Origin of the sequence: Pseudomonas sp. MH10 (assembly GCF_034353045.1) — a bacterium.
GTDB lineage: Bacteria > Pseudomonadota > Gammaproteobacteria > Pseudomonadales > Pseudomonadaceae > Aquipseudomonas.
Genome location: NZ_CP133783.1, coordinates 2,057,844 through 2,115,514, shown reverse-complemented (window position 1 = coordinate 2,115,514; position 57,671 = coordinate 2,057,844). Strand labels below are relative to the sequence as shown.

General features: G+C 57.0%; 47 protein-coding genes and 5 pseudogenes (2 of these 52 cut by a window edge). 18 read left to right on the top strand and 34 right to left on the bottom strand.

Annotation, left to right across the window (positions count from 1 at the left end; translation table 11 throughout):
• A protein-coding gene (locus RHM59_RS09515; RefSeq protein ID WP_322286476.1) for a dermonecrotic toxin domain-containing protein crosses the window boundary here: on the top strand, nucleotides 1–4,595 show its 3' portion. Its footprint begins 685 nt before the window's first position; 4,595 of the gene's 5,280 nt are visible here — the last part of the coding sequence; its start codon lies beyond the left edge, outside the window; its stop codon occupies nucleotides 4,593–4,595.
• Between the two features lie 72 nt (nucleotides 4,596–4,667).
• Here the strand turns inward: RHM59_RS09515 and RHM59_RS09510 are convergent, their stop codons facing one another.
• From RHM59_RS09510 to cynS, 9 genes and pseudogenes are all read right to left on the bottom strand, one after another.
• The gene (locus tag RHM59_RS09510; RefSeq protein ID WP_322183637.1) at nucleotides 4,668–5,819 is read right to left on the bottom strand and encodes an acyl-CoA dehydrogenase family protein; all 1,152 of its coding nucleotides are present in this window, start codon (nucleotides 5,817–5,819) and stop codon (nucleotides 4,668–4,670) included.
• A 4-nt stretch (nucleotides 5,820–5,823) separates the two neighbouring features.
• Nucleotides 5,824–6,927, bottom strand: coding sequence for an enoyl-CoA hydratase/isomerase family protein (locus RHM59_RS09505; RefSeq protein WP_322165367.1), 1,104 nt, complete (start codon nucleotides 6,925–6,927; stop codon nucleotides 5,824–5,826).
• A gap of 191 nt (nucleotides 6,928–7,118) precedes the next feature.
• Entirely contained in the window at nucleotides 7,119–7,700 is a 582-nt protein-coding gene (locus RHM59_RS09500; RefSeq protein WP_322165366.1) for a TetR family transcriptional regulator C-terminal domain-containing protein, read from the bottom strand.
• Between the two features lie 32 nt (nucleotides 7,701–7,732).
• The gene (locus RHM59_RS09495) at nucleotides 7,733–8,197 is read right to left on the bottom strand and encodes a LysR substrate-binding domain-containing protein (RefSeq protein WP_416195064.1); all 465 of its coding nucleotides are present in this window, start codon (nucleotides 8,195–8,197) and stop codon (nucleotides 7,733–7,735) included.
• 34 nt (nucleotides 8,198–8,231) lie between these two features.
• Nucleotides 8,232–8,303, bottom strand: a pseudogene (locus RHM59_RS25505) (hypothetical protein); the annotation flags it as partial.
• Between the two features lie 44 nt (nucleotides 8,304–8,347).
• Nucleotides 8,348–10,495, bottom strand: coding sequence for an ergothioneine biosynthesis protein EgtB (gene egtB / locus RHM59_RS09490; protein ID WP_322165365.1), 2,148 nt, complete (start codon nucleotides 10,493–10,495; stop codon nucleotides 8,348–8,350).
• A 182-nt stretch (nucleotides 10,496–10,677) separates the two neighbouring features.
• Complete coding sequence (locus RHM59_RS09485) at nucleotides 10,678–11,040, bottom strand: DUF427 domain-containing protein (protein WP_322183638.1); 363 nt, start codon at nucleotides 11,038–11,040, stop codon at nucleotides 10,678–10,680.
• Nucleotides 11,041–11,191: 151 nt separating this feature from the next.
• Nucleotides 11,192–11,443: a glutaredoxin 3 gene (grxC, locus tag RHM59_RS09480; RefSeq protein WP_322165363.1), complete on the bottom strand. Its 252-nt coding sequence runs from the start codon at nucleotides 11,441–11,443 to the stop codon at nucleotides 11,192–11,194.
• A 157-nt stretch (nucleotides 11,444–11,600) separates the two neighbouring features.
• Nucleotides 11,601–12,071: a cyanase gene (cynS, locus tag RHM59_RS09475; RefSeq protein ID WP_322165362.1), complete on the bottom strand. Its 471-nt coding sequence runs from the start codon at nucleotides 12,069–12,071 to the stop codon at nucleotides 11,601–11,603.
• A 124-nt stretch (nucleotides 12,072–12,195) separates the two neighbouring features.
• On the opposite strand from cynS, the gene cynR reads away from it, so the two are divergent.
• Nucleotides 12,196–13,095, top strand: a complete 900-nt coding sequence (gene cynR / locus RHM59_RS09470; RefSeq protein ID WP_322165361.1) for a transcriptional regulator CynR — start codon at nucleotides 12,196–12,198, stop codon at nucleotides 13,093–13,095.
• 196 nt (nucleotides 13,096–13,291) lie between these two features.
• Here the strand turns inward: cynR and RHM59_RS09465 are convergent, their stop codons facing one another.
• The gene (locus tag RHM59_RS09465) at nucleotides 13,292–15,478 is read right to left on the bottom strand and encodes a heavy metal translocating P-type ATPase (RefSeq protein WP_322165360.1); all 2,187 of its coding nucleotides are present in this window, start codon (nucleotides 15,476–15,478) and stop codon (nucleotides 13,292–13,294) included.
• Nucleotides 15,479–15,558: 80 nt separating this feature from the next.
• Nucleotides 15,559–16,140, bottom strand: coding sequence for a TetR family transcriptional regulator C-terminal domain-containing protein (locus tag RHM59_RS09460; RefSeq protein ID WP_322165358.1), 582 nt, complete (start codon nucleotides 16,138–16,140; stop codon nucleotides 15,559–15,561).
• Between the two features lie 795 nt (nucleotides 16,141–16,935).
• Between RHM59_RS09460 and RHM59_RS09455 the strand changes: the two genes are divergently transcribed.
• Complete coding sequence (locus RHM59_RS09455; protein WP_416194711.1) at nucleotides 16,936–18,606, top strand: MFS transporter; 1,671 nt, start codon at nucleotides 16,936–16,938, stop codon at nucleotides 18,604–18,606.
• A complete protein-coding gene (locus tag RHM59_RS09450) occupies nucleotides 18,603–19,802 on the top strand; it encodes an HlyD family secretion protein (RefSeq protein ID WP_322286475.1) in 1,200 nt (399 codons plus the stop codon). Before RHM59_RS09455 ends, RHM59_RS09450 begins: the two co-directional genes overlap by 4 nt.
• On the opposite strand, the gene RHM59_RS09445 is transcribed toward RHM59_RS09450, so the two are convergent.
• The 10 genes and pseudogenes from RHM59_RS09445 to RHM59_RS09405 all read right to left on the bottom strand — a co-directional run bounded on the left by RHM59_RS09445 (nucleotide 19,786) and on the right by RHM59_RS09405 (nucleotide 30,672).
• Nucleotides 19,786–21,402 (bottom strand): inorganic phosphate transporter, encoded by a 1,617-nt coding sequence (locus RHM59_RS09445; protein ID WP_322286474.1) that lies wholly within the window; start codon nucleotides 21,400–21,402, stop codon nucleotides 19,786–19,788. The two genes, RHM59_RS09450 and RHM59_RS09445, sit on opposite strands and share 17 nt — an antisense overlap.
• 104 nt (nucleotides 21,403–21,506) lie before the next feature.
• Complete coding sequence (locus tag RHM59_RS09440; protein ID WP_322286473.1) at nucleotides 21,507–22,526, bottom strand: transporter; 1,020 nt, start codon at nucleotides 22,524–22,526, stop codon at nucleotides 21,507–21,509.
• Between the two features lie 94 nt (nucleotides 22,527–22,620).
• Nucleotides 22,621–23,325: a methyl-accepting chemotaxis protein gene (locus RHM59_RS25500; protein WP_416195089.1), complete on the bottom strand. Its 705-nt coding sequence runs from the start codon at nucleotides 23,323–23,325 to the stop codon at nucleotides 22,621–22,623.
• A gap of 228 nt (nucleotides 23,326–23,553) precedes the next feature.
• Nucleotides 23,554–23,664: pseudogene (locus tag RHM59_RS25495) on the bottom strand (hypothetical protein); the annotation flags it as partial.
• Between the two features lie 771 nt (nucleotides 23,665–24,435).
• Entirely contained in the window at nucleotides 24,436–25,257 is an 822-nt protein-coding gene (locus tag RHM59_RS09430; RefSeq protein ID WP_322286471.1) for an aldo/keto reductase, read from the bottom strand.
• 328 nt (nucleotides 25,258–25,585) lie between these two features.
• On the bottom strand, nucleotides 25,586–27,013 hold the full coding sequence (locus RHM59_RS09425) for an efflux transporter outer membrane subunit (protein WP_322286470.1): 1,428 nt from the start codon (nucleotides 27,011–27,013) through the stop codon (nucleotides 25,586–25,588).
• Nucleotides 27,010–27,921, bottom strand: coding sequence for an efflux RND transporter periplasmic adaptor subunit (locus tag RHM59_RS09420; RefSeq protein WP_322286469.1), 912 nt, complete (start codon nucleotides 27,919–27,921; stop codon nucleotides 27,010–27,012). Before RHM59_RS09420 ends, RHM59_RS09425 begins: the two co-directional genes overlap by 4 nt.
• The gene (locus RHM59_RS09415; protein WP_322165350.1) at nucleotides 27,918–28,127 is read right to left on the bottom strand and encodes a DUF1656 domain-containing protein; all 210 of its coding nucleotides are present in this window, start codon (nucleotides 28,125–28,127) and stop codon (nucleotides 27,918–27,920) included. The genes RHM59_RS09420 and RHM59_RS09415 overlap by 4 nt, the downstream gene beginning before the upstream one ends.
• Entirely contained in the window at nucleotides 28,124–30,208 is a 2,085-nt protein-coding gene (locus RHM59_RS09410; RefSeq protein WP_322286468.1) for an FUSC family protein, read from the bottom strand. The genes RHM59_RS09415 and RHM59_RS09410 overlap by 4 nt, the downstream gene beginning before the upstream one ends.
• Nucleotides 30,205–30,672 (bottom strand): MarR family winged helix-turn-helix transcriptional regulator, encoded by a 468-nt coding sequence (locus tag RHM59_RS09405; protein WP_322286467.1) that lies wholly within the window; start codon nucleotides 30,670–30,672, stop codon nucleotides 30,205–30,207. Before RHM59_RS09405 ends, RHM59_RS09410 begins: the two co-directional genes overlap by 4 nt.
• A gap of 189 nt (nucleotides 30,673–30,861) precedes the next feature.
• Between RHM59_RS09405 and RHM59_RS09400 the strand changes: the two genes are divergently transcribed.
• Nucleotides 30,862–31,434 (top strand): YbhB/YbcL family Raf kinase inhibitor-like protein, encoded by a 573-nt coding sequence (locus RHM59_RS09400; RefSeq protein WP_322286466.1) that lies wholly within the window; start codon nucleotides 30,862–30,864, stop codon nucleotides 31,432–31,434.
• Between the two features lie 226 nt (nucleotides 31,435–31,660).
• Here the strand turns inward: RHM59_RS09400 and RHM59_RS09395 are convergent, their stop codons facing one another.
• Together RHM59_RS09395 and RHM59_RS09390 are read right to left on the bottom strand one after the other, a co-directional pair.
• Nucleotides 31,661–32,989 carry a heavy metal sensor histidine kinase gene (locus RHM59_RS09395; protein ID WP_322171042.1) on the bottom strand — a complete coding sequence of 443 codons (1,329 nt, stop codon included), beginning with the start codon at nucleotides 32,987–32,989 and terminating at the stop codon, nucleotides 31,661–31,663.
• A gap of 35 nt (nucleotides 32,990–33,024) precedes the next feature.
• Nucleotides 33,025–33,720, bottom strand: coding sequence for a heavy metal response regulator transcription factor (locus tag RHM59_RS09390; protein ID WP_322171040.1), 696 nt, complete (start codon nucleotides 33,718–33,720; stop codon nucleotides 33,025–33,027).
• Nucleotides 33,721–33,947: 227 nt separating this feature from the next.
• Here RHM59_RS09390 and RHM59_RS09385 point away from each other — a divergent pair, with 227 nt between their 5' ends.
• The 3 genes from RHM59_RS09385 to RHM59_RS09375 all read left to right on the top strand — a co-directional run bounded on the left by RHM59_RS09385 (nucleotide 33,948) and on the right by RHM59_RS09375 (nucleotide 36,052).
• Nucleotides 33,948–34,553 carry a hypothetical protein gene (locus tag RHM59_RS09385; protein WP_322286465.1) on the top strand — a complete coding sequence of 202 codons (606 nt, stop codon included), beginning with the start codon at nucleotides 33,948–33,950 and terminating at the stop codon, nucleotides 34,551–34,553.
• 130 nt (nucleotides 34,554–34,683) lie between these two features.
• Complete coding sequence (locus tag RHM59_RS09380; protein WP_322165345.1) at nucleotides 34,684–35,292, top strand: cytochrome b/b6 domain-containing protein; 609 nt, start codon at nucleotides 34,684–34,686, stop codon at nucleotides 35,290–35,292.
• Nucleotides 35,285–36,052 (top strand): molybdopterin-dependent oxidoreductase, encoded by a 768-nt coding sequence (locus tag RHM59_RS09375; protein WP_322165344.1) that lies wholly within the window; start codon nucleotides 35,285–35,287, stop codon nucleotides 36,050–36,052. Before RHM59_RS09380 ends, RHM59_RS09375 begins: the two co-directional genes overlap by 8 nt.
• Before the next feature lie 160 nt (nucleotides 36,053–36,212).
• Here RHM59_RS09375 and efeO (RHM59_RS09370) read toward each other — a convergent pair whose 3' ends face one another.
• The 5 genes from efeO (RHM59_RS09370) to RHM59_RS09350 all read right to left on the bottom strand — a co-directional run bounded on the left by efeO (RHM59_RS09370) (nucleotide 36,213) and on the right by RHM59_RS09350 (nucleotide 41,349).
• Nucleotides 36,213–37,034 carry an iron uptake system protein EfeO gene (gene efeO, locus RHM59_RS09370; protein WP_322183648.1) on the bottom strand — a complete coding sequence of 274 codons (822 nt, stop codon included), beginning with the start codon at nucleotides 37,032–37,034 and terminating at the stop codon, nucleotides 36,213–36,215.
• A 29-nt stretch (nucleotides 37,035–37,063) separates the two neighbouring features.
• Complete coding sequence (gene efeB / locus RHM59_RS09365) at nucleotides 37,064–38,374, bottom strand: iron uptake transporter deferrochelatase/peroxidase subunit (RefSeq protein WP_322286464.1); 1,311 nt, start codon at nucleotides 38,372–38,374, stop codon at nucleotides 37,064–37,066.
• A 44-nt stretch (nucleotides 38,375–38,418) separates the two neighbouring features.
• Nucleotides 38,419–39,627, bottom strand: coding sequence for an iron uptake system protein EfeO (gene efeO, locus RHM59_RS09360; RefSeq protein WP_322286463.1), 1,209 nt, complete (start codon nucleotides 39,625–39,627; stop codon nucleotides 38,419–38,421).
• Nucleotides 39,628–39,635: 8 nt separating this feature from the next.
• Entirely contained in the window at nucleotides 39,636–40,505 is an 870-nt protein-coding gene (gene efeU / locus RHM59_RS09355) for an iron uptake transporter permease EfeU (RefSeq protein WP_322286462.1), read from the bottom strand.
• Between the two features lie 361 nt (nucleotides 40,506–40,866).
• Nucleotides 40,867–41,349: a cytochrome b gene (locus RHM59_RS09350; RefSeq protein ID WP_322286691.1), complete on the bottom strand. Its 483-nt coding sequence runs from the start codon at nucleotides 41,347–41,349 to the stop codon at nucleotides 40,867–40,869.
• Nucleotides 41,350–41,844: 495 nt separating this feature from the next.
• Here RHM59_RS09350 and RHM59_RS09345 point away from each other — a divergent pair, with 495 nt between their 5' ends.
• Nucleotides 41,845–43,038, top strand: coding sequence for a hypothetical protein (locus RHM59_RS09345; RefSeq protein WP_322286461.1), 1,194 nt, complete (start codon nucleotides 41,845–41,847; stop codon nucleotides 43,036–43,038).
• A 104-nt stretch (nucleotides 43,039–43,142) separates the two neighbouring features.
• Here the strand turns inward: RHM59_RS09345 and RHM59_RS09340 are convergent, their stop codons facing one another.
• From RHM59_RS09340 to RHM59_RS09330, 3 genes and pseudogenes are all read right to left on the bottom strand, one after another.
• On the bottom strand, nucleotides 43,143–43,649 hold the full coding sequence (locus RHM59_RS09340) for a DUF4142 domain-containing protein (protein WP_322165336.1): 507 nt from the start codon (nucleotides 43,647–43,649) through the stop codon (nucleotides 43,143–43,145).
• Between the two features lie 81 nt (nucleotides 43,650–43,730).
• Nucleotides 43,731–43,832: pseudogene (locus tag RHM59_RS09335) on the bottom strand (general stress protein); the annotation flags it as partial.
• Nucleotides 43,833–44,027: 195 nt separating this feature from the next.
• A complete protein-coding gene (locus RHM59_RS09330; protein WP_322286459.1) occupies nucleotides 44,028–44,465 on the bottom strand; it encodes a hypothetical protein in 438 nt (145 codons plus the stop codon).
• A gap of 142 nt (nucleotides 44,466–44,607) precedes the next feature.
• Here RHM59_RS09330 and RHM59_RS09325 point away from each other — a divergent pair, with 142 nt between their 5' ends.
• Both RHM59_RS09325 and RHM59_RS09320 read left to right on the top strand, forming a co-directional pair.
• Nucleotides 44,608–45,525, top strand: coding sequence for a DUF72 domain-containing protein (locus tag RHM59_RS09325; protein ID WP_322286458.1), 918 nt, complete (start codon nucleotides 44,608–44,610; stop codon nucleotides 45,523–45,525).
• Between the two features lie 74 nt (nucleotides 45,526–45,599).
• Nucleotides 45,600–46,307, top strand: coding sequence for an endonuclease/exonuclease/phosphatase family protein (locus RHM59_RS09320; RefSeq protein WP_322286690.1), 708 nt, complete (start codon nucleotides 45,600–45,602; stop codon nucleotides 46,305–46,307).
• Nucleotides 46,308–46,560: 253 nt separating this feature from the next.
• On the opposite strand, the pseudogene RHM59_RS25490 reads toward RHM59_RS09320, so the two are convergent.
• From RHM59_RS25490 to RHM59_RS09310, 3 genes and pseudogenes are all read right to left on the bottom strand, one after another.
• Nucleotides 46,561–46,992 (bottom strand): annotated as a pseudogene (locus tag RHM59_RS25490) (methyl-accepting chemotaxis protein); the annotation flags it as partial.
• A 171-nt stretch (nucleotides 46,993–47,163) separates the two neighbouring features.
• Nucleotides 47,164–47,787: pseudogene (locus tag RHM59_RS25485) on the bottom strand (PAS domain-containing protein); the annotation flags it as partial.
• A gap of 318 nt (nucleotides 47,788–48,105) precedes the next feature.
• Complete coding sequence (locus RHM59_RS09310; protein ID WP_322165332.1) at nucleotides 48,106–49,008, bottom strand: MurR/RpiR family transcriptional regulator; 903 nt, start codon at nucleotides 49,006–49,008, stop codon at nucleotides 48,106–48,108.
• Nucleotides 49,009–49,295: 287 nt separating this feature from the next.
• On the opposite strand from RHM59_RS09310, the gene RHM59_RS09305 reads away from it, so the two are divergent.
• The 7 genes from RHM59_RS09305 to RHM59_RS09275 all read left to right on the top strand — a co-directional run.
• The gene (locus RHM59_RS09305; RefSeq protein ID WP_322165331.1) at nucleotides 49,296–51,233 is read left to right on the top strand and encodes a bifunctional 5-dehydro-2-deoxygluconokinase/5-dehydro-2-deoxyphosphogluconate aldolase; all 1,938 of its coding nucleotides are present in this window, start codon (nucleotides 49,296–49,298) and stop codon (nucleotides 51,231–51,233) included.
• Nucleotides 51,234–51,308: 75 nt separating this feature from the next.
• Nucleotides 51,309–52,226 (top strand): myo-inosose-2 dehydratase, encoded by a 918-nt coding sequence (gene iolE / locus RHM59_RS09300; protein ID WP_322165330.1) that lies wholly within the window; start codon nucleotides 51,309–51,311, stop codon nucleotides 52,224–52,226.
• 2 nt (nucleotides 52,227–52,228) lie between these two features.
• Nucleotides 52,229–53,038 carry a 5-deoxy-glucuronate isomerase gene (gene iolB, locus RHM59_RS09295; protein WP_322286456.1) on the top strand — a complete coding sequence of 270 codons (810 nt, stop codon included), beginning with the start codon at nucleotides 52,229–52,231 and terminating at the stop codon, nucleotides 53,036–53,038.
• A 25-nt stretch (nucleotides 53,039–53,063) separates the two neighbouring features.
• Complete coding sequence (locus tag RHM59_RS09290; RefSeq protein ID WP_322183667.1) at nucleotides 53,064–54,581, top strand: CoA-acylating methylmalonate-semialdehyde dehydrogenase; 1,518 nt, start codon at nucleotides 53,064–53,066, stop codon at nucleotides 54,579–54,581.
• A gap of 35 nt (nucleotides 54,582–54,616) precedes the next feature.
• Nucleotides 54,617–55,429, top strand: coding sequence for a TIM barrel protein (locus RHM59_RS09285; protein WP_322286455.1), 813 nt, complete (start codon nucleotides 54,617–54,619; stop codon nucleotides 55,427–55,429).
• Between the two features lie 91 nt (nucleotides 55,430–55,520).
• Complete coding sequence (iolD, locus tag RHM59_RS09280; protein WP_322183670.1) at nucleotides 55,521–57,458, top strand: 3D-(3,5/4)-trihydroxycyclohexane-1,2-dione acylhydrolase (decyclizing); 1,938 nt, start codon at nucleotides 55,521–55,523, stop codon at nucleotides 57,456–57,458.
• A 37-nt stretch (nucleotides 57,459–57,495) separates the two neighbouring features.
• A protein-coding gene (locus RHM59_RS09275) for a Gfo/Idh/MocA family oxidoreductase (RefSeq protein WP_322286454.1) crosses the window boundary here: on the top strand, nucleotides 57,496–57,671 show its beginning. 835 nt of this gene lie beyond the right edge of the window; only the first 176 of its 1,011 coding nucleotides appear in the window; its start codon is at nucleotides 57,496–57,498; its stop codon lies off the right edge, out of view.

The window sequence follows — 57,671 nt, the reverse complement described above, 5'->3', positions numbered from 1 at the left end:
GTATTGCATTACCGCTTGGCCGTGAGCGGCGTTTTATCGATTCGTTCGGTAAGACCCTCGATCAAGTCGGGGTGAAGTCGGTTCAGCTTGCCCTGTCCAATACCATCAAGGCAGTGCCAGCAACCTTTGAGACGCAACTCGGCAAATTCTGGTGGTCACCTGTTGGTCAGGGCCAGACGCGTCGCGAATATGTCGCTAACGCTTTCGCAGAAGCTTTTCGTCAGCACCTGTATGCACGACGGCATGATGGTTTTCTAGTTGCTCATGAATCCCGGCGAATTAGCACGCTCCTTGACCCACAACTAAAACAGTGGGGCGATGGTGGTCCAATAACTGTCATGACGCTTGCGCTGTCGGACAATGCTCGACAACGGCCAAGGCTTGTCGGAGTTTTTGTGATTGCGTCAGTGGTGCCGTCACTCCCGGAACTGATTGTGTACACGGCTGGAAAAGGACTGCGCAGGTTCCGTAACCGGCTGGAATTAAGCGACCATTTCTCTACTCCCGAAGGCACCCTTGAGCTGCTTTGCCATCTGCCATTGAGCGATCATGCCTGGGTAACTTCAACGCCGTGGACGTTGCAATTTGACGATATGGAGGGCAATGACCCGTTTCTGAATGCGGTTGATTCAATCATGGCCCTGCAAAACAGTAATGTGCAGTTCGCGCTACAGCAGCCTCGACCAGAACGTAGCCGGATCGCTGTGATGATCGACGATGCATTGGACGTTCGCTATCTGGTCGATCAACGCCTGATCTGTCTGGGAGCTCGTCATCGGTGGCGCGAAGGAATAGCTACGTTCGATGAAACCTGGCTGAAATCGGCCGCTACTGGAATCCCCGCCACCGCTGCCTCCGGTAAAGGCAAAGGTGAGACCGTTCCACGTTCGCCCACCTGGACCGAGTTAACCCAGATTCTTGAAGACAACGCGCAGCGTATGTGGGAGGCGCAGCCTGATGTCGAGCGCTGTTCATTGGATGCGTTAAACCGGCAGTTGGCAGTGATCGGCGAAGGTCATCTGACGGCTAAAGAGGTCCGGGTACAGATTCCAGAGCAGTTGCCCGCCAAGACACAGGGCACCCTTGACCCAGCCCCGCAGTCGGTGGACTTAGTGACGCTGTTGCTCGAACGGGCCAGCGGATATCGCCAAATCGAGGTTCCGGCCGACAGTCAGATTTCAATCTTGACCGCGCCACAGCAGGTCAATGTCCTGCGGTTGACACCCCAATTACTCAATCATGTGCTCAATAGCGCCCGCGCACAGTTGTCGGCCGCGTTGATGAACCAGACCCAACAATTCTATACACGCCCCTTGCGTCGGAACGACAGTCAACTGTTTCCGGGTGCAATCTCCCGCGGTATTCGCAACGCCTTATTACGTATTGAACTGGACCTTGCCAGTCGCCTGAGCACCTTTAATGTTCAAGCCCGTGAAGCCTTCGAGCAGGTGCTGAACTATCCGACACGCAATTTGCGCCGTGTGTTCGGCGACAAGGCGGTCGAGGTTTACAGCCTGTGGTTAACCTATGACCCATCCAGCTCTGCCGTGCAAATGACCAACGTTTTTGCGCTACAGCAGCCCGGGCGCACGGACAGCACACTGTTGTTCTGGACACCATTTGAGGGGCTGAAAGTGGTCGAAAGCCTCGACATACTCCAGCAAGCGATCATTGCCCGCCTGAGAAATGGTGAACGGCGTGAGCATTGGCTGGCACTTTTTGCCGAGCCAGACAAAGCGCGCATCCGCAAATGCCTGGAGCGTACCGAAGCGATATCACTGTCAATCCAAACGCGCCAAATCGACGGTAATTTCATCGAGTACTTGCAAACCGTTGACTTGAACCGCCGAACACAGGGTGTAGTTCAGGCCTTTGAGTGGGCTTCTCGATGCCGGGTCGAGGCAAAACTCTTCGGTAACCTGGTCGCCGCCGCTCAAGCGGATGACTCTACTGCCTTGGCGCTGGACGTCATCTCAAGCAAGATTCAAAACGTCTTGTTTGAAGCTCGGATACCGGCTTGGATGAAAGCCGCTTCTGCGGAGTCGGTGGAGGAGTACGCCGACGTCCTCAGGCGTTACGCTCAGATCACCCTGTGGGAAAAGGACTTCTTGTTCGGTATTCCAGGCTTAAAAGGCTTCGCCCGCGAACAAGTCATCAAGCAATTACACCTCGACTTCCCGGATCACCCATTCGATCCAGACGATTTACAGATTACCCTCACGCGGTATGTGGGCTCGCCAACGGGTCTAGGACAGACACCCTCTTTTTTTCCCGCTGCGACCGATATCAAAACCCAAACACTGACCGAATTTGCCCTGAATCATTCTGCGGCCATTCAAGGGGCAACCTTGACCGTGGCCTCTGGAAAAGGCCGTACGGTCCCTGCGCAATTGACCCCCGCTTACCTTAAAGGATTGATCCGCACGTTAGACGTAGGCGCTCATTTTCAGAAGTTGCTGACGCAAAAACTCGACACTAAGGGACCGGAATACGCCATTCGCAAAGGTCTTTTTGTCAAACAGTGGCCCGCGATGATGATTGAATTGGCCATGCAGAAAAAGCTCGAGGGCCCGCTCACGTCCAACGCTTACCAGTACATCGAAGGCCTGATGGAAATGCCTGACACGCTTGCGCGGCAGGCGGTGCATGGTGAGGAAATTGTTTTGTGCCCGCTGCGCCTGATTGCCCAGGACGGTGCAATAGCAGACACGGTGCCCGGTTTTTATGTGATCTGCTCGAAAGACGCGGCTAAAGGTCCGGTGATTCTCTATTCGATTTTCAACCGGAATTTTTGCTTCAAGGAATACGTGACCCGCGAGAGCCTATTGCAGGACATTCGCCGCTCAAGCGCGTTGCAATCCCAGCTGATGCAGCGTGTTTCGGATGAGGTGAGAACGCGTTATGGGCATCACAGCTTTCATCTGCCGCCCCTATGGAGTGTCGATTTCTACGTGGACTACCCGATGTTTTCGCTGGGTCCGGTCACCCTGAGCTACGAACCCATACCCGGCAACCTTCTAACGTATCTGTTTGAAGACACCTTGAATGTGCTCAAGCAGATGGCCCAACAACAAACGGTAACCACCGCCCAGGCCGACTGGGAATCGTTCACCTATCTGATGACGCTCGGCGCCGAACAGATGCTGATTTTCATGCCCGGCGAACTGGGTGTGCTAATAGCTGCCTGGCAAGGTGTGTTGATGTTGCAGTCATCCGCTGAGTCAGCCGTTGGCAGTAATTGGGGTCGGGCGTTGGGGGAGTTCACTGTCGCCTTGTCGATTTTTGCCATGGCGAAACAGTCCGCCGCAGAGACGTCGAACTTTGAACCTGTCGTTCCCATTCGGTTAAGCAAGCTAATGTCTCCTCCCGAGTATTCATGGCAAAACACCCAACTGCCTTCGGAAGTAAAACGGCGGTTACAGACGTTCGAGGTGTCAGATATCACCCTGGGTAATCTGCTGAAGGATGAGCTTTACAACCTCTATCAGGCGCCACTGACTCAAAAAAATTACGCCGCTGTGGCAGGCAAGGTTTATGAAGTCCGGCGGGAAAATGAACGCTGGAACATTATCAGTGGTGACAAAGTCGGTCCAAATCTTCGGCTCAATCAGCACCAGCAATGGGAGCTCAATGTCCATTGGGGGCTGAAGGGTGGAGGAGGCGCTGTTACCCGCTTATCCTCTGCAGCGGAACTCACGGTTGGCGACGTCGAACATGCGATCAATCTAGAGTTTTCCGTTTTGGCCACCGGGATGCCTCAAATACGGCAGTTGTATCGGGCGCGCGCACGACAGATCGGGCGCGCTCATTTGCAAGCTAAACGCTACATTGAGACGTGTATGGATAACCTGAACGCGCTTGAATCCGGTGGTCTGCTGCATCCGAAGGTCAATCAAATCATTACTGCTTTTTTTGGTATTCAGAACACCAGTGCAGAACTGTTAGGTTCAATCAGGCAATCAGTGACCGGGTTGTTTAATTCAGTAATGGACCCATCGTTGGCCTCTTACTCATCCCCCCGATATGTTATCGGGTTAAACCGGGCCGGGTATGAAACCACGGTGGCATTTACGCTCAAGGAAGACCCTCTTCTGCGTATTTTCCTGACTGAGCGCTTTTTTCAGTCGTCGTTTTACCATCTCAAGGTCCCGCTCGCCGGGAGTGCCAGCTTCAACGCAACCGCTCATGCCCGATCCGCGTCGGTGATCCATGAGGTCTCTCACTTGAGCAACAATACGTTCGATATTGCCTATGTAGAGTCATCCGCGCCTTTTCTTGACCTGATGGCCGACGATTCGCCTGGCATGGTTCAGCTCAAGTCCGATGTGGAAGAAATGCAGCTCCGTTTCCTGTCCCATCGCACGCCCATTGAGCAACTGTTCAAGCGGTTTAAAAACGGCCGATGGGAAGACCTCAGTGATGACCCTGCGGAAGGCAAGTCTTTCGTTTTAGGCGTGACGGGTAAGTCAACGCTGGCAGAGGCTCGTCTTGAGTTTCTGGCCAACGCCGAAATGCGAGGGGAGATTTTGCTCAATAATGCTGACTCGTTAACCCTGCTGGTCATGTTGCTGGGTCGACACAATTTTGTTCCCTGAAGTGCGTGCCTGGCAACGAATGAACCGCCCCTGAAACAAGAGCCGCCTTGAAGCGGCTCGACTGGCTAGCGTTCAGAGCGCGTAGTGACGCAACTCACGGGCAATCACCAGGCGCTGGATTTCGCTGGAGCCCTCGTAGATCTGCGTGATCCGTGCGTCCCGGTAATAGCGCTCCACCGGGTAGTCTTCCAGATAGCCATAACCGCCATGGATCTGCACAGCGTTGGAACAGACTTTTTCGGCCATTTCCGAGGCAAACAGCTTGGCCTGGGAGGCTTCTGACAAACAGGGTTTCCCCGCGCTGCGCAGGCGTGCTGCATGCAAAATCAGCAAGCGTGAAGCGTTTAATTGGGTGTGCATGTCGGCAAGCATATTAGCGATGCTTTGATGCTCGATGATCGGCTTGTCGAACTGCACTCGTTCGCGGGCATAGGCCAGCGCGGCTTCAAACGCGGCACGGGCGATACCCAATGCTTGGGCAGCGATGCCAATGCGCCCGCCTTCAAGGTTGGACAGAGCGATGTTCAGTCCTTTACCACGCTCGCCGAGCAAATTGGCGGCGGGAATACGGCAATCATTCAACGTGACGGCGCAGGTGTCGGACGCGCGAATGCCCATTTTATGTTCGGTACGATCAACGATAAATCCGGCGGTGTCGGTGGGCACCAAAAACGCTGACAGGCCTTTCTTGCCCAGCTCGGGGTCCGTCACCGCAAAGACAATGGCCAGTTTGGCGCGTTTGCCGTTGCTGACGAACTGTTTGGCGCCGTTGATGATCCACTGACCGTCATGCAGCTCGGCGCGGGTGCGCAGGTTATGCGCTTCAGAGCCGGCTTGCGGTTCGGTCAGGCAAAAACAACCAATCGCCTGACCGCTGGCCAATGCGGGCAGCCATGTTTGTTTTTGAGCGTCGGTGCCGTAGTTGAGCACCGGGCCACAGCCCACGGAATTGTGGATACTCATCAGCGCACCGGTGGCGCCATCGCCTGCGGAGATTTCCTCTACCGCCAGCGCATAGGCCACGTAACCGACATAGGTGCCGCCCCATGCTTCGGGGACTACCATACCGAGCAAACCCAATTCACCCAGGGTGGCGACCAATTTATCGTCGATCCAGCCGGCTTTCTCCCACGCCTGGGCGTGGGGCGCGATTTCATTGCGGGCAAAGTCGCGCGCCATGTCGCGGATCATTACTTGCTCATCGGTCAGTTCAAGATCGTGCATGGCATCAGTCCTCTTGGCCGATGAAGAAACGTTCGACGTGCTTGGCAGTGAGTGCCCGCAAGGTGGGCGGGTTCCACTTCGGTTGGTTGTCTTTGTCGATGATCATTGCGCGCACACCCTCAATCAGATCGCCATGTTCGAACCACAGGCGGTCCACGTGCAGTTCCATCTCAAAACACGCTTCAAGCGGCAAGCGACGACCGCGCCTGAGCATTGCCAGCGTCACCGACATCGCCAAGGGCGAACGGCTTTCCATCACATTGGCGGTACGCAGGGCCCATTCGTGACTGTCGGCGACCGTGACTGCGCGCAATTGCTCAATGATGCTTGGAACATCGGGCAGACCAAAAAAGTGATCAATGACCGGGCGCAGCTTTTGCAATGGCGCATCGGGTAACTGCTGCACGCCGATTTTTGTCAGCAGGTTTTGCAGGTCTTTAAGCGCGTTGTCATTCCACGACAGGCTGTCCAATGCCTTGTCCAACTGCGCCAATGAGTCGCTGTTTACGTGCCAGTCGGCCAGGCCGCAATACAGCGCATCTGCTGCGCTGATTTGCACGCCGGTGACGCCGAGGTAAATGCCCAACTCACCGAGTAAGCGGGGGAGAAAATAACTGCCGCCCACGTCCGGGAAATATCCGATCGCCACTTCCGGCATCGCCAATCGGCTGCGCTCGGTGACCACGCGCAGATCGGCGCCCTGGGCCAGGCCCATGCCGCCGCCCAGAACATAACCGTCCATCAGCGCAAGCACCGGTTTGCGGTAATGATGAAGCGTCAGGTCGAGGGCGTACTCTTCGAAGAAGAAGTCCAGATGAACCGTCAGGCCGTTTTTAAAACTGTCGTACAGCGAACGAATATCGCCGCCTGCGCAAAATGCTTTGTCGCCGCTGCCACGCAATACCACGGCGACTATCTCGTCGTCGTGTGCCCATAGATCAAGCTGCACTTGCAGCGTACGCACCATGTCCAGGTTGATGGCATTCAAGCCTGCGGGGCGATTGAGGGTTAAATGACCGATATGATTGCGCACGCTGATCAATACCGCGTCGGGGTCGCGGCCAGCGTCTGCATCTTGAATTCGAGGAAATAAAATCTCACTGCTCATTCACTGTTTCCCTGCATCTTTATTGTTCTGGTTCTCGTTTGGCGCGAGAAATACCTGCCGGATCCTACCAGTGCAAATTTGCAAAATACAATCGGGAATGATGCAGCGTGGGTGCGCGTTTTTGCTTGGGCGGCCTTTCACACGGTTTGCATTTAATGTGCGAGCAGACCGTTTTCGAGCCGCAGATCAGCTCAACGCAACAGGTTATCAAACAGAATATGGATGAGGTTCTTCAGGGGGTCGGTGCTGCGTTGGGCCTTGCCTAGCAGCACGGCTCCCTGCAACGAAGACACGATAAATAACGCGGTTTTTTCGCACTCGAACCCCTCATGCAACTCCCCCGCAGCCACTGCTTGCTTGAGGCAGTCAGCGATGTTGTCCTGCAACGACGAGAATATTTCCACCAGTCGATTACGGATGATGTCGCTGTGTTCACTGGCTTCGGCGGCAAGGTTGCCGTACAGGCAGCCAATGTTAAGGCAGCCGTTTTCCAGGGTTTGCTGATGAAAATCGAAATAACTGCGTAACCGTGCCAATGGCGATAGCGAGGCGTTATGCAAGGTTTCATCAAGCACCGAGTTTGTGTTCACGGCGTAGAGGTCGAGAATTTCCAGACCAAACAGTTCCTTGGAAATGAAGTGATTGGTAAATGAACCCTGAGGCACGCCTGCCGCTTGCACAATGTCTCGCACGCTGGCGCCTGCGAACCCACGTTCATGCACGACCTTAAGGCCTTCGGTCAGTATTTTGTCGCGGTGTGATGGTTTAGCCATGGCTCGATAATCTGCTCATACACAGTTGAAATCTATTTATCCGCTGAGGCGGCCAACAGGTTGTCTTTCAAGAAGTCGATCAACGCCCTTAGTTTAGGCGAAGCGTGGCGACTTGACGGCCATAACATCCAAAGCGCTCCGCTGTGAACAACGAAATCTTCCAGTACCAGTTGCAGTTCACCCCGACTTAACGAGTCGCGGACTACCAAATCTGCAATGCAGGCGATTCCCATGCCTTGCAACGCCAAATAGTGTTGGGATTCGGTGGTCGAGCAGATGGCTGTTTTCGTCAAACGTGGTATCGGCGACGCATCGGGTGTCTGGAGCGGCCAGTGCTCGATCTTACCCGTCGCCGGAAATTTGTGCAGCAGACAGGCGTGATTCGCCAAGTCGCGGGGATGTTGCGGGACGCCGCGTTGGTTGAGGTACCCAGGGGAGGCAACCAACACCAGGCGAAACGTGCCCACCTGGTGCGATATCAGCCGGTCGCGCGACACTTTTACCTACGGCTGAAGCGGAAGTATCGAGTAACTTGGCGGCTTCGGTAAAACTGGGTGTTTCCGCGACCTGCACGAAAATACTGATGCCGCTCAGACTGTCCATTCCGTTCCTGATCTAGGGGTTGGCTCCTACAGAGGGTTGAGCGTTCACGCTTTCAAACTGAACAACGCCACCTGCGGCTCGTCACTCACCCAGTAATCGCTCACCGACCAACCGGCGCTGGCAGCAAGGGCGGTAAAAGACTCGACGGTGAATTTGTGGGAGTTCTCAGTGTGAAGGCGCTCTCCCGCAGCAAAATGGAACGTATGCCCAGCCACTTTAACCACTTGCTCAGTCTGACTGACGAGATGCATTTCCATGCGTTCGTCGATTTCGTTCCACAGCGCCAGGTGCTCAAATGCCTCGATATTGAAATTGCCGTCGAGTTCGCGGTTAATGCGGGTCAACAGGTTCTTGTTGAAATGCCCCGTCACGCCCTCGGCATCGTCGTACGCGGCAACCAAAATATCAGCGTTTTTGACCAAGTCCACGCCAACAATAAAGTGCGCGCCTTCACCCAGTAACCCATGAGCCAAGCGCAGAAATTTCGTCGCTTGCGCAGGGGTAAAGTTGCCGATGGTCGAGCCGGGGAAAAACCCCACGCAGGTGTGCCCGGCTACTTCGGTTGGCAGTTTCAACGCGCGGCTGAAGTCATCGATTTGCGGCGCTACCTTCAGCGTCGGGTAACTTTTTTTCAACAGCGCGGCCGCTTTTTTAAGTGCATTGGCGCTGATGTCGATGGGCACGTAAACGGCGATTTGCGGTGCAGCGTCAAGCAGCAGGCGGGTTTTGTCACTGGCCCCGCTGCCGAATTCCACCAAGGCCGCGCCTTCTGGAATCAGCGCGGCGATCTGTTGGGCGACGTCAGTCAGCAGGCCGGTTTCAGCACGGGTCGGATAATATTCGGGGGTCCGGCAAATGGCTTCAAACAGCTCTGAGCCAGCTGCGTCATAGAAATATTTGGGCGATAGATTTTTCACCGGCGCAGATAACCCGGTGACGACGTCGCGGGCAAACTCGCTGTCGTGGCTGTTGACCACCCCCGGTTGGCGCGTATCCCGGGCCAAGCGCAGGCCGGAAAACATCCAGCGCTTGTCCGGGCCGAAAAAATTTCGGTAGGTCGTGCGGGAATGACCCGGCGCAGTGATGCTGGCGCCGCCACGCAAGACCATCACGTTGATCATGAACTTGCCGTTGTATTCACCCACTGCACTGTCGGCCGGACGAAATCCTGGGTAGGCGTTGTAGGCACTTTGTGTCCACTGCCACGCCACGTCGTCGACTTGCTCCAGCAGGCCGGCTTCGGCGGCGGCTTCCCATTCTGCTTCGGTGGGCAGACGCGCATCCGCCCAGTGGGCAAACGCCGCTGCCTCGTAATAACTGATGCTGATCACTGGGGCCGCTGGGTCAATCGCTTCCAGCCCGCGCAACGTCATGTGTTGCCAGCCGTGTTCATCGTGTTGCCAGTACACCGGCGAGTTCCAGCCCTCGGCCTGAACCGTGGCCCAACCGTCTGCTAGCCACAGCCCGACCTTGCTGTAGCCGCCGTCGGCCATGAAAGCCAGCCATTCGCCGTTGGTCACCAACCGGTCACTGATTTCAAACGACTGGAGGAACGTCGTGTGCCGAGGGCCTTCATTGTCGAACGCGAAACCTTGGCCCTTGTGGCCGATGTCAGTGAGGCCGCCTTTGAGCGGTTTGAACTGACCACGACGCCCCGAGATATCTTTAGCCCAGCGCGGGTCATAAGCGGGTTTGAGCGAAGAAATACTAAACAGATGCAGGATGTCCATCAGCAACAGTTCCTGATGCTGCTCTTCGTGGGACAAGCCCAGTTCGATCAAGTCCGACATCTCTTTATTCATCGGCAACAGCAACAAGGTGCGCATGTGTTCGTCGACGTACTTGCGGTAGTCCACTACCTGATCCACGGTCGGACGTGTCATCAACCCGCGCTGGGGGCGAGGCTGACGCGGGCCAATGGCTTCGTAGTAAGAGTTGAACAGGTAGGCGAACGCTGGATCGAACGGGCGGTAGTCAGCCAGGTTTTCACGCAGTAAGAAGGTTTCAAAAAACCAGCTGGTATGAGCAATGTGCCATTTGGCAGGGCTGGCGTCCGGCATCGACTGAACGACCATGTCCTCAGCGCTGAGCGGTGCGATCAGGCTCTCGGTCCGGCTTCGAGTGGTCAGATAGCGCTTGAGTAATGCGTTACCGGCGGGGGCGTCGCGTAGCTCGCTGGAGGTGTTGGTCATCAGGTTTTTCTCTCCGGTGAATCCGTCTTTCAGCGGGTCTGCTGATCCTTTGCTGTTTCCAAAGAAAGAATGCAGGGCCTAGTACGTTCTTTTCATGACCGGGCCGGGGCGAAATGCTCATGCACCCCGTCCCGGCCCGAAAAGCGATAAAGCGTTACGGCTCAAAAGCGCTTGGTTCTGCCCTACGCGGCGTCTACCTCAAAGGTCACCTTGTTAGGGTAAAACGCCACGTGTTCCTTTATTTCAGCCACCGATGGATAGGCTTCATCGTAGGTCCACACCGCATTCTCAGCCGTTTTTCCATCAGCATTCAGGCTGTAATAGTTGGCGTCACCTTTGTATGGGCAATGAGTTTGATGTTCGGTGCGCGTGTAACGTTCAGCCCGAATATCGGATCGAGGAATATAAAAAACCGCTGGGTACTTGGCTTCTTCGAGTTTCAGAGCCTTGTCAGTCTGTGCAACGACAACGCCTTGGAACTTGACCGTGACGCGTCCTTGAACCGGAGAGAGGGTAATAGGATGATCGGGGCCGGGAATTTTCATGATGGTCAGACCTTATTCAGTGGATTGGCTCGGGAGAGCGTAGACGATCACTGCACCAGAATATGGATGACCGTATTATTTATTTTGCCGAATATGTACGATCGTATTTTTGATGTCAATCGGCCGACGGACTGGCCCTGTTCATACGTTTTCAGGCCAGCAGGGCCATTAACCCACCCTGGCGATCCAGCAAAGCGAGATCGTCGAAACCGCCGACGTGATGATCACCGATGAAAATCTGCGGCACGCTACGGCGACCGCTCAGGGCCATCATTTCCTTGCGCCGGGCGGAATCGAATTCGATATTGAATTCTTGTACCTCGACGCCTTTGTTGGCGAGCAAGGATTTGGCGTTACGGCAGTAAGGACAGGTACTCGTGGTGTACAGGGTAACGGTGGTCATGACAAAAAATCCTCTTGGGATCGGAAAATTCAGGCGCTATGGGCACCAGGATCGCTGCATGGTAGCGAGGTCGAATCTCTTTTCGGGTGCAAAGGCTCGCTGGTTTGCGACAGATCGTCAAAATTTCGATCCCTTCAGACGTGTTTGGCGATCACTGTCAAAACGGAAGCAGGGGCAGGAATTTCCCGTCAAGGGTGATCACTGCACGAGAGCCGCCTTGCGGGTCATCAACTTTTTTAATGTCCAGTTTGAAGTTGATCGCGCTGATGATTCCGTCGCCAAATTGCTCGTGCACCAGCGCCTTCAGGGTTGTGCCGTAGATCTGGATCATTTCATAGAAGCGGTAGATGGTCGGGTCGGTGGGGACACCGCCAGCGATGCTGCCGCGCAATGGGATGATCTGCAGACGAGCAATGGCGTCGTCGTCCAGCTCCAGGCGCTCGCCGACAATTTTTGCCGCACTTTCTGGCAGCGGGTGTTGGCCAAGGATCGCAGCAGTGACGTACGCCAGGCTCAGGCCGGTGCCGTCGGTGAGGTCCTGCCATGACAGATTTTTGCGGGCTTTTATCGCCAGAATGTCAGTGGTCAGGGCCAGGGTTGGGTCTTGATACGCGTGAGACTGATGCATGGGATGACTCCGTTAACTGTAAAGAGACGGGGCAGGTTTGAATCCGATCATGAGCGGATGCAACTATTAGTTCCAAGACGCATATACAATCCGAACCATAAGTTTTGCCTATAAGAGGCTTGCCGTGCTACTTCGACATCTGCGTTACCTGCTGGCAGTGGCCGATCATGGCAATTTCACCCGCGCGGCCCAGGCGCTGCATGTGTCTCAGCCAACCTTGTCGCAGCAGATCAAACAGCTGGAAGCGTCGCTGGGGGCTGAGTTACTCGACCGAAGCGCACGCTCAGTACAGCCTACGGATGCCGGTGCTGCTTACATTGAATACGCCCGTCGGGTCCTTCGGGAACTGGAGGCGGGCAAGCGCGCGATTCACGACGTGAAGGATTTGTCGCGGGGCACCCTGCGGCTGGGGATGACCCCGACGTTCATGGCCTACCTGGTCGGCCCGTTGCTGAGGGATTTTCTGGCGCTGTACCCGAAGGTTCAGTTCGAGGTATTCGAGTTGTCGATGATCGACATTGAAGCCAGGCTTGCGGATGACACCTTGGATATCGCCATTGCCTTCGCCGAAGGGGGCAATCCGGATATCCAGCATGTGCCGCTGTACGTGGAAAAACTCGGGTTGGCGGTTGGGCGTGATCACCCTTTATTCAATCGCACTGAACCTTTGTCACTGGCCGAACTGGAGCGCGTGCCCCTCGCGTTGCTGACGCCAGAGTTTGTTACCCGAACCTGCATCGACGATTACTACACCACGCACGGAATTATCCCCCTGGTGATCGTGGAGGCAAATTCGGTCAATGCCATTCTGGAGATCGTCCGGCACACCGGCATTGCTACGATTCTTCCTGAAGCGACTGCCCTTCAAGATCCCACGCTGAGGAAAATCGAATGGGTGCAAGCACCTCCCCAGCGAACAGCCGCGCTGCTTCGGCGCAAGAACGGCTACCAAAGCACCATGTCGATGGAGTTTGAGAAACTGGTGAAGGCGAAGCTTTCTGACACCCGCTCGAAACCACTGTAGGCGCCAACGTGTTGGCGAGAGTCCTTCGGACCTGATCGCAGCCTTCGGTGCTCCTACAGAATTTTGTGCATCGCCCGAGTCTGTGGGACCGAGTTTATTCGGGAAGGGTTCAGTCCTGACACGCTGCAAATCTTAAACAGCACAAAGTACCACCCAGTTTACTGCGCGACAGCGCGACCCCTCCTACAAATGTTGTTTATTTGCCTGACGGCTTCCAGGTTTTTAACAGCAGCGCATTGCTGACCACCGAGACGCTGGACAAGGCCATGGCTGCGCCGGCGATGACCGGATTTAGAAAGCCAAACGCTGCCAGTGGAATGCCGACCATGTTGAAGACGAATGCCCAGAACAGGTTTTGCCGAATTTTCGCGTAGGTCTTGCGGCTGATGTCCAGTGCGGCAGGGATCAGCAGGGGGTCGCCGCGCATCAAGGTGATGCCAGCGGTGTGCATCGCGACGTCGGTGCCGCCGCCCATGGCGATGCCGATGTCCGCAGCGGCCAGGGCCGGGGCGTCGTTGATGCCGTCGCCGACCATTGCCACCACTCTGGTTTTCTTCAGCTCAACCACCATGGCCGCTTTGTCCGCCGGCAGCACTTGCGCATGCACATCGGCGATGCCCAGCGCTTGGGCCGCCCAGTGGGCGCTGCCTTGGTTGTCGCCCGTCAGCAAGTGGCTGCTGATGTGCCGCGCGGTCAGTTCCTTGATGGCCTGCTCGGCGCCAGGCTTAAGGGTGTCACCAAAGGCGAATAGCCCGAGTACTGCGGGCGTAGGACCCACCTCAATCAGCCAGGACAACGTTTGACCCTCGGACTCCCACGCCTGTGCGTCGGCGGTCATCCCCGCCATGTCGAGTCGGTTTTCTTGCAAAATCCGCTGGCTGCCCAAGGCCAATGACCGACCGTCTACTGTTCCGGTGATGCCCCGACCGGTCAACGACTGGCTCGCGGTCACTGAAGCGACCGGCAAATGACGCTCTTTGCAGGCGTCCAAAACGGCTTTGGCCAAGGGATGCTCACTGCCCAGTTGCAGCGCGCCGGCCCATTGCAGCAGCTGCTCTTGATTGCCATCCACTGCAGACACGTGGCTGATACGCGGTTTGCCTGAGGTTAAGGTCCCGGTCTTGTCGAGGACCACGGCCGTTACTTCGTGGGCACGCTCCAAGGCTTCGGCGTCTTTGATCAGAATGCCAAAACGCGCGGCCACACCGGTCCCGGCCATGATCGCGGTGGGGGTCGCCAACCCCAAGGCACAAGGGCAAGCTATCACCAACACCGCCACAGCATTGATCAGCGCGACTTCCATAGGGACGCCCACCCATAACCAACCCAGCAGGGTCACAATGGCAATCAGCAGTACCACTGGAACGAAGATTTCGCTGACTTTGTCCACCAGCTTTTGGATCGGCGCCTTGGCGGCTTGAGCGTCTTCGACCAGACGAATAATGCGCGACAGCACCGATTCGGCGCCGATGGCCGTGGTTTTAACCCGCAGCCGACCTTCGCCATTAATCGCGCCGCCGGTGACTTTATCCCCAGGCTGTTTGAACACTGGCAGGCTCTCGCCACTGATCAACGCTTCGTCGGCGTGGCTTTGGCCTTCGATCACCTCACCGTCAACTGGAAAGCGCTCACCGGGTTTGACTGACACCACATCGTTCAAGCGCAGAGCGCTGATAGCCACGTCTCGTTCCTGACCGTCGACGATTTGAATGGCGCGTTCGGGACGCAGCGCTTCAAGGGCGCGGATGGCCCCGGCGGTTTGCCGTTTCGCGCGGCTTTCCAAGTATTTGCCCAGCAGTACCAAGGCGATCACCACCGCCGACGCTTCGAAATACAGGTGCGGCATCTCGCCCGCTGCGGTTTTGGCCCATTCGTACACACTAAGCCCGTAACCGGCGCTGGTACCCAATGCGACCAGCAGGTCCATGTTCCCGGACTTGGCCCGGACGGCTTTCCACGCGGCGATGTAGAAGCGCGCGCCGAAGATGAATTGCACCGGCGTGGCCAAAGCAAACTGCACCCAGGGCGCCAACATCCAATGCACGCCGAACGGCTGCAACAGCATCGGAATCACCAGTGGCAATGCCAGGATAATCGCCAGCAGTAACGTCACGCGTTCAGTGTGCAGGTGTTTTTGTTGTTGTTTCAGGGTGGTTTGTCGGTCTTCGATCGGGCGCGCGCCGTAGCCGGCGTCATCGACCGCAGCAATCAATGCCGCCAGATCAGTAGCGCCGACAAACTCAATCCGGGCGCGCTCAGTGGCGAGGTTGACGCTGGCACTCTTGACCCCGGCGACTCGGTTCAGCGCCCGCTCGACACGGCCGGAACACGAGGCACAGGTCATGCCTGAGATAGAGAGGTTGGCGGTGGTGGACGCGATCATCACTGGGGCTCCATGAGTGATTTGACCCACGCAGCATCAACCTTCCCCTTAGGTTAAGGTCAAGGGTCTTTTTTAGTGTTTTATCGGAGAATGGTCGCCACTAGAGTGCGACGGAACCGGGTCATCGGCAGCACGCTGCGGTCGGCCTTGGCCAGAATCGTTGCGCCTTGCAACGAAGCAACGATGAATGACGCCATATCCGTAAGGTCGATGTCCTTGGAGAGTTCGCCGGCTTGTGCGGCATCGCTGAGGCACAAAGCGATTTGTCGTTGCACTTCCTTGAAAATCTCGACCACACGCAGACGGATGATCTCGCTGTGCATGCCGATCTCGACCCCGAAATTGCCGATCAAACAGCCATTTTCAACGCCATGGGCTTCCAGGCTGCTGATGTTGGCATCGATATAGGCCAACAGCCGCGCAGTCGGCGTAAGGGCCGGGTTACTCAAGGTCTGATCGATGATCTTTGCCGTTTCCTCAAACGACAGGTCAAGAATCTCCAACCCGAATGCTTCTTTAGACGCAAAGTGGTTCGTGAACGAGCCGTTGGGCACGTTAGCGGCGGTGGTGATGTCACGCACGCTGGCGTTGGAAAACCCACGCTCGTGGACGACGCGCAGCCCTTCAGTCAGTATTTTTTCGCGATTCGATAGTCTGCTCATGGCGAATAATATGATCGTCCACATAAAAACCGTCAAGGCGGGGTAAGGGGCCAAAAGCCCCGTTCTGTAGGAGGCGCCGCGACGTCTTCGGCGCCGCGCTGTCACGCAGCAAACTGGGCGGTACTTTGTATGGCTTGAGGTTGCAGCGTGTCAGGACTGGCGCCTTCCCGAATAAATTCGGTCCCACAGTTTTTCGCGCAATGCACACATTTGTAGACGCTGCCGAAGGCTGCGACAAGGGCCGAAGGACCTTCGCCAACAAGTTGGCTCAGATGGCCGCCTCCCTGTAGATCGCCAGTGAATTGAATATCGAATTGCGGGAAGAGGCCCCGTGAAACCATGCGGCCGAACGCAGGCGTTGCGCAGGGGGTAACGAGGCAAGGATGCCGAGAAAGCCGTGCGCGGCCAGGGACGGCCGCTCACGGCGACCCCCGGAGCAACGCCGGAGTGAGGGAAGACCGAGCCTAAGCGAGGGCCCGCATGGTGGGGCAAGCGTTTTGGGGGACCTTTTGGGCGTTTGAAAAAGGTGCCTCGCTGTAAAAGCGAAACCATAAGATCAGCACCCACAAAGGCCGGATATACACACGGAATACAGCGCCAACCTGTTTGAGGTTGATGAGAGCCAACTTTTGCGAGGCTTTATCAGCTAAGCCGCATCGCCAACACGTAGGCTCTACAGATTGAACCACTCGCTGACAATTTAGCTCCCACACACTACGCTTAGGCCCACGCTTTACTGATCTGGAGTTACTCAGTTCATTGCTATTTGAGCAGGGCATCCATCAGGCGCATTTGATGAACGAATACACCCCCCATAATTGGGCGCCGCACGAGCGTCCGGCCATTCCCGGCTCGCCCTCGACGCCGTTGCATCCAACGGGCAAGCGCGTGGCGTTCGCACTTGTCGGGGTGATTGTGGCGTTGACCGGTGGCTTGGGAAACGCCTTGGTCGTGGCCAACTTGCCCTACCTGCAAGGCTCGCTTGGGGCGACTACGGAAGAAATTGCCTGGCTACCCGCCGCTTACGTCATGACCAACGTCTCGATGAACCTGCTGTTGGTGAAGTTTCGCCAGCAGTTCGGTTTGCGTGCGTTTACTGAAGTGTTTCTGGTGCTCTACGCCTTGGTCACGTTCGGCCATCTGTTCGTCAACGACTGGAGTTCGGCCATCGCCGTGCGTGCAGCCCACGGCATGGTCGGTGCAGCGCTCAGTTCATTGGGCCTTTATTACATGATTCAGGCGTTCCCGCAGCGGTGGCGAACCAAGGCCTTAGTGCTGGGTTTGGGTATGTCCCAATTGGCGATTCCGCTGGCGCGATTGGTGTCTGAAGATTTGCTATTGATCGCCGAGTGGCGAGGGCTGTACCTGTTTGAACTGGGCATGGCCTTGCTGTCGTTGGGCTGTGTGCTGCTGCTCAAATTGCCGCCGGGTGACCGCTTCAAAGCCTTTGAACCGCTGGATTTTCTAACCTTCGGCTTACTCGCTCCAGGCTTCGCGTTGCTCTGCGCGGTGTTGTCGTTAGGCCGGATTGACTGGTGGCTGGAAGCACCCTGGATCGGTATTGCCTCGGCGGCCTCAATCGTGCTGATTGTTGCCGGACTGGCCATCGAACATAACCGGGCCAGACCGTTGCTGATTACCCGTTGGTTGGGCAGCGGGCGGATTATTCGTCTGGCGCTGGGAGTGATCCTGAGTCGTATCGTGTTGTCCGAACAAGCGACCGGCGCTGTGGGTTTTTTGCAGGCGCTGAACATGAGCAGCCAGCAAATGCACACGCTGTACCTGATGATGTTGTTTGGCAGCGTCGCAGGTCTGGTGGTGAGTGCGTTAACCATCGATCCGTTGCACTTGTTCAAGCCACTGATCATCGCCTTGGCGATCATGGCCGTGGGCAGTGGCATGGACAGTTTTTCCAACAGCCTTACCCGGCCATCGAACATGTACTTGAGTCAGTTTTTACTGGCCTTTGGCGGCACGTTTTTTCTCGGACCCACGCTGGTATTGGGCCTGAGCGGGGTGATTGCCAACCCGCGCAATATCGTCAGTTTTTCAGTGTTGTTCGGCATCACCCAAAACATCGGCGGCTTGATTGGCGCTGCCGCCTTGGGCACGCTGCAAATCGTCCGGGAAAAGTTTCACTCCAGCAATATCGTCGAGCACCTGACCCTGATTGATCCACAAGTGCAGGCCCGGTTGCTCAGTTCCACCAACAGCTATGCGTCGTCTATTGCGGACCCCTCGTTGCGAAATCTTCAGGGCATTCGTGCGATCGCTGCTACCGCCACCCGGGAAGCTAATGTGCTGGCGTATAACGATGTGTTCATGACCATTGCGCTGGTGGCGGTACTGACCATGATCTGGGTTTTCGCCCGCAGTATTTGGCTGATGTTTACCACCCAGCCGCTTGATGCGCCTGCACCGCCACAACCGTCTTCCGTTCACTCTAATGGCGCCGAACTTTCATGACCGAGCCTAATACCCCTGTACACGCGCCGCCCGCAGCCGCCACAGGTCCGGCGCCTGCACCGATCATTGCGCCGCCGACCAGCCAGCCACGCTCGTTGGGGGTGCGAATTGTCTCGTCGGTGATCTTCGGTTCGGTGGCCCTGGCCGGGGTGTTGATCGTGCTGTATGCCTGGCGATTGCCGCCCTTCACCAGCGCCATTCAGCGTACTGAAAATGCCTTGGTTCGGGGCCAGGTCACGATCATTGGGCCGCAACTGAGCGGGTATGTGTACGAGGTCCCGGTACAGGACTTCCAATTTGTGAAGTCCGGGGATTTGCTGGTGCGGCTGGACGACCGTATCTACAAACAACACCTGGATCAGGCGTTAGCGCAACTGGGCGTACAAAAAGCGGCACTCGCCAACAACCTGCAACAGCGGCGCAGCGCCGACGCAACCATTCTGCAACGCCAGGCCGCGCTGTCCAATACCATGGCCCAGGTCGACAAAAGCGCTGCGGATTTACGCCGCAACGAAGCGTTGATCTCGGATGGCTCCGTGTCCAAGCGCGATTTGGACGTGACCCGTGCGGATAACGCACAGGCGGTCGCCGCCGTGGCTCAGGCAAAGGCAGCGCTGGAAATATCCCGTCAGGATTTACAAACCGTGATCGTCAATCGCGGTTCACTGGAGGCGTCAGTGGCCAACGCCGAGGCCGCCATTGAGCTGGCGCGGATTGACCTGTCCAATACTCGGGTAATCGCGCCACGGGACGGGCAGTTGGGGCAAATTGGTGTGCGTCTGGGAGCCTACGTCAACTCTGGCGCGCAGTTGATGGCGCTGGTGCCGGATCGTCTGTGGATCATCGCCAACATGAAAGAAACGCAGATGGCAGGCGTTCGCTTGGGTCAACCGGTGACCTTCAGCGTCGACGCGTTGGATGATCAGAAGATGCAGGGCAGGGTGCAGCGTATTTCACCGGCCACCGGCTCGGAATTCAGCCTGCTGCCAGCGGACAACGCCACCGGCAACTTCGTCAAGATCGCCCAGCGGATCCCAGTGCGGATCAGCGTCGAACCCAACCAACCATTGGCGAAACGCTTGCGGCCGGGGATGTCAGTGGTGGTGAGTATCGACACCAGCCAGAGCGGCGACGTACCGCCGGACCCAGCTGATGACGATCAAGCGCAAGGCGACCCACTCAAAAAATCTGAGTAAATAACCAGTACAGTGAACCGGAAAGCACCATCGCCGCTGGGAGCGTTAATACCCACGCCATAGCCAGGTTGCGCAGGGTGCGCATTTGCAGCCCGGAACCGTTGGCGACCATGGCCCCGGCCACGCCTGATGACAACACGTGGGTGGTGGAAACCGGTAACCCATACATGTCCGCTGCGCCGATGGTGACCATCGCCACCAATTCAGCCGACGCGCCTTGGGCGTAGGTCAGATGGGTTTTGCCGATCTTCTCGCCAACGGTCACGACGATCCGTTTCCAGCCCACCATGGTCCCCAGGCCCAGCGCCACCGCCACCGCGATTTTCACCCACAGCGGGATGAAGCGCGTGGCAGTGTCGATCTGCGCCTTGAACTGCTGCAACTTGGCTTGGGTGTCAGCGTCGAAATTTCCGACCTTGTTCGCGGTGATCAAGCGAATCGTTTCTGAAACCAGGTACATGTCATTTCGTACGTTGGCCGTGGCCTCGGCGGGTACTTTCGACAGCGAACCGTAATCGCCCACTTGAATTCCGATCTTACCGGTCAATACGGCCAAGGCCGGGACCAACGTTGGCGTCACCTGTTTGGTGCGCACATAAGTCGTCAGCTCTTGGCGAGGATCGGCGGGCGCTGGCTGGGTGACACTTTTGCTCAATGCCAGCTGCGTAACCTGCGCCACGGCTGCGAATTGCACCGATTGATCAGCCGGCATGGCGCGGTTTAACGCGTAGGCCATGGGCAAGGTACCCACCAGAATCAGCATGATCAGGCCCATGCCTTTTTGGCCGTCATTCGAGCCGTGGGCAAATGATACGCCGGTGCAGGTCAGAATCAGCAGGCCACGAATCCACAGCGGAGGCGGCGCATTGCCTTCTGGTGCCTTGTACAGCGCACGGTTCTTGATAAACATGCGCATCGCCACCAACAGCAATGCCGCAAATGCAAAGCCGACCAAAGGCGACAACAGCAGCGAATAGCCAATCTTGATTGCTTGGCTCCAATCGACACCGCTTGTGCCGTCGCGGCCATGCATCAGGGCGTTAGCCACGCCGACGCCGATGATCGAGCCGATCAACGTGTGGGAAGAAGACGCCGGAAGTCCTAAAAACCACGTGCCCAGGTTCCACATAATCGCCGCGATCAGCAGAGCGAAAATCATCGCAAAACCAGCCGATGAGCCGACCTGCAATATCAACTCGACGGGTAATAAAGCAATGATGCCGAACGCCACTGCGCCGCTTGACGTCAGAACGCCGAGGAAGTTGAAACAACCTGACCACGCCACCGCAAAGTTGGGCGGCAGCGAATGGGTGTAGATCACCGTCGCCACGGCGTTGGCGGTGTCATGGAAACCGTTGACGAATTCAAACCCCAGCGCGATCAACAGCGCCACGCCCAACAACAAAAACGGTGTCCAGGTGGTTACCACCGTGCCCATGTCATCGACGTCGTGCATCAGGCTGTAGGCGGTAAACAACAAACCGCTGCCAAGCACAGCGAAAAACACGATCCAAGTGAGCAAGCTCGGTTTACGGTCTATACGCGGTCTGGAGCCAGATGCCTGGACCAGCGAGTCCGGCGCCAAGGAGTTGCTGGGCATGATGTGAAGTCCTATTCATTGGAGTTCACCCTATGATCATTACAAAATGTGACAAATTTGCGATGCTATGGACGCCTACCCGCCGCCGGTCTGAAATGCGATGTTCAAAAATCATCTCGCTTGCGAAACGCCCAACGCCCGGCGAGCAACGTAAAGGTCGCGACCAATGCCACCAGCACCCAGAAGCCCTCTGGATCAGTGGCCAGTGGAATGCCGCCGACGTTCATACCGAAGAAACCGGCAATGATGTTGATGGGTAGCGCAAGGACAGTGACCACGGTGAGAGTGAACAAAGTGCGATTGCTTTGTTCATTGAGCTTGGCGGCGATTTCTTCCTGCAACAATTTGATTCGCTCGCCCAGTGCGATCAGGTCGCTGATCACCAGCGCAGATTCATCGGTGGATTGGCGCAGCTCTTGAACATCAGCATCCAGCAACCAGGCGGGTGGTCGATTTAGCACGCGCATGAGTGAGCTCGGCTCGAGCGCCAATAGCCGTTGCAAGCGCACCAGCACCCGACGCATGGCGCCAAGGTCCGCCCGGTTATCGCTCAGCCTTGACGACAATAATTGGTCTTCGATCTTGTCGACACTGAGCGTGGTCTTGCGCACGATCTGCTCAAGCACTTCGCCCTGATCACGCAGCAAGTGCGTGAGTAATTCCAGTGGTGAGCGAAAGCATTCCCCGCGTTTGACCGAATGCCGCAAGCGATCCACCGAATGCAACGGCTGCTGGCGGGCGCTGATCATCAGATGACTGCGGGTACATACCCACAACGTCGAGATGTCCGAAGAGACCATGCCGAAGTCGAACACAACGTCATTGACCACCGCCAGCAACGAGGCGTCAACGTGTTCGATGCGGGTCGAGCGCGAACCTTCGTGCAGCGCTTGGAAAAACTCCTCCGGCAATTCCAGATTGGATTTCATCCAGCGTTGGCATGCCGCGTGGGCCAGGTTCAGGTGCAGCCAAATGAACGCCTCAGGGTCTTGAGGGGTGTGCAAACAGTCCAGCGCGGTTGCCGAATCAATTTCCTGGCCGCGCTCGCCCGGTCGAAAGCGAAATCCGTAAATCAGGCCAAACAGATCTGAATCCTGACGGGTGTGCGCAATGCGTTGATTCATGTGGGCTCGCTGACCGTGAAGCGCCTGTCAGGGGCACAGGCTCGCCAAGGTCGCATCATCGCAAGCGCTTATTACGGTTTTGTTACCTTTCAAGTCAGGCGCTCAAGCGAGCCGTTAATTCATTTAGCTGACCCGACAAACCGTGCAAGTTTCGGCTGGCTGTTTCTGTGCGTTTTACGTTGTCCTGGTTCGCGTTGGCGATTTGGGTGATTTCGCTCAAGTTGCGTGAGATGTCTTCGGCGACGGATGTTTGTTCTTCTGCGGCCGTGGCGATCTGACGGTTCATGTCGCGGATAGCTTCCACCGCTTCGGTGATGCGGTGCAGCATGACACCGGCTTCGGTGACTTGCTGGACGCTTTCTTCGCTTCGGGATTGACCGTTTTCGATGGCCTTCACCGCTTCGACGGCACCGGTTTGCACGGTGCTGATGATTTGATTGATCTCGGCGGTGGACGCGGCGGTGCGTTGCGCCAGGCTGCGAACTTCGTCGGCGACCACTGCAAAACCACGGCCTGCGTCGCCGGCACGCGCCGCTTCGATGGCGGCATTCAGCGCCAGCAGGTTGGTTTGCTCGGCGATGCCGCGAATCACTTCGAGCACCTTGCTGATACGGCCGCTGTCGGTTTCCAATTGGCGGATGACTACCGCGGTATTGGAAATTTCCCCGCGCATATGGGTGATCGCAGTAATGGTGCTGCGCATCACCTGTTCGCCCTGTTGGGCGCTATGGTCCGCGTGGTCGGCGGCGGTGGCGGCTTGAGCTGCGTGGCGGGAGACTTCCTGAGCGGTAGCAGACATTTCATTCATTGCGGTGGCGACTTGATCGGTACGGTCGAATTGCTCGGTGGTGCCCTGGGATATCAACTGCGCAATCGCGCTTAGCTCGCCACTGGCGCCGTCCAAGTCCGATGCGCTGCGTTTCAGGCTGCTAAAAGTTTCAGCCAGAAAATCGCGCAGGGTGTTGGCGGCAATCGCCAGACGGCCCAGCTCGTCCTGGCGCTCAGCATTGACGCGTTGGCCAAATCTGCCCTCGCTCAGTTGGGCGACGTACTCGATCAAGCGTCGAATCGGATCGATCAAGTTCCGGTTGAGCAGCCATAAGCTCAGCAGTCCGATGATTAACCCAGATCCGAGCATCACCCCGATACCCAATAAAATGGTCCGGTTCGCGTCAGCACTGATCAGTTCGGATTGTTGATTGCCTTGTGTTCGTAACTGCTCCACCAGCGTGCTCATTTCTTCGCTGGTAGCTCGGTCCATGCCTTTGACGGCGGTATCACCTACCGTCGGGTCGCCGTTGGCAGCCACAAAGGCATCTCGGCCTTTCAAATAATTGGTCCCCAGCACGCGATGGCTTTCCCGCAGTTTTTCAATGCTGGATTTCAACTCAGGATTGGCGCTGGTCTGCGTGATGAGCTGACCCAAAATGGCTTGTACTTGAACTTGGCGTTCGTCGAACTGGCCCCAGTATTTGGTCAGTTCGACAGGCTGCTTGCCGCGCAACAGAACGTTCTTCCACTCCTGAACCTGAATCTTGAACTGAAGGTTGGCTTCATCCAGCAATTGCGAGGTGTGCAGCGGCCCATCGACCAACGCTTTGTAGTCCTGCACGCCGCTGGACAGGAAATGAAAGCATGCCAACGCAATCAACAACATCGCTAACAGGCTGCCGCCGAGCAACGCCAAAATCTGAGCTCTGAGGGATTTTTGCAAGAACATGGGCGGTATCTCGTGGCCAGGGACGAAAGCATTCCGCGCCTGGAACGGCGCGCGACGATGACATCCCTGTCCCTTCGAACTCGGGATATCCCGCTGCTCGGAGGCTTATTACCAAGAGAGTCGGCTGACACCGGGGATTCTTGAATCCATTTGAATAGATAACATTCCCGCGGCAGGCCTAACGGGCACTCATATCATCGCCAACGGTTGTTTGCGCAGGGGCGTCGGCCAGGCACTCTCGATAGCACTCAGATCGGCGTCGCTCAACACCCACTGCGCCGCTGCTGCATTCAGGCGCAAGTGTTCGGGATCGACTGCTTTGGGGATGGCGATCACCCCCGGATGGCGCAGGACCCAAGCCAGGCAGATTTGCGCGGGCGTGGCGTTATAGCGGGCAGCGATGTCCCGTAGCACCGGACTTTTCAACAAACGTCCGCCTTGGGCAATCGGCGAATAAGCCATCAGTGGCATGCCGTTGGCCTCGCTCCATGGCAACAAATCGAACTCGATACCGCGCTGCTCAATGTTGTACAACACTTGGTTGGTGGCGCAGGCCGGGTCGTTGAGTTCCAGCAGGTCTGAGACGTCGAAATTGGACACACCCCAACGGCCGATCTTGCCCACCTCCCGTAACCGTTCGAAGGCTTCGGCGGTTTCTTCGAGTGGGTACTGTCCAGGCCAGTGCAGTAAGTACAGATCGATGTAGTCGGTGCCCAGCCGCTGCAGGCTTCGTTCGCACGCCGCCGGAAGTCCTTTGCGGCTGGAGTTATGCGGGTAGACCTTGCTGACCAAGTACACCAGATCGCGTCGCCCGACGATGGCTTCGCCGACCACTCGTTCCGCGTCGCCTTCGGCGTACATCTCGGCGGTATCAATCAACGTCATGCCCAGTTCAATCCCCAGCTGTAGCGCGGCGACTTCGTCTTTTCGCTGGGAAGCGTCTTCGCCAATGTGCCAGGTGCCTTGGCCGATGACTGGAACGGATGAACCAGCCAGATCGAGGGTTCGCATAAAAACCTCCTGCTGATGAGTGATATTGAATCGGGCAGCGGGATCGGGGAGTGGTTCAAAGTTTAAGCGCAAAGCGTTTTCTTGAATGTGACTGGCGCGGGGTTTTTGGGTGTCTATCCGGCTTTTGCGCAATCCGGCATTCAATTCACGATCTGTAGGAACCCACGTGTTGGCGAAGGTCCTACTGAAGTTCTATGTTTGCCGCGCGACAGCGCGGCGTCGAAGACGTGGCGGACCTTCCTACAAAAAACTGTGCATCACCGATATCTGTGGGACCGAATTTATTCGGGAAGGCTTGCGTCCTGACACGCTGCACGCAACGACCCGTTCACTTGTTACGCGCACTCTCCCAACCACCCCCCAACGCCAGGAACAAATCGATCTGGCCCATGGCGACTTGGGTATTGGCTGACGCCAGTTGCGCCCGTACATCGGTGTAGGTGCGGGTGGCTTGTAGGTCGGCGAGGAATGAAGCGCGTCCGGCGCGGAAGAAGCGGTGTGTTTGTTCCGCTGCCTGTTGCGCCGATTGTTGGGCATCTGCCAAGGCGTCGCGGCGTTCCAGCAGGGCGGTGTATTGCGCCAGGCTGGTTTGGGTTTCGCGGATAGCATTCAACACGGTCCCGTCAAACCGCGCCAAGGCGGCCTGGGTCGAGGCTTCGGCTTCGTGAATGCGTGCGCGTGAACCGTTCGAGGGGACGGTCCAGCTCAGTAACGGACCAAAACCCCAACGGTTGGTTGCCTGCTTGCCCAGGTCGTCGAGGATACCCACGGTGCCGATCGTCGCGCCGATGCTGATGTCCGGGTACAACTCCCCCGTGGCCACGCCGATATCGGCCGTCGCAACCGCGAGTCGACGTTCTGCCTGGCGCACGTCGGGCCGACGTTTGAGCAGCGCGGCGCCATCACCCACCGGCATGACCTGCGCGATGTGTGGCAGTTGGGCGCAGGTCGCAACACCAGCCGGCAACTGGTCGAGGGGTTTGGCCAACAACATCGACAACCGAAATAACCCGGCTTGGCGAGTGGCAGTGTAGCGGGGCAGCTCGGCGCCCAAGGACTTGAACTGCGTTTGCGAACGCGTGACCTGGGTCTCATCACCACGGCCGGCATCGCGAAGACGCTGGGTCAGCTTCAAACTTTCCCGCTGTAGATCCAATGATTGCTGGGCGATTCCCTGTTCTTCATTGGCCGCGCAGACTTGAGCGTAGGCCCGCACTACATCGGCGACCAAGGTAATTCGCGCGGTGTCGGACGCAGCCTGGGTCGCATCGGCATTGGCCTCAGCGGCCTCGATACCGCGTTGCAGCGTGCCAAACAGGTCGAACTGATACGAGGTACTGATGCCAACGTCACCGACATTGGACACCGGGACTTTTTCAGTCAGCAGATAGGCTTCGCCTGACTCCTGCAAACGCTGCGCGCCGAGTTTCACGCTGCTGTGGAAGCCGCCGACCGCCTGGGCTTCTTGAACCTGCATGCGGGCGCGTGAAAGATTAGCTGCCGCGACCCGCAGGTCGGTGTTGGTGGCCATGGCTTGCTGAATCAACTGATTAAGGCGCTGATCCTGATACAGCCGCCACCAGTCTTGCTCCACCGGTGCGGAGATCACATCGGCGCCTTTGCCCGCCAACTCGCCCTGTAAATCCGGGCGATTGAGGGCGGCGTCTTTGGGCAGGTGGTAATCCGGACCGACGATTTGGCAGGCCGACAACATCACGCTCAGCGCGAGGATCGTGAGACGGACGCCGGGCTTCATTTAGCGGCGTCCTTGTCTTTGGCGTCGTGGGCGGCGAGGTCGGCGTCGTTGATCATCGACACGGTTGCGGTGCGCCCGGCAATCATGCGGAAGTCTTCGGGCACGCTGTCAAAGGCGATTCGTACCGGAATCCGTTGCGCCAAACGCACCCAACTGAATGCCGGATTGATGTTTGGCAACAGGTTGGTACCGCTGCTGCGATCACGGTCTTCGATGGCGGCGACGATGCTTTGCACATGACCGCGCAAGCGGGTGTGGTCGCCAATCACGCGGATATCCACAGACTGGCCGATATGAATGCCGGCCAGTTTGGTTTCTTCAAAATAGCCGTCGATGTGAAACGACGAACCGTCCACCACCGACAACACTGCACGGCCGGCACTGACGAATTCTTGCGCACGCGGCGCACGGTCGTTGAGGTAGCCGTCTACCGGGCTGCGAATCACCGAGCGATCCAGGTTTAGTTGCGCCGCGTCCACTGCCACTTGGGATTCGCCCAGCGCTGCCAGGCCTCGGGCCTCGCGGGACTGACTTTCTTCCAGTTGTTCTTGGGCGACCAGATTACCCAGGCCCCGGTTACGTTTGTTTTCGCGACGGGCCTGTTCGTAGGCCTCCTGGCGTTCCGCGACCGTGGCTTGCGCCTGGCGCAGGGCCAGACGAAAACGGTCCTGATCGATGACGAACAGCACCTGGCCTTTGCTCACCACCTGGTTATCCACAACGTCCACGCGTTGGATCAGCCCGGAAACGTCCGGGGCGATCTGAACGATATCGGCGCGGATGTGCCCGTCCCGGGTCCAGGGCGCGAACATGTAGTACATCACCATGCGCCAGACAACAACGGAGGCAAAAATCACAATCAGCAGGGTCAGGACCACGCGGCCCAATGTCAGTAGAGGTTTTTTCATTTCATCAGGTATCGACTGAGAGTATCCACAGCGCCGAGCAGCAGAGCGTATAGACCTACGTTGAACAAAGCCCGGTGCCAGACCAGACGATAAAAGTGGGCGCGATTGAGCAGCGCATGCACCCCCAGGTAGAGTGCGTAGGTGATCGCCATTACCACCAACAGCGTGGGAAGAAAGATCCCACTGATGTCCACATCACCGATCATAACGGCGCTCCATCGAGCCCATAGGGCGGTTGTTCTTCAAATTCGCCCGCCGTCACGATCTCGACGCCAGGCAGCAATGCCAGGCGCAGACCGCTCAGAGCGTGCAGTAAGTGGATACGGGTCGGGTCATCGCCCATCCAGTCAAATGTCATTGAGCGCCGGGCCCGGTCCATGGTTATCAACAGGCCTTTGGGCGCAGGCAAGCGTTCTCGGGCATCAAGGCACGCCTGGAAATAAGCGCTGACGTCATCGATGACCTGCCGCAGCAATGTCTGTGGCACGGGATGAACCCGGGGCAAGTACGCCAGCACATCCAACAGGTTGAGCGTGACGCGCAGCTCGCGCAGGGCGATGCCGGTGTCTTGCGCGGTGATGGTCAGGCGCGGCAAATGCTGCATCAAGCGGTCGAGCATTTTCACCGCCATTAGCCTGTGCTCATTCAGCGTCCCCGGCTGACTGAGGCTGGAGATGTCACGCCAACCGAAACGCGTCAGGCGCTTGGCGGCAAATTCAACCCCGAACGGCCGCACCACCAAGGTCCAGACAAACGCAAACAACAGGCCGACCGGGCCGGCCATGTTGTTATTGATGAAGACCAGAAAGTCGGTGTCGTAGGCGCCCTGGATGCTGATGAAGGTTGCCGTATTGACCAGCGTCAGCAGCGTGCCGAGGTAGAAACGCGGTTGCACGGTCAGCGTGGCGATCCAGATAAAAGGAACCGCGAACGCGAGGACTAGCATCGGGAAGTCGTTGAGGTTTGGCAGCACTAAGAACAGGTACAAACTGGCCAGGATTACCGCCACGGTGGTCCAGAAAAAGAACCGGTAAATCTGCGGTGCCGGATCGTCCATGGCCGCAAAAAAACTACAGGCCACGGCCGCGAGAATCACCGCACTGCCGCCTTCGGGCCAGCCCAGCAGAATCCATAACACCGAAGCGACGATGATCGCCGCGACCCCGGAAAGCACCGAATACAGCATCAAACCGCGATCCAGAAAGGGCGTCAGTCGACCCAGGCGCCAGTGCCGATACACGGCGCGCCATGGGGATTGATCGTCCGTGCGCAGGGCATGTTGCAGGCTGCGGCAGTCTTGCCATAAGTCCACCCATTCACTCAACCGGTACAAGGCGTTGGACAACAATAATTGGTGTCGATCATCGAGTTGTTCAGGGCTGGGTTGCAGTTGCTCAAGCTTGGCGTGTAACGCCTCCCACTTCTCCAGAGAGGCGCTTTTTGGGGTGCCTTTCAACCAGGCGCGGACGTCTTCCAGCGCCGATTGCAGGGGCCCAAGCAGTTCAGGGGTGCGCCGTTCCACTGCCCAAAGGGCGTCGTCCAGCGCATCAATGACCGGCAGCAAATGAATCATCCGACCGCGTAATTCTTTGCTGTTGCGCAGGCTTTGAGGGCGCACGCCTTCGTGGGACAACTGGCCGATCATCAGCTCCAGGGAATTGAAACTGCCCACCATGGCCGCGCGCAGTGAGCCAATCTCTTCGGACTGCTGAGTACGGCTCAGAAAGCGATCGCTATACGCAGAAGCGTCGGCGAACCATTTGTTGGCGGTGTCCATGACCACTGGGGCCAAGTGCCGAGGCCAGAACATGGCGCCAATCACGGCAGCACAGACGATGCCGAGAAAAATCTCTTCGGTGCGCGCTATGGCAATGTCGAACACGGCCATCGGGTTGTCCACCACCGGAAACGCAATCAGCGGCAGGGTATAACCGGCGAGCATAAAGGCGTAGCTATTTGCCGTGCGCAAGTGCAACGAAAGGAACAGCAGTGTTCCGGTCCATAGGGCAATTACAATCGCCAACAGAATGGGGGTTTGCACAAACAGCGGCACGAAAAACACTGCCGCCGCTGCGCCGGCAAAGGTGCCGATAGCGCGGTACAGCGCTTTGGAACTGGTCGGGCCAACAAACGGGCTGGACACGATATACACGGTGGCCATGGCCCAATAAGGCCGAGGCATTTCCATGATCAAGGCGATGTACAACGCCACCATCGACGCGGCGAACGTCCGCACGCCGAAGAACCAGTCACGTGCGGGCGGTACGCTGGCAAAAAAGCCCTTCACGACAACCATTCCGCGTCGTGGTGGTCAGGGTCTTCATGGCCAGCGTCTTCGAACGCGTGCAACACCCGCAGGGTTGCTTCCAAGTCGCTGATTTCAACATTTTTCAGCACCTTGTGGCGCAGGCTTTTCAGTTCGTCTTCGATGGACAGCGCCAGCGTTCGGCCGCTGTCGGTCAGGCTCAAGGATTTGGCGCGGCGGTCAGTCGGGTCTTCGGTGCGCAGGACAATATCGGCGGCACACAACTGATCGAGCAAACGTACCAAGGATGGGCTTTCGAGTCCCGCAGCGTGGGCTACGGTCACTTGGCGCACGCCATCACCCAGACGCAGGATCATCAGCAACGGCATCGCGCAGGCTTCGGAGATGCCGTAATTGACTAGCGTGTTCTGGCAAATCCTACGCCAGTGGCGAGAGGCCGCGACGATGCTCCGACTGATGCTCATTTGCAGTAAATCTAGGGTCATGGCGTTGCCGGCAGAAATAGTTGAAGGTGATATTATTAGGACGCTAACTAATATCTTGTAACAGTGTTGCTGTGACGTCAACCGGCATTTTTGCGGACTGACGAGATGAATTTGCACAGGAGTCAACAGTCCAACCGTCCATCAGCGGTGCGTGACGCTCCGAATACGTTCAATCGACAGGTGACCTGCATGAGTCGTTCATTGCGAAACCTTCTTACCCGATCTTTGTTAACCGCCGGGGGCATGGCGCTGTGTTTGCAATTCACCGCGCAGGCCGCACAACCGCGCTTCACCCTGGGCATGCCGGACGCTGAAGACAATGCGTTCTTCTCGGCGGATAACGCCGCTCTCGCCAATGGCTGCGGGGGCAAAAACATTTCGCCCGCGCTGTACTGGAGCAATCCGCCCCAAGGCACGCAAAGTTTCGCCTTGGTGATGCACGACCCGGATGGGCAAAAAGGTTTGGGCGTTGATCACTGGCTGCGTTATGGCCTGCCGTTCAGCCTTGGGCAGATCGTGTTGGGGGTCGGCGCCGAATCGAAACTTGAAGGCATGGGCGGCACTAACACCCGCGGCACCACCGATTACATGGGCCCCTGCCCGCCACCGGGAGACAGCCCCCATCACTTCGTGATTCAACTGTATGCCTTGGATTTGGCCCACGATGCGCTGAAGCCCGGCTTGAGCGGTGATGAATTACGCGCTGCCATAAAGGGCCATATCTTAGGGGTGAGCAGCGTGGTGCGGCGGTATCAGCGGTAAGCAGCGAAACCTGTAGGAGCCAACTTGTTGGCGAAGGTCCTTCGGCCCTTGTCGCAGCCTTTGGCAGCGTCTACAAATGTGTGCATTGCGCGAAAAACTGTGGGACCGAATTTATTCGGGAAGGCGCCAGTCCTGACACGCTGCAACCTCAAGCCATACAAAGTACCGCCCAGTTTGCTGCGAGACAGCGCCGCGTCGAAGACGTGGCGGACCCTCCTACAGCCCTTCAAGCCGGAAACCCCAACGCAAACCGAATCCGCCCGTTCGCCGGCTGGGTCACTTCAACCCTTCCGCCGTGCAGGTGCATGATTGCCGCAACAATGGCCAGGCCAAGGCCGTTGGAGTCGGAGCTTTGGTGGCGGGAGGCGTCGCCGCGGTAGAAGCGGTCGAAGAGTTTGGTCAGGGACGCTGCGGCCAAGACCGGGCCTTGGTTTTCAACCTGGATTAGCCATTCACGGTGACGTTGTTCGACCACCACCACGATCTCGCTGCCTTCGTCGGCATAGCGGATCGCGTTGGCGACCAGGTTACTCAGCGCCCGCCGCAATAGGATCGGGTCCGCGTGGAGCATGCCGCCGCCCGTGGTGTGGATTGTCAGTTGGCGCTCGTCGGCCAAGCCTTCGAAATAACCGGCCACCCGCTGCATTTCGTTTTCCAGGTTCAACGGTTGCCGCTCAAGCACGGCTTGGGCTTCATCGGCGCGGGCGAGGAACAGGATGCTTTCTACCAGCCGCGAGATACGCTCCAGCTCTTCCAGGTTCGACGCCAACAGCGCCTGGTATTCATCAACGCTGCGGGTCTGCCTTAACGCCACTTGGCAATGGCCCATTAACGAACCTACCGGGGTGCGAATTTCATGGGCCAGGTCGGCGGAGAACTGGGTCAAGCGTTGGTAGCCGTCGGACAGCCGATCAAGCATGGCGTTGAACGCTTCGCTGAGTTGGTGCAACTCAATGGGCGTGTCGCGCCCATCAAGACGGCTATCTAGCCGCGCCGGGGTGATGTCGGCTGCGTGGGCGGCCATCCGTCGTAACGGCCGTAAACCACGGCGCAGCAACAGATAACCGAGCAGGGCGGTGATAACAAACGCCAAGGTCACGGCGGCATAAATGCGTTGGCGGAAACTGGCGAGCATGGCCATTTCTTTGACCATCACATGGGCTGCCACCAACTGCACTGGCGTTCCTTCCGACAGCACTTGGGTCGATGCCGCACGTAACGGCACACCTTCCCGGCTCATGCCACTGCGCAGGTCGCTGTCATTCAAAGGGCGGTCTTGGCCTGCCACGGGTAAATCCGGCAGCGGGGCGTGCAACGGGTTCACGGAAATCACCGGTGGTTTGCCGGGCTCGCCAATAATGAAAATGTCTTCTTCACTGTCGAGCATGTTCTCGAACAGTTGCGGGCTGCTCTTGAACTTGGCCAAGGTCAGGTCGTAACGCAGCAGTTTGCGAAAGTGATCGAGCCGCGCCAGCACTGCGTGGTCGCTGCGCCGCATCACGGTTTCTTTCATCGACTCGTATAAATACAACCCTGCGCCCGCCACGGTAAGCATGGCCACCAGCGCGAACGCCAGCGAGGCGCGCAGGGTCAGGGATGGCTGGCGTCGGGCGCGCACGGTCGTACCTCGCAGACGTAACCGATGCCACGCACCGTATGGATGAGTTTCACCGGATAAGGCAAGTCGATTTTGCTGCGCAGACGTTTGATTGCTACATCCACCACGTTGGTGTCGCTGTCGAAATTCATGTCCCAGACCTCGGAGGCTATTTGCGCTCGGGACAATACATCGCCCTCGCGCCGCAACAGAAGATGCAACAGCGCGAACTCTTTATTGGTCAGGACGATGACCTGTTGCTGACGGGTGACGCGACGGCGCAATAGGTCCAGTTCCAGATCGGCAATATGGAAATGGTCCGGCTCGCGGACCACGCCCCGGCGCAGCACCGTGCGAATCCGCAACAGTAATTCGGTAAAGGAAAACGGCTTGATCAAGTAGTCGTCGGCGCCCAGTTCCAGGCCGCGAATACGGTCTTGCAGTTGATCGCGGGCAGTGAGAAACAACACCGGCACATCCTGTTTCGCGCGCAGCACTTCAATGATCTGCCAGCCGTCGATGCCGGGCAGCATGACGTCGAGCACGATCAAGTCGTAGCGCTGTTCGAGGGCCATGTGCAGGCCGTCGGTGCCATGTTGGGTCCAATCGACTTTATAGCCGGACTCGCCAAGGCCCTTCTTCAGGTACTCGCCGGTTTTGGTGTCGTCTTCGATCAGCAGAATGCGCAGGGTGTGGCTCCTTCCAACGAGGCGCGTTGGGCATGACTGACGGCGTTGGCTGGGTTCAAGTGCGCGGCGGAACCTGGAGTTTAACCAAGTGTCGGACGAGTGTCGGTGACATTTTTGTCATCCGTTTCGGTACAGGTGGAAATGACAAAAATGTCATTTCCCGGTCATCCTACGCACCGGGTTCAAGGGGGATGATGATTGCCAATTCAACCCAACCAGGTAATGACATGAAGAATGCACTGTCCACCACGTTCGGCCTTCTTTTGCTCAGCGCGGCCGTCATGGCTCAAGCAGCAGACATGCCGGTCGTTAAGCCTATGCGCGGCACCATCGACAGCGTGCAGGCCAACACCATGAGTTTCACTGATCGGGCCGGTAAGCACGAAACCATCGCGCTGACGGACAAAACCGCGATTCGGGTGATTTCAAAAACCGGCCTGGACTCGATCAAGCCTGACAGTTTCGTCGGTTCAGCGGCCACCGCTCAGCCAGACGGTACCTTGAAAGCGCTGGAAGTGACCGTATTCGAAGCTAGCCTTAAGGGCAGCGGCGAAGGTCACTACGGTTGGGAAAATGCCGATGGCAGCACCGGCACCATGACCAACGGCACCGTAGGTAAACTGTCCACCACCAACGGCCGCACCATGACCGTGATGTACAAAGGCGGCGAGAAGCAACTGGTCGTACCGGATGACGTTCCTATCGCCTATGTTCAGCCAGGTGAACGTGCGCAATTGGTCGCCGGTGCGAAAATCGTAGTGTTCCCTGCCGACGACGGTAAAACTGCTCGGGGTGTAGCAGTCGGCAAAAACGGGTTTGCACCACCGATGTAATTCGGATGACGGCGGCGCATAGTCAATACCGCGCCGCATTCTTCGCGAATGAATTTGCTCCCACAGGGAAATCCGTGGGAGCGAATTCATTCGCGAAGGCGTTGTATCAGTTCCCGCGAAGGAGACCGCCATGGGCACTCGACGTATCCACCCCTGGCCGGTGCGACTCACGCATTGGCTGAACGCATTAGGCATGGTTGGCATGTTCATGAGCGGCTGGGGGATCTATAACGCTTCACCGCTTTTCCCCTTCAGCTTCCCCCGTGGAATAACCTTGGGCGGTTGGCTCGGTGGTTCCATTGGCTGGCATTTGGCAGTGATGTGGCTGCTGGTGATCAACGGCCTCATCTACGTGTTGTATGGCGTGTTTAGCCGCCATTTCAAACGCGATCTATTACCTGTCACCCCCAGCGCGGTAAAGCGCGACTTCATCGACGCTCTGCGTTTTCGTCTGGCGCACCAACACGGGCGTTATAACGCAGTGCAGCGCTTGTCCTATTGGCTGGTGCTGGCGCTGGGTGTGTTGGTGGTCTTGTCCGGGTTATCCATTTGGAAACCGATACAGTTTCAGGTGCTGGTCAATGTGTTCGGCGGATATGACTTCGCTCGCTATGTACACTTTGGCGCCATGGCCGGGATCGGCGCGTTTGTCGTCGTTCACCTCGTGTTGGTGCTGTTGGTTCCGCGGACCTTTTTGCCGATGATTACCGGCGGTACTCGGGAGAATTCCAATGACTGACCCCAAGCAGCGTCCGCCCCGGATCATTCTGGAGCCGGCCCAGCAAACGCAATTGTTCAAACTTCAACGCCGCTCGTTCTTGCGCGCCGGCCTGACCCTCGGCGCTGTGTCGATGCTCACCGGCTGCAACTTCGAAGGCGACGACGCCGTGGATAAAACCCTGTGGGCCATGTCTCGCTGGAACGACCGGGTTCAAGCCTGGCTGTTCAGCGGGCAACGCCTGGCGCCGACTTACGATAAGTCGAAAGTCACCAATCCGTTTCCGTTCAATGCGTTCTATGCCGAATACAACGTCCCCGACATTGATCTATCGACCTACAGTTTGGCGGTGTCCGGGCTGGTGCGAGACAAACAAGCCTGGTCCATAGACGGTTTGCGCAAGCTACCGCAACGCACCGACATTACGCGCTTGATCTGTGTGGAAGGCTGGAGCGCCATTGGGCAGTGGGGCGGGGTGCCGTTGCGGACCTTTCTTGAACACATCGGTGCAGACACCACGGCCAAGTTCGTCGGCTTCAAATGCGCGGACAAGTATTACTCAAGCCTGGACATGCCCACCGCGCTGCATCCACAAACCTTGCTGGCGCTGGATTTCGGCGAAGTGGCGCTGCCGCCGGATTATGGTTATCCGTTGCGGGTGCGAGTACCGACCAAACTGGGGTTCAAGAATCCCAAACATATCGTCGAGCTGTTCGTGACGAATGACTACCCGGGCGGGTATTGGGAAGATCAGGGTTACAACTGGTTTAGCGGGAGCTAACGCAGAACCTGCTGGATCTACACCCGTGGGACCGAATTTATTCGGGAAGCAGTCGGCGCGGTGTTACTGATGTACCGAGTCGCCTATCTTCCGAATAAATTCGGTCCTACAGAAAATCTGGATCGGCTGCATCTCAAAACAGGATGCAGCCTGTCAGCACTTAGTTCAGACCCAACTTGCCACGCAATGTGGACAGGTCTTCAGCCAAGGTGTTAACCGGGCCAACCATTGCTTTACGGTCTTTGGCGCTGACTTTGTCATACGTCTCGTAGCCGCCGTCCTTGGTTTTGTACTTGACCAGGATCTTGTTGACCGCAGCGAAGTTCTTGTCGACTTTGGCAGCGAATGCCTTGTCTTGCTGTTCGATCTGCGGGTGGAACAGGTCTACGATTTTCTTCGCGCCGTTGATGTTGCCTTCGAAGTCATACAGGTCAGTGTGGCTGTAACGATCTTCTTCACCGGACAACTTGGTCTTGGCCACTTCTTCCATCAACGCAGCAGCACCGCCAACCACTTTTTCGGGTGGGAAGGTCAGGCCAGCAACGCGGGTTTGCAGCTCTTTCACGTCGTTGTTCAGTTTTTCAGCCAGATCGCCGAGGCCATCGGTGGTGTTCTTGGCGAACAGGGTGTACTCGAGGCGGTGGAAGCCGGTGAAGTCAGGGGCATCTACGTTGTCAGCGTGGTCATCGACACGGGAGTCGATGGACTTGTCGAGGTCGTCAAACAGCTCGGCGATTGGCTCGATCGACTCGTAGGAAACGCGAGTGGTTGGGTACAGCTTCTTGGCCGTGGCCAGATCGCCTTTCTTGATTGCGTCGGTGAACTTCTGGGTGTCAGTGCCCAGGGTGTCCAGCTGTTCGGTGACATAAATCTTGTAGTCAGAGACAGGACCTACCAGATCCAACGGCGCCGTTGCCGCGAAAACGAACGGAGTCTGGAGCAAGCCAAGGGTGAGCATCAATGCAAGAGGCGACTTTGTCATGGGACGATTCCGGGTAGGGTTGTTATGAGTCATGCGTTTTTCGTTGAGCTTGAAGCGGCGAGCAGCGAGCGGCCGATGTAATCCTTGTCGCTGACGACACCAGGCAGGGTAAAGAAGTAACCGCCGCCAATCGGCTTGAGGTACTCCTCCAGTGGCTCGCCATTGAGACGGGTCTGCACGGTGATAAACCCTTTTTCCAGATCAGACTGGTAACAGATGAATAACAGGCCCATGTCCAACTGGCCGTTTTTGCTCACGCCGTTGGAGTAGTTGAACGGGCGACGCAGAATCCGGTTGCGCTCAGTGGCGGCGGTGCGCGGGTTAGCCAAACGGATGTGAGAGTCCATCGGCGTGACTTTGCCTTCCGGGTCGGCGGCGTATTTAGGCTCGTCGCTTTCCTGTTTGCCATCCATCGGCGCACCGGTCACCTTGTGGCGGCCAAAAATGGTTTGTTGTTCTTGCAGCGGCGTCCGGTCCCAGCGCTCAACGAAGTTACGGATGATGCGTACTGCCTGGTAACTGCCGTTCGCGGCCCAGGTCGGCTCGTCGGAGTCGGGTTGGACCCACACCAGCAAATCCATAGCCTTTTGGTCGTTGGAGTCCGGGTTGGCCGAGCCGTCGCGAAAACCCAGAAAGTTACGTGCGCTTTCGGCCGGTTGACCCGGTTTCAGCGGTGCCTGTGGCGGTACGGTGCCTTCCTGCTTCCAGCGCACCAAGAGTAAATCCGGCAAGTTCTTCACGATGTCGCGCAGGGCGTGGATGTTGCTGTCCGGCGTGTTGGAGCAGAACTGAATGCTCAAGTCGCCGTGGCAGCAATCAGGCTCAAGGGCGTCGTTGGGAAAACCGACCATCTCAATCAGGTGCTTGGGTTTTACCGAAGCAAGACCGAAACGCTCATCGAACAACGAGGCGCCTACCGACACTGTGACGGTCAGGTTGTCTGGGGTGACCACCGGGCCAAGAATGCCCGAATCCGTGGGTGGAAACTTAGCGTCGACTTGCGGCACAGTGCCGCCAGTCATGAGAAACGCGATGCGCTCGTTCAACGTACGAAACAGGCGTTCCAGGTCCTCACGGTCAGTCGCCAACACGTCAAACGACACCAGCATGCCGGCAGCTGGGCGCGGGGTGATGATCCCGGTCTGATGACGACCGAAAAAATCGTGGTGATCGTGGGTCTGTTCGCTGTGAGGCGCTTCGGTCACTTTGGCCGCAGTGGCTGCCAAAACGTTGCCGCTCAGGCTCCCGCCGGCCAATGCTGCGCCTGCCGCGCCAAGGCCCATGAGCACTCGGCGGCGTTGAACTGACTCTGGAGCATCTTTGTTCTTTGACTCTTTCATGAGGGTACGTCTTCGCTTTAATTCAAAAATCGAGAGGCCACTGTTCAGAGATTCGATAGGCCTAAAGCCGGGTCGATTCCATCGAGTGCATCGGCCAATGCCTTGGCCTTGTCTGAAATCTGCTGGCGCTGTTCAGCCGTTACCTGGTCGTACGGACGGTAAACACCGTCGGTGCTCAACCCCTTGAGCTGTTCGTTCAGCGCGGCGGTGGCGCTGTCGATGCGCTTGAGCAGGTCGGCGTTAGACATGACCAACAGCGGCCGCATCAGCTCGATAACCTTGCGGGTACCGTCCAGGTTGGCGGCAAAGCCATTCAGGTCGCTGTGGCTGTAACGTTCTTCTTCGCCTTTGCTGCGAATGTCCGCAAGGCTGTGCAGGGCGTGAATGACGCCGCCCACCAGTTGCTCAGGCTGCATCGATTGCGCCAGCAATTGTTGCTTGAGGCGGACGACGTCGGCTTGCAGCTTTTGCACCACCGGGCTCAGGCCTTCAACAGTATGTTGGTCGAACAGGCTGTACTCGATGCGGTGGAAGCCACTAAAACCGGGGTCTTGCTCGCGTTGTTCGTAATAGTCGGCGCGGGCATTGATCGCATTGTCGATTTCGGAAAAACGCTGGGCGGCAGGGGCGATGCGCTGATAGGCCGCACGGGCTGGCAGGTAGGCCGCTTGCGCCTGGCTCAGGTCGCCGGCATCGACAGCGGCTTGCAACGCAGTTATCGCCTTGAGCAGCGCCGAGCTTTGCAGGCTCATGTACACCCGGTATTCCGACAACGGGCCGAGGAATGCACCCAGAGTGGGTTTGGCCTTGGCGAACGCATCGGAAGCGGCGGTCGGGGTTACCTTCATGGTGCCGTGGGGATTGCTCAGCAAACCGCAGGTAATCGTGTAGTCGCCTGGCTTGAGGTTGGCGTTGATCACCGCACTCAAACCGGGGGCAATGTTCTCGCGCTCTTCGAGCACCATAACGCCGTCGAGGATTTCCCACTCAACTGCCCGTTCCGAGCGGTTGACGATTCGAAATGCAGTACGTCCTGCAGGCACAGTCAACGCGTCGGGTTCACAGTTGTGGGCGTGAATGGTGACCGTCACCTCTGCGCTGTTATTGGCCTCACGCTTGTGCATCGCGGCCTGAGACGCAAAGTAAAACAGCCCGCCAGCCGCAATCATCACGACCACAGAGCCAGCAACCGCCAAGCGCAAGACACGAGGAGGCTTGGCTTTCTCAGGAAGCCCGGAGGGAAGATTCGACATGGGTGCCCTTATTTATTCGTAACAGAAGAGGAGTGGTGGTGATGATGATCCGGCTTGGTGGGCAGGCTCACCACTCTGGGGTGCGGCAGGAAAAACAGCACCAGCGCGCCGATCAGGTAGATCAGATACACGCTAAGCGTGCTGACCGTTGGCGCGTCCTGATAACCGAACATCCCGGCCAGCACTGAGCCTAACGGCCCATCCATTGGCAACGTAGCGCTGATGTCAAAGACCACAGACTGCAAGTGATTCCACAGCCCTGCCTCATGCATGGCTTGGACCGAGGTGGACAGAATCCCCGCAGCGACCACCAGAATGAACAGCCCGGTCCAGCGGAAAAACAGGCTCAGGTTCAAACGCATGCTGCCGCTGTAGATGGCGAAACCCACGCCAATCGCGAGGATCAATCCCAGCAGGGCGCCTATGGGAGCGCCAGGCCCTTCGCTCTGTTGGAACACTGCCAACAGGAAAAATACGGTTTCCAATCCTTCGCGGGCCACGGCAAAAAACACCATGGCGATCAGCGCATAGACCTGGTTTTTCGAATTGGACAGTGCCGCGTCAAGGGACGCATGCAGCGCGTGTTTGATTGAACGTGCCACCTTGCGCATCCAGAACACCATGGAGCTGAGGATGGCGACCGCAATCAGGCCGACAATGCCCTCGAACAGTTCCTGCTGACGCTGCGGGAATTCTGCACTCATCATTTCCAGACCGCCGCCGACCAACAGTGCCAGCGCCAAGGCGAGAAAAACGCCAATCCAGACGGCGGGCATCCACTCGCCACGCCCGGTCTGCTTCAGGTAGCTGGCAATGATGCCAACGATAAGCGCGGCTTCAATCCCCTCGCGCAGCATGATTAGAAAAGGAACAAGCATTTTTCACCACGTAATTCAGTAGGATGTTTTTCAATGCACAGCGAAGAAACATGCGCATGGCAATGCGTAACATAATGATACTCATTATTGACTGGGGCTACCTGTTTTTTTCAAGGCGGTGAAAACTGTGCGCCGCGCCAGGTCAAATTCAGGTTTCACAGCAATAAGGGGTACCCACAGACGGACACCCCACAGGGTCGGTCTCAGGTTCTGAGTCGGCCAAACAGCGGTGTCGGCGCCGCCCAGATCATGGGAGTAATCAGGGTGACGCTGATCGATGGATTGGGCCTTGAAACCCGCGGTTAAACACTGACCGGGATCAAGAATGGTGTGCCTAGGTAAGAAATATTCGTATTCGCTGTTACACCATTCGCTTAACGGTGTCGTCCCGGCGCACGAAGTGGTGCCAAATTGCGGCGACGACGTGCAGGCCGATCACGTAATAGAAAATCGTCCCTAGCAACACATGCAGGTTTTCGAGTGACTCTGCGGTGGGTTTCGATACATCGAACGGCGAGGGGATCGCCAGGGACGTTAGCGGGACCGGTACCTTGCCGTTGCCCAGCAATACGGCAAACAGACCCAGCAGCGGCTGAGCGAAAAGAAACGCATACAGCGCGTAATGCGACAAGGTTGCCACGGTCTGCAGCGCGCCCTCAAGCGGCGGGGTGATGCCAGGAGGCGCATGGCGATGACGCTCGGCGATGCGAAAGAACGCCAAAAGAAAAATCAAAATACCGACCCAGAAATGGGTCTGGATCACAAACATCCGTGGGTCCGATCCCTTGGCGAACTGACTTCGACTGAGAATCAGGGTGTAAGCCAGCACGATCAGCACCGCCATTACCCAGTGCAGCCAACGGGCTTTTGCGCTGTAACGTGGATTCAGCGAAGTTATACTCACGGTGATTTTTCCTTGGACAATTATTTAAGCAGAGCATTTTTGATGCACGTGCACTGCGCATACCATCAAGAACACCTTAGAAGGAGACTTACAACGAACGCAACGCGTCAGTACCTTTGTGTATAACCAGTATGTGGTAATTCCACTCAATTGAACGATATTCCAAAAAAATTCCCACTGCATTGAGTTATTTCATTTTGCTCTAACCACACGCGAATCCTCGTCATTCGAGCTGTTTTATAGCGATTAATGTTTAAAAAGTGTTCAAGCCGCTTTGACATCAGCACTTTCTGGATCCAACCTCATAACGTGGCGTTGGTTAGGGAGCGAAACGAAATAGATTGAAAAATAAAAGGCTGTTTTCCGGTTGGACCCACTCGAAATAATCTTCGCGCATTGGGTGAATGCGACGACCTGATCTCCATTGCCAGATCTATGACGGACGTTTCCAAGGATGTTTACTTTGTTCCGCAGGGGTCAGAGGAAACCATGGACAGAAAGAAGATTTTAATTTTTGGTGCTGGAAACCTGTGTTTTCAATTGCTTCAGATGTTAGCGCTTCGCAACAATTTTCACTTGTTTGTCGCCAGTCGTAAATTGGAAAAAACCACCCGTCTTTGCAATTTGGTGCAGTTGTCGACCTTGCAGTTAGATGTGATGAGCTCAATCACCGCTGTTGAGGCGAACCTCAACGATATCTACAAGGTGGCCGATGTTCTGGCGCGGATAAGGCCCGACGTTATCGTGAACTGCGCCTCATTGCATTCACGGCAGACCATTGATGAGCTGCCAAAATCCTGTAGCGATGAGCTGGGGCTGGCGCAGCTAGGGCCTTGGCTGCCGATGCACCTTGCGCCGGCTTACGACTTGATGCGTACGGTCAGGTTGGCAGGCTCTAGGGCAATAACCGTCAACGCCGCGTTCCCCGATGCTGTCAATGCGGTATTGGACAAAGCGGGTCTGGCCCCGGTTATCGGCGTAGGAACCGTGGCTAATCTGGTTCCAGCAGTTCGCATGGCCATTGCGAAGCTCGCTTCGACTACCGTCGATCAGGTCCAAGTTAAACTCGTCGGCAAACACTGTTTCAGTCATTACCTTTCGCAGACCACGTTGCCAAGGCAAAGCGTCTGCAAGCTCTCTTACCGAATCAGCGGGATGGAGTGCACCGGAAGGTTCTCTGATTCAGACGTGTTCCGTTGTGCCCGTGAAGATTTCCGCCACACCGGTGGGGTATTCGGACAGTCGTTGACGGCCGCGTCGGCCGTGACGGTTATTAACAGTATTCTTGCCTTTGACGAAGTCGAAGCTCATGCCCCCGGCCCTAATGGCCTCCCAGGGAGTTATCCGGTTCGGATCGGCATGGGCAAAGTGCTGCTTTCACTGCCCCATGGCGTCTCGCGCAACGACGCCATTGGCATTAATCAGAACTGCCAGATTCAGGATGGTATTCACTCGATTAACCCAGATGCCAGCGTCCACTTCGAACGTGCGCCGATGTCGATCATGGAGACTCTGCTCGGCTTTTCCATGCTTCATATGAAGTTGCATGACGTTCATCAGTGGTCGGATGAGCTAGGCCGGAAATACACTGCTTTTGCCGACCATGCCAGACGAACAGTCCGCAGTTGAAAAAGACACCAACAGCGCCAGACGACGCTTGAAATGCAAAGGCCCCTCATCGGTGTGAGGGGCCTTTTAGCACCATGATTCGAACGTGACTACAGGTTGCACTTCTATTTGTCGTATTTCGCTTGTAACTGCTTCGCCATCATCAAATGGTCTTGCAGCTTTGGCAGCGTCTCTTTAGCAAAAGCGGTAAGTTCCGGGGTTTGCGAGGTCTTGATTTCATCCTGGAACAACTTGATCGTCTGCTGGTGAGCCTTCACCTGGTTGGCGGCATAGGCTTTGTCGAACGACCCGTCGCGGTATTGAAGAATCATCTTCTTGGCCTTGTCCATCATCTCGGCATCGCTGGCAGTTTTGAGGTTCAACCCGGTCGCGATAGCAGCAAGTTTCTGATTGGCGTCGGTGTGGTCGGTAATCATCATCTGAGCGAAGCTTTTAATGTCGTCGGATTGGGATTTATCCATCGCCAACTGGCTGGTCTGAATTTCCGCCATGCCCTTGGCTGACGCGTTGTCAACGAAGGACGCCGGAGAGGCCGCATAGGCAGAAACAGTCGCCATACTCAGCAGCAGAGCGAGGCCGGTGACGCGAAGGGAGTGAGTATGGAGTTTCATGGGTTCAATACCTCAAGCAGATAGAAAGACAGCCGTGTTAAAAGGCGGGAGAGTGAACCCCGCCTCTTATAGGTAGCGGGTTTATTTACGTCCACCCGAACTGTGCGCACCGCCTTTCTTGCCGGCCTCGGATGCCTTTTCACGGTCGTTGGCAAAGTTGCCGCCTGAGCCGGTGCCTTTTTTGCTGGTTTCGGACTGCTTAGTATCGCCAGCTGGTTTTTTGCTATTTGGCATGATCAATCAACCTCAAACGTAGGGAGTCGGTAACGAGGATTAGCCCTCGTAAACGTGTGAAGTCGTTCAATCAGAATGGTTTAAACAATTAGCTGAACAGCCGATGGATGGTATACAGCCCGTTTGCTGAATCGATTTCAGTTGCTACTTCCACGTGCCGCCGCCGTGTTCGCAATCAATCCGCGCTTGCGTTGGGTCTTGAAGTTCGTAGTAGTAAGTCACCACTTGGGCACCCTCAGGGATATGGGCTGAGGTCTTGCCGGGTTCCTTGTTAGTTGATCGCTCATTGGCCAATGATTCCTGAGTCAAGGTTGCACTGCAGGTGGCTTTGGCTTGCGTGGGGCAACTGTCGACTTTGTGTTTTTCGCTGGTTAACGCGTCTTTGCTTTGATTGCTGCATGACCAATCAATCGAACCAGCGGGCATGCCGGTGTACTCGTAGCAGGTCTGGGCATTGACCACCGCCAGACCTTGGCTGGCGGGGCGTATCGACACCTGACAAGCCTCGGCCCAAACGCCACTGCTTATCAGGCAGCCCATCATCCCCGCGATTGTTTTTAGAGTGACCTTGGTGGTTCGCATAGCGGCAGCTCCCTTGACCTATGAAGCTAGGAAATACCCGCCAAAGGAAAGTTCAGAACAGTGAACCGGCCGGCGATATCCATTGAACCTGCACGTACCGCAAGCTTCATATGAGGTGATATCTGACAGGGAGCATCGACAGATGAGCGAGATTCGCATCGGCATTTCAGGATGGCGCTACGTGCCTTGGAGGGGAGATTTTTATCCTGAAAAGCTGACTCAGAAAAATGAGCTCAAGTTTGCTTCCCGCGCCGTGAACAGTATCGAAATCAACGGCTCGTTTTATTCGCTGCAATCGCCTGACCTTTACTCCCGTTGGGGGGCCGACACCCCGGATAATTTTGTATTCAGCATCAAAGGCCCACGGTTTATTACCCACGTTCGACGCCTGAATGAAGTGGAAACCCCGGTCGCTAACTTCTTCGCCTCCGGCATCTTTCAACTCAAACAGAAACTGGGTCCGATTCTTTGGCAATTTCCGCCTTCATTTAAATTCGACGCGGAAAAATTCGAACACTTTTTGTCATTGTTGCCGCACACCCTGAAACAAGCCAAAGCCTGCGCGAAACAGTGTGATGAACGTATGAAGAAGCCCGGTTACCTGGACATGCCCAGCACGGGGCGGGTTCGCCACGCCGTGGAAATACGCAATGCGAGCTTTGCCACCGATGAGTTTGTCGCGTTGCTACGCAAGTACAAAGTGGCGTTAGTGGTGGCGGATGCGGCCGGCAAATGGCCCTACGTCGAAGACCTGACCAGCGACTTCATCTACCTGCGTCTGCACGGCGAAAAAGCCCTGTACGAAAGCGGTTACACAAGCGCCGCGATCAAGCATTGGGGAGATCGGATCGACGCATGGCGTCAGGGCGCGCAACCCAAAGACGCGCATTTGATCACCGCCAAGAGCGCACCCAAACGCAAATCCCGCGACGTGTATTGCTATTTCGATAACGACATTAAGGTCCGTGCGCCGTATGACGCTCGAAAATTGCTTGAGCGTTTCGGCTTGGCGGACGACCTGGAAGTGGCGCCCGGCGATCTTCAAGGCGTCACTTTTTGAGTCGTTTCACTGCCGAGTTGGGGCCGGGCGACCCGGTGTCGTCTACGGTCGCGCTCAGGGTGCTGACCATCAATATGCACATGGGCTTTGGTGTCTTTAATCGGCGCTTTATCTTGCCGGAACTGCGCGACGCGGTGCGCTCTGTCTCCGCCGACGTGGTGTTTTTACAGGCAGTCCACGGCACTCAGCAGACCTACGCCAGCCACGTGGCAAAGTGGCCGACCACCTCGCAGTACGAGGTTCTCGCCGAGAGCCTGTGGCCCGATTTTGCGTATGGGCGTAACGCGGTTTACCCGAAGGGTGATCATGGTAATGCGCTGCTGTCGAAATACCCCATCGTTCAGCATGAAAATCTTGATGCCTCGGTCCACGGCACTGAGCAGCGTGGCTTGCTGCATTGCGTGTTGGCGGTGCCGGGTCATGGTCAGGTACATACCGTTTGTGTGCATTTGGGCCTGAGAGAAAAACATCGGCGTCAGCAATTGGACCTGCTCATGGCATTGCTGGGACGAATACCCGCCGGGGCTCCGGTGATCGTGGCTGGAGATTTCAATGAGTGGTGTCTTCGGGCAGACGAGTTGCTTTCAGGGTCTGGCCTTCATGAAGTGTTCGTCCAGGCGGGCGGCGTACCCGCGAAAAGCTTTCTAGCGCGCCGGCCGCTGCTGCGCCTGGATCGAATTTATGTGCGCAATGCCACGACCCATTTCCCCAAGGTGCTGACTGATGGACCTTGGTCCCATCTCTCTGACCATGCGCCCTTGGCGGTGGAGGTGCGCCTGTGAAACTGCCTTACGCCCAGAGCCATTGGCGTGACGGTAATTCTTTTTAATCTTTTTTAAACACTAGGCTGCGCTGGGTTTCATGCGTATCTCCGGCTTTCGGCCGCATGGTCTCACGGTGCCTCTTTCCGAAATTTGATATTCGATTCCCAGGCGATTAGCGGGCCCCTCTGAGGCAACTTGTTAGCGAAGGTCCAAGGGACCTATCGCAGCCGTCGACAGCTCCTAAAGTCATGTGTTGTTTAAATTCAATCACTCAGCGCTGCTCTAGCCCCGCAAACATTTTCACCGCTGCCACGGCTTCACTGGCCCCGGCGCTGATCTGCACGATGACCGAGCCCGCCTGGTCAGCCAGTTCAACGCCTCGGCTGGCGGTGGAGCGGGTGTTGTCCATGCTGCTGATGGCCAACTGGGTTTCGGTCTGGATGACCTGGATCATCTCCGAAATTTCGGCGGTGGAGCGGCTGGTGCGTCCGGCCAGTTGCCGCACTTCGTCGGCGACCACCGCGAAACCGCGACCTTGGTCCCCGGCGCGTGCGGCTTCGATGGCGGCGTTGAGGGCCAGCAGGTTGGTCTGGTCCGCGATGCTACGAATGGTGTTAACGATGGCGGTAATTTGATCCGAACGCTCACCCAGCTGGGTCACGATCCGTGAAGAGTCTTCAATGTTCAGCGAGATTTGGCGCATTTCGCTCGCCGCTTGTTGAATCACCCGAGTGCCTTCCTCGGCGACTTTCTGAGTCTCGATCGAGATGTGATAAGCCTGAGCGGCGCTGTGTGCATCTTGTTCGTGTTTTACGACGCGGTCAGTGATGTCAGAGGCGAACTTGATCACTTTGCTCAGTTTGCCACTGGCGTCATACACCGGGTTATAGCTGGCTTCCAGCCACACGGTTTGTCCATTTCTAGTCATGCGTTTGAACTGTCCGTTGAAAAACTCACCCTTATTAAGCCGACGCCAGAATTCTTCATATTCGGTTGAATTAACGATCTCCGGCGGGCAGAACAAACGATGGTGCTTGCCTTTCAACTCGCCGAGGCTGTAACCCATGCGCTTCAGGAAGTTTTCATTAGCGGTGAGGATTTGCCCATTGGGCTCAAACTCGATCACGACCATGGCGCGGTCGATGGCTTGAAGTCTGTTTTTTGCTTCGTTTTCGAGCTGAACTTTCTCAGTCACGTCCATGGCGTACTTGACGATCTTCACCACCTTGCCGGACGCATCCTTGACCGGGCTATAGCTGGCTTCGAGCCACACCGGCTCACCGTCACCCGCCACCCGGCGGAAGGTCGATGTCACGAAATCACCGGCCCGTAAGCGCGCCCACAATTGGGCGTATTCCGCGCTACGCACATACTCGGGTGTGCAAAAGTGCCGGTGCTCTTTACCGATCAAGTCTTCTTTGCGATAACGCATGGCACTCAAGAAGTTATTATTGGCGCTCAGCACAACACCGGTTATGTCGAACTCAATGATTGCCATGGAGCGGTCGATGGCTTCTAGCAAACTGGCCTGTTGCGCAATGATATGCTGCAGGTCCTGTACAACTTTTTTGTGCCCGTTAAATAGCATGCTGAACTCGGCTCAGGAAAACGATAGGGAGGTAACTTGTTCCTGTTTCATGGCCAACAAGGCTGAATACGGCCGAGTGCGCTGCCTTTCGCAAGAGTGCCATCATACGTGCGGCTATTCAAAAATCACCATCGTTAGTTGTACAAAAAATAACTTTGTACAACTAACTATGCGTTTGAATGGCCTTCTAGTGTTTTGAATAGGTCCAATAGCAGCATACCGGTGGTGTCAGTCGTCGAACCCGACTTGCTCATGGATTTGATCGACCTTTAATTCCAGTCGATACGCCACTGCGATGAACAACGCCTGACACAAACACAGGGTGGCGCTGAGCGAGCGGAAGGCGAACGAGCTGCCTTCGTTGACCAGCAGCACTGCGTTGGCGCGTTTGGCCAGTGGCGAGAGATTACTGTCAGTAATGATCAGGGTCTTGGCCTGATTGTGCTGAGCGATGCGCAAGCAGTGCTGCGTCTCTTTGCCGTATGGGGTAAAGCTGATGGCGATCACCAGATCGTTGGCGCGAACGCTGCGCATCTGCTCTCGGTAGCTGCCGCCGAGCCCAGAAATCAAATGGATGCGCTTATTGGTGTGCTGCAGGTTGTACACCAGGTAATCGGCCACCGCGAAAGAGCGCCGCACCCCGACCACGTAAATGTTGTCGGCATTGATCACCAAGTCCACCGCCTTGTCGAACACCACGTCGTCCAGTTCGTCTCCCAGCCGTTCCAGGCCGGACAAGGTCGCGTTTACGCATTCCCGCGCCAAATCGCCGCCGCTGGCTTTTTGCGACTTGTTGGCGATCATGCTGCGAATGCGCTGCTGGTAGTTCTGTGCGGGGGTGGTTTTGTGGGTGTAGGCCTCGCGGAACAACGCCTGCATTTCGCTAAAACCACTGAAGCCAAAGCGCTGGGAGAATCGCACGATGGCCGAGGGATGAACCTCGCACTCCCGGGCAATGTCGCTGATCCGGTCGACCATGATCCGGTCGCTTTGCTGGGTCATATAGGTCGCGATACGTTTGAGCTGACGCGGAAGGCTCTCGTATTCAGTGGTGATCAGCTTGAGCAGGCTCTCGGCGTTAAGAGGAGGCGTATCGGCACTGCTCGCTGGCTGCTGATCGATGCTGGTCATACGATGGTTCCCTCTCGGACTTGTTCTTATAAGGCACGGCCTGACGGGCAAGGCGCCTATTGCCCCCGTCAATGGGCAGCCCAGTTTACAGGGCTGGGCATTTATATCCTCGCCTGTTTAGGACGAAGTGCCATTACATCACATGCGAATGGAAAAAATATTCCACATGAAAAATTTATAGAATAAATATTGATTGACGCCCCAAGACGTTCTAGTCTGCATTTACCAACAGTGGTGTGCGCATCCTCGGCGCGCATCGCAGGCTGATAAAAATAATAGGAGCCAGCATGGTTCAGACACGTTTTTCCACTGGGCGTCCATTGGATCTGATCTGCCTCGGACGTCTCGGCGTGGATCTGTATGCGCAGCAGGTCGGTGCGCGCCTCGAAGACGTCAGCAGCTTCGCCAAATACCTTGGTGGCTCTTCCGCGAATATCGCCTTTGGCACCGCTCGGCTGGGCCTCAAGTCGGCGATGCTCAGCCGGGTCGGTGATGACCACATGGGGCGCTTTCTGGTCGAGACCCTCGATCGGGAAGGCTGCGACGTCAGCGGGATAAAAATTGACCCGGAACGCCTCACCGCCCTGGTATTGCTGGGGCTCAAGGACCGCGAAACCTTCCCGTTGGTGTTCTACCGTGAAAATTGCGCCGACATGGCGTTGCGCGGTGAAGACATCAACGAAGACTACATCGCTTCCAGCAAAGCCCTGTTGATCACCGGCACGCATTTCTCGACCGAGCCGGTGTTCAAGGCCAGCAGCCAAGCGCTGGACTACGCCGAAAAACACAACGTCAAACGCATCCTCGATATCGACTACCGGCCCGTGTTATGGGGGCTGGCGAGCAAGGCCGATGGCGCTACCCGCTTTGTCGCCGATCAAAAAGTCAGCCAACACGTGCAGCGTATCTTGCCGCGCTTCGACCTGATTGTAGGCACCGAAGAAGAGTTTCTGATCGCGGGCGGCGGCACAGACCTGCTCGCTGCACTGCGTACGGTGCGCGAGCTGACCGCCGCCACCCTGGTGGTCAAACTGGGTCCGCAAGGGTGCACGGTGATTCACGGCGCCATTCCTGATCATTTGGAAGACGGCGACATTTATCCCGGTGTTCGGGTTGAAGTATTGAACGTACTGGGCGCGGGCGATGCCTTTATGTCAGGCTTCCTCAGTGGCTGGCTGAACGAGGCCAGCGACGAACGCTGTTGCCAATTGGCCAACGCGTGCGGTGGGTTGGTGGTGTCGCGCCACGCCTGTGCGCCGGCCATGCCGACCCCGGCGGAATTGAATTATCTATTCGACAGCCCGGTGCCGATTACGCGGCCGGACCAAGACAGCGTGCTGCAACGACTGCATCAGGTCAGCGTGCCGCGCAAACAATGGAAGCAGCTGTTTATATTCGCCTTCGACCACCGGGGCCAACTGGTGGAGCTGGCGCAGAAAGCGGGTCGCGATTTGGAGAGCATTGGTCAGCTCAAGCAGTTATTTATTCAGGCGGTGGAGCGGGTCGAAGTGGATTTGCAACAGCGCGGGATTGAAGCCAGCGTCGGGCTGCTGGCCGATCAGCGCTTTGGTCAGGATGCGCTGAACAGCGCCACCGGTCGCGGCTGGTGGATCGCCCGCCCAGTAGAAGTGCAAGGCTCGCGACCGTTGGCGTTTGAACACGGCCGTTCCATCGGCAGCAATTTGCTGGCTTGGCCCAAGGAGCAGATCATCAAATGCCTGGTGCAATTTCACCCCGACGACGAGCCGTTGCTGCGCCTGGAACAGGAAGCCCAACTCATGGGCCTGTACCGCGCCGCGCAAACCAGCGGCCATGAATTGCTGCTGGAAGTCATCCCGCCAAAGGATCACCCCTCGACTCATCCCGATGTGCTCTATCGCGCCCTCAAGCGTTTATACAACCTTGGGATCTTCCCGGATTGGTGGAAAATCGAGTCTCAGACCGCCGAGGTGTGGCAGCAGTTGGATGAATTGATCAGCGAGCGCGACCCGTATTGCCGAGGCGTGGTGTTGCTGGGCCTCAACGCTCCTGCTGAAGCCCTGGCCGAAGGGTTCAAGCAAGCCAGCCGTAGCAGCAGTTGCCGAGGGTTTGCCGTTGGCCGGACGATTTTTCAGGAGCCAAGCCGCGCCTGGATGGCCAATGAAATTGATGACGCGACGCTGATCAGCCAGGTGCAACGGACGTTCACGTTCTTGATCGAATCCTGGCGCGAGGCGCGAGCCTGACGGTATAGCGATGGACTGAACTCAGCCGGTCAAAACAAAAATAGCGGTCAGTTGATAACACATACAGGTGCATCCATGCCCACTTCGAACACCCCTTCAGCGATCCGGATCGGCATCAATCCGATTTCCTGGAGCAACGACGACCTGCCAGCCCTCGGCGGTGAAACCCCCCTCAGTACCGCCTTGAGCGAAGGCGCGGAAATTGGCTACGAAGGTTTTGAACTCAACGGCAAGTTTCCCAAAGACGCAAAGGGCGTCGGCGATGTGTTGCGTCCTTACGGCTTGGCGCTGGTCTCGGGCTGGTATTCCAGCCGTCTGGCCCGGCGCTCGGTGGCTGAGGAAATCGCGGCCATTACGCCCCATGTGCAATTGCTCGCGGAAAACGGCGCCACGGTGTTGGTGTACGGCGAAGTGGCTGATTCGATTCAAGGGCAGCGTATTCCACTGGTGGAGCGGCCACGGTTTTACAGTGATCAGGCGTGGCAGGAATACGCCGACAAACTCACCGAATTGGCGCGCTTCACCTTGTCTCGTGGCGTGCGTTTGGCCTACCACCATCACATGGGCGCCTACGTTGAATCGCCTCAGGACATCGATACGTTAATGGCCCTAACCGGCAGCGAAGTCGGCCTGTTATTCGATTCGGGCCATTGCTACATGGGCGGCGGCGAGCCGTTGCAGGTACTGAAAAAACACATCGAGCGGATCTGCCACGTGCATTTCAAAGACGTGCGCAAGCCGGTGGTGCAACTGGCGCGCAATAACCTCTGGAGTTTCCCGGACTGCATCATCAACGGCACGTTTACCGTGCCCGGCGACGGTGATATTGATTTCGCCGCCTTGCTCGACGTTTTGTTGGCCGCCCACTACAGCGGCTGGCTGGTGGTGGAAGCCGAACAAGACCCTGCGGTCGCGCCGAGTTATGCCTACGCCAAAAAAGGCTACGAGACCCTGCGCGATTTGCTCGCCGATGCCCAACACAGGAGCGCTTGACCATGAACCTGTTAGTTAAAAGTAACGCTGAAGGTCGTGACGTTGTCGCCCTGGCAGATGGGGCATTGGAATACGTCGGTTTCGCTGCCTACCGCTTGAGCGTCGGTGAGCGTTTGCCGATCAGTTCCGGTGAAAAAGAACTGTGCCTGGTGCTGCTCAGCGGCCGGGTTGATGTGACGGGTGAGGCGCCGGGGCAGGCTGGCTTTAAATGGCAAAACATCGGCGACCGGCACTCGGTGTTCGAAGACAAATCACCCTTTGCCGTGTACTTGCCACCCCACAGTCAGGCGCAGGTCACCGCCCTGAGCGCAGTGCAAATTGCCGTGTGCGCCGCCCCCGGTGATGTTGTCAAGCAATTGCCGGCACGCTTGATCCGCCCTGAAAGCATGAAACGCAGCAGCCGGGGCAAGGCCGCCAATACCCGTTATGTGTGCGACATCCTCCCTGACACTGAGCCTGCCCATTCGCTGTTGGTGGTGGAAGTGCGCACGCCCTCCGGGCATTCGTCCAGCTACCCGCCCCACAAGCATGACCAGGATGACCTGCCCCACGAGAGCTTTCTTGAAGAAACCTATTACCATCAGGTCAACCCGCCGCAAGGCTACGTGTTTCAGCGGGTGTACACCGACGACCGCAGCATTGATCAAGCCATGGCTGTGGAAAACAACGACTTGGTCACGGTGCCCAAGGGTTATCACCCGGTCAGTGTGCCCTATGGCTACGAGTCGTATTATTTGAACGTGATGGCCGGTCCGAAACGTGCCTGGCAATTTCACAACGATCCTCAGCACAGCTGGCTATTGGATCTTTAACCCCTATTCGATGAGGAACAGTGGCATGAGCAACACTCCGATTATTGGTCACTACATCAACGGCCACGTGCTCACCGGCTCGGGTCAAAACGACGCCAGCGAGCGTTTCAGCAATGTGTTCAACCCCGCCACTGGCAAGGTGCAGGCGAAAGTCGCGCTGGCCGGTGTGAAAACCGTGGATGAGGCCGTGGCTTCTGCATTGGCGGCGTTTCCGGCCTGGGCTGATCAGTCTTCGCTGCGCCGCGCCCGGGTGATGTTCAAATTCAAAGAGCTGCTGGATCAACACCATGATGAGCTGGCAGCGATCATCAGCCGCGAACACGGCAAAGTGTTTTCCGACGCCAAAGGTGAAGTCACACGCGGAATCGAAATCGTCGAATTTGCCTGTGGTGCGCCGAGCCTGTTGAAAACCGATTACAGCGATAACATCGGTGGCGGCATCGACAATTGGAACCTGCGCCAACCGTTGGGTGTTTGTGCCGGGGTCACGCCGTTCAACTTCCCGGTTATGGTGCCGCTGTGGATGATTCCCATGGCCTTGGTCACGGGTAATACCTTCATTCTCAAACCCTCTGAACGCGACCCTTCGGCCAGCTTGTTGATGGCGCGTCTGCTCAGCGATGCCGGGTTGCCAGACGGTGTGTTCAACGTGGTTCAGGGCGATAAGACTGCCGTTGATGCCTTGCTGCAACACCCGGACATCGAAGCTATCTCGTTTGTCGGTTCGACGCCGATTGCCGAATACATCTACCAGCAGGGCACGTCGCGGGGCAAGCGTGTGCAAGCCTTGGGCGGTGCCAAAAACCACATGATCGTCATGCCTGACGCCGACCTCGATCAGGCCGCCGATGCTTTGATCGGTGCGGCCTACGGTTCCGCCGGCGAGCGCTGCATGGCGATTTCCATCGCGGTGGCGGTCGGTGACGTCGGCGACCAACTGATCGAAAAACTGCTGCCGCGCATCGACCAACTCAAGGTTGGCAATGGCATGCAACGCGACATTGACATGGGGCCGCTGGTGACTGGCGAGCACAAAGCCAAAGTCTTGGGGTTTATCGATCAAGGGGTAGAGCAGGGTGCCCAGCTGATTGTCGATGGCCGTGACTTCAGCGTGCCGGGTTCAGAAGAAGGTTTCTTCGTCGGCGCCACGCTGTTCGATAACGTCACCCCTGACATGACTATTTATAAGCAGGAAATTTTCGGTCCGGTGCTGGGCATTGTTCGGGTGCCGGATTTCGCCAGCGCCGTGGCGTTGATCAACGCTCATGAGTTCGGTAACGGCGTGTCGTGCTTCACCAGTGATGGCGGCATTGCCCGTGCCTTTGCTCGCACGATCAAGGTCGGCATGGTCGGGATCAACGTTCCGATCCCGGTGCCGATGGCCTGGCATTCGTTCGGCGGTTGGAAGCGCTCGTTGTTCGGCGATCACCATGCGTATGGCGAAGAAGGCATGCGCTTTTACAGCCGCTACAAAAGTGTGATGCAGCGCTGGCCAGACAGCATCGTCAAAGGCCCGGAGTTCGGTATGCCCACTGCTAAATAACCTCTCACCCGTGTACGTTTAGGAGAATAAAAATAATGAGTCATCCCCTGCGTTTCGCCCTGAATCGTATGGTTGCCCCACGTCTGTCGCTGCCAGATTTTATTGATCTGGCAGTGACGCTGAACGCCGACGCGATTGAAATCCGCAACGACCTCAAGGGCGTTGAAATCGAGAACGGTATGGCGCCTCAGGCCGTGCGTGAACAGTGCGCGGCCCACGGCATTCGGGTGTTGTCGATCAACGCGTTGTACCCGTTCGATGTCTGGGACGACGAGCGCCGGGCGCAGGCGCTGAAGTTGGCGGCTTATGCCCGGGACTGCGGCGCTGAGGCGTTGGTATTGTGCCCATTCAATGGCCCCACCGATCCGCGGACTGTCGGTGAGCGGGCGTCGGGATTACGGACTGCATTGAGTGAGCTGGCGCCTATTTTACTCGAGTACGGGATCCTCGGTTTCGTCGAGCCGCTGGGTTTTCAGCAATGCTCGCTACGGTTTAAGCGCCAGGCGGTGGACGCCATAACCGCCACTGGTGGGCTGGATGTATTTCGGGTCGTGCATGACACCTTTCACCACCATCTGGCGAATGAAAAAGAGTTTTTCGCGGACCTCACCGGGTTGGTGCACATCTCCGGTGTCGAAGACGGCGACGTACCGCTGCCAGATATTCGCGACGGGCACCGGGTGCTGGTGGGTGAGGGCGATATTCTCGGCAATTCGACGCAGATTGATCGGTTGCTTAGCGATGGCTACATGGGGCACCTGTCCTTCGAGCCCTTCGCTGACAGCGTGCATGAGTTGGATGATATTCAGCAGGCCGTCTCGGCGAGCATGGCTTATTTAAAGCGTTGAATGTGCGGGCCTCTTCGCAGGCAAGCCTGCTCCCACAGAGGTGTGTGCAGGCTTGCCTGCGAAGAGACCCATAGGACAAAGGGAATCAAACATGAAAACAACACGATTAACCATGGCCCAAGCGCTGGTGAAGTTTCTTGATAACCAGTACGTGGAAGTCGATGGGGTGGAGAGCAAATTCGTCGCCGGTGTGTTCACGATTTTCGGCCACGGCAATGTGTTGGGCATCGGCCAGGCCCTGGAGCAAGACAGCGGGCAATTGATCGTCCATCAAGGCCGCAACGAACAGGGCATGTGCCACGCCGCCATTGGTTTTGCCAAACAACACCTGCGGCGCAAGATTTACGCCTGTTCTTCATCGGTGGGGCCGGGCGCTGCGAACATGCTCACTGCGGCGGCGACCGCGACGGCCAACCGTATTCCGTTGTTGCTGCTGCCCGGCGATGTCTACGCCAGCCGCCAACCGGACCCAGTGTTGCAACAGATTGAGCAGTTTCACGACTTGAGCATCAGCACCAACGATGCGTTCAAAGCCGTGAGCAAATACTGGGACCGCATCAACCGTCCTGAGCAGTTGATGAGTGCCGCCATCAATGCGATGCGCGTGTTGACTGACCCGGCCGAGACCGGCGCCGTGACCTTGGCCTTGCCGCAAGACGTGCAGGCCCAAGCCTACGATTACCCGGACAGCTTCCTGCAAAAACGCGTACACCGCATCGACCGTCGCCCCGCCAGCGACGCCATGCTTGGCGATGCCTTGACGTTGCTCAAAGGCAAGCGTAAGCCGTTGCTGGTGTGTGGCGGCGGGGTGCGGTATTCCGGCGCGGCGGATGCTTTGCAGGCATTCGCCGAGCGCTTTGATATTCCGTTCGCCGAAACCCAGGCCGGTAAAAGCGCAATAGTTTCAGCCCACCCGTTAAACATGGGCGGCTTGGGCGAAACCGGTTCGCTGGCCGCCAACCTGTTGGCCAAGCAAGCAGACCTGATCATCGGCATAGGCACCCGCTACAGCGACTTCACCACCGCCTCGAAATGGCTGTTCCAAAACCCCGACGTGCAATTCCTCAACCTCAACGTCAGTGCTTTTGATGCGCAGAAACTGGACGGTGTGCAACTGGTGGCGGATGCCAAGTTTGCGCTGTTGGCCTTGACCGATGCGCTGAACGACAGCGGTTATCGCTCGGCATGGGGCGATCAGCCGCACCAGGCACGGGCGAGACTGGATGCCGAAGTGGATCGCATCTACGCGGTGGAATACCAAAGCGACGACTTCGTTCCAGAAATCAACGACCACCTTGATCCGGCCGTGCTGCGGGAATTTATCGAGATGACCGGTTCTTGCCTGACCCAAAGCCGGGTACTGGGCGTACTCAATGCAAGCCTGCCCCGTGACGCCGTGATTGTTGCCGCCGCTGGCAGTTTGCCGGGTGATTTACAGCGCGCCTGGCGCACCACCGCGGTCAACAGCTACCACGTGGAATACGGTTTTTCCTGCATGGGTTACGAGGTCAATGCCGCACTGGGGGTCAAGCTCGCCGAACCGCAGCGTGAGGTCTATGCGCTGGTGGGCGACGGCTCTTACATGATGCTGCACTCGGAGCTGGCAACCTCGATTCAAGAGCGCTGCAAGATCAACGTGATCCTCCTCGACAACATGACCTTCGGTTGCATCAACAACCTGCAGATGGAACACGGGATGGACAGCTTCGGCACCGAGTTTCGCTTCCGTAATCCGGAAACCGGCAAGCTCGACGGCGATTTTGTCCCGGTGGATTTCGCCATGAGCGCAGCGGCCTACGGTTGCAAGACCTACAAGGTGACCACAATTGCCGAACTTGAAGCGGCATTGCTTGATGCGCAGAAACAGACCGTCTCTACCCTGATCGATATCAAGGTTCTGCCCAAGACCATGATCCACAAATACCTGTCGTGGTGGCGCGTGGGCGTGGCCGAAGTCTCGACCAACGGCACCACCGCGCAGGTGTTTGAAAAGCTCAGCAACGAATTGGCGAAAGCCCGCAAATACTGACAACTCACTCCACAACAACCACAACGGGAGCAGTGAAATGGCGTTGAAAATAGGCGTAATCGGCACCGGCGCAATTGGCCAGGAACACATCCGGCGATTGAGCCAGACCTTGTTGGGCAGCCAGGTTGTGGCGCTGAACGACATCAATCTCGAACAGGCCGCCAACGTGACCCGCGACCTGGACCTGACCGCTGAGATTTACCCCGACGGCCA

Coding starts and splice junctions, on each gene's coding strand:
- iolB (WP_322286456.1), top strand. CDS start 52,229: ATGAACCTGTTAGTTAAAAGTAACGCTGAAGGTCGTGACGTTGTCGCC.
- RHM59_RS09310 (WP_322165332.1), bottom strand. CDS start 49,008: ATGACCAGCATCGATCAGCAGCCAGCGAGCAGTGCCGATACGCCTCCT.
- RHM59_RS09460 (WP_322165358.1), bottom strand. CDS start 16,140: ATGAGCAGACTATCGAATCGCGAAAAAATACTGACTGAAGGGCTGCGC.
- iolD (WP_322183670.1), top strand. CDS start 55,521: ATGAAAACAACACGATTAACCATGGCCCAAGCGCTGGTGAAGTTTCTT.
- RHM59_RS09395 (WP_322171042.1), bottom strand. CDS start 32,989: ATGCTTACCGTGGCGGGCGCAGGGTTGTATTTATACGAGTCGATGAAA.
- RHM59_RS09375 (WP_322165344.1), top strand. CDS start 35,285: ATGACTGACCCCAAGCAGCGTCCGCCCCGGATCATTCTGGAGCCGGCC.
- RHM59_RS09425 (WP_322286470.1), bottom strand. CDS start 27,013: ATGAAGCCCGGCGTCCGTCTCACGATCCTCGCGCTGAGCGTGATGTTG.
- RHM59_RS09445 (WP_322286474.1), bottom strand. CDS start 21,402: ATGCCCAGCAACTCCTTGGCGCCGGACTCGCTGGTCCAGGCATCTGGC.
- RHM59_RS09325 (WP_322286458.1), top strand. CDS start 44,608: ATGAGCGAGATTCGCATCGGCATTTCAGGATGGCGCTACGTGCCTTGG.
- RHM59_RS09505 (WP_322165367.1), bottom strand. CDS start 6,927: ATGAGCAGTGAGATTTTATTTCCTCGAATTCAAGATGCAGACGCTGGC.
- RHM59_RS09415 (WP_322165350.1), bottom strand. CDS start 28,127: ATGATCGGTGATGTGGACATCAGTGGGATCTTTCTTCCCACGCTGTTG.
- RHM59_RS09430 (WP_322286471.1), bottom strand. CDS start 25,257: ATGCGAACCCTCGATCTGGCTGGTTCATCCGTTCCAGTCATCGGCCAA.
- RHM59_RS09320 (WP_322286690.1), top strand. CDS start 45,600: ATGCACATGGGCTTTGGTGTCTTTAATCGGCGCTTTATCTTGCCGGAA.
- RHM59_RS09345 (WP_322286461.1), top strand. CDS start 41,845: ATGACGGACGTTTCCAAGGATGTTTACTTTGTTCCGCAGGGGTCAGAG.
- RHM59_RS09350 (WP_322286691.1), bottom strand. CDS start 41,349: ATGGCGGTGCTGATCGTGCTGGCTTACACCCTGATTCTCAGTCGAAGT.
- RHM59_RS09500 (WP_322165366.1), bottom strand. CDS start 7,700: ATGGCTAAACCATCACACCGCGACAAAATACTGACCGAAGGCCTTAAG.
- RHM59_RS09380 (WP_322165345.1), top strand. CDS start 34,684: ATGGGCACTCGACGTATCCACCCCTGGCCGGTGCGACTCACGCATTGG.
- RHM59_RS09385 (WP_322286465.1), top strand. CDS start 33,948: ATGAAGAATGCACTGTCCACCACGTTCGGCCTTCTTTTGCTCAGCGCG.
- RHM59_RS09340 (WP_322165336.1), bottom strand. CDS start 43,649: ATGAAACTCCATACTCACTCCCTTCGCGTCACCGGCCTCGCTCTGCTG.
- cynS (WP_322165362.1), bottom strand. CDS start 12,071: ATGCATCAGTCTCACGCGTATCAAGACCCAACCCTGGCCCTGACCACT.
- efeU (WP_322286462.1), bottom strand. CDS start 40,505: ATGCTTGTTCCTTTTCTAATCATGCTGCGCGAGGGGATTGAAGCCGCG.
- RHM59_RS25500 (WP_416195089.1), bottom strand. CDS start 23,325: ATGTCTGCTACCGCTCAGGAAGTCTCCCGCCACGCAGCTCAAGCCGCC.
- efeO (WP_322183648.1), bottom strand. CDS start 37,034: ATGACAAAGTCGCCTCTTGCATTGATGCTCACCCTTGGCTTGCTCCAG.
- grxC (WP_322165363.1), bottom strand. CDS start 11,443: ATGACCACCGTTACCCTGTACACCACGAGTACCTGTCCTTACTGCCGT.
- RHM59_RS09405 (WP_322286467.1), bottom strand. CDS start 30,672: ATGACCCTAGATTTACTGCAAATGAGCATCAGTCGGAGCATCGTCGCG.
- RHM59_RS09400 (WP_322286466.1), top strand. CDS start 30,862: ATGAGTCGTTCATTGCGAAACCTTCTTACCCGATCTTTGTTAACCGCC.
- RHM59_RS09465 (WP_322165360.1), bottom strand. CDS start 15,478: ATGATCGCGTCCACCACCGCCAACCTCTCTATCTCAGGCATGACCTGT.
- efeB (WP_322286464.1), bottom strand. CDS start 38,374: ATGAAAGAGTCAAAGAACAAAGATGCTCCAGAGTCAGTTCAACGCCGC.
- RHM59_RS09290 (WP_322183667.1), top strand. CDS start 53,064: ATGAGCAACACTCCGATTATTGGTCACTACATCAACGGCCACGTGCTC.
- RHM59_RS09420 (WP_322286469.1), bottom strand. CDS start 27,921: ATGAAAAAACCTCTACTGACATTGGGCCGCGTGGTCCTGACCCTGCTG.
- RHM59_RS09330 (WP_322286459.1), bottom strand. CDS start 44,465: ATGCGAACCACCAAGGTCACTCTAAAAACAATCGCGGGGATGATGGGC.
- iolE (WP_322165330.1), top strand. CDS start 51,309: ATGCCCACTTCGAACACCCCTTCAGCGATCCGGATCGGCATCAATCCG.
- RHM59_RS09455 (WP_416194711.1), top strand. CDS start 16,936: ATGAACGAATACACCCCCCATAATTGGGCGCCGCACGAGCGTCCGGCC.
- egtB (WP_322165365.1), bottom strand. CDS start 10,495: ATGACCAACACCTCCAGCGAGCTACGCGACGCCCCCGCCGGTAACGCA.
- RHM59_RS09440 (WP_322286473.1), bottom strand. CDS start 22,526: ATGAATCAACGCATTGCGCACACCCGTCAGGATTCAGATCTGTTTGGC.
- RHM59_RS09450 (WP_322286475.1), top strand. CDS start 18,603: ATGACCGAGCCTAATACCCCTGTACACGCGCCGCCCGCAGCCGCCACA.
- RHM59_RS09285 (WP_322286455.1), top strand. CDS start 54,617: ATGAGTCATCCCCTGCGTTTCGCCCTGAATCGTATGGTTGCCCCACGT.
- efeO (WP_322286463.1), bottom strand. CDS start 39,627: ATGTCGAATCTTCCCTCCGGGCTTCCTGAGAAAGCCAAGCCTCCTCGT.
- RHM59_RS09510 (WP_322183637.1), bottom strand. CDS start 5,819: ATGCACGATCTTGAACTGACCGATGAGCAAGTAATGATCCGCGACATG.
- RHM59_RS09305 (WP_322165331.1), top strand. CDS start 49,296: ATGGTTCAGACACGTTTTTCCACTGGGCGTCCATTGGATCTGATCTGC.
- RHM59_RS09485 (WP_322183638.1), bottom strand. CDS start 11,040: ATGAAAATTCCCGGCCCCGATCATCCTATTACCCTCTCTCCGGTTCAA.